58 protein-coding genes, 1 pseudogene and 2 other annotated features (2 of these 61 only partly in view) are annotated in these 55,984 nt (G+C 51.0%); of the genes and pseudogenes, 22 read left to right on the top strand and 37 right to left on the bottom strand.

Annotated features, from left to right (window positions below; translation table 11 throughout):
* The 4 genes from NSQ24_RS11250 to NSQ24_RS11235 form a co-directional block, all read right to left on the bottom strand.
* Positions 1-230: the beginning of a thermonuclease family protein gene (locus NSQ24_RS11250; RefSeq protein WP_122958433.1), read on the bottom strand. It extends 583 nt beyond the left edge of the window; 230 of the gene's 813 nt are visible here — the first part of the coding sequence; its start codon is at positions 228-230; the stop codon falls past the left edge of the window.
* A 415-nt stretch (positions 231-645) separates the two neighbouring features.
* Positions 646-1,695 carry a MerR family transcriptional regulator gene (locus NSQ24_RS11245; RefSeq protein WP_031931789.1) on the bottom strand — a complete coding sequence of 350 codons (1,050 nt, stop codon included), beginning with the start codon at positions 1,693-1,695 and terminating at the stop codon, positions 646-648.
* Positions 1,696-1,843: 148 nt separating this feature from the next.
* Positions 1,844-2,287: a CBS domain-containing protein gene (locus NSQ24_RS11240; RefSeq protein ID WP_003387324.1), complete on the bottom strand. Its 444-nt coding sequence runs from the start codon at positions 2,285-2,287 to the stop codon at positions 1,844-1,846.
* A gap of 287 nt (positions 2,288-2,574) precedes the next feature.
* Positions 2,575-2,655 carry a putative holin-like toxin gene (locus tag NSQ24_RS11235; protein ID WP_221175483.1) on the bottom strand — a complete coding sequence of 27 codons (81 nt, stop codon included), beginning with the start codon at positions 2,653-2,655 and terminating at the stop codon, positions 2,575-2,577.
* A gap of 190 nt (positions 2,656-2,845) precedes the next feature.
* Here NSQ24_RS11235 and NSQ24_RS11230 point away from each other — a divergent pair, with 190 nt between their 5' ends.
* Positions 2,846-3,190 (top strand): YugN family protein, encoded by a 345-nt coding sequence (locus tag NSQ24_RS11230; protein ID WP_003387325.1) that lies wholly within the window; start codon positions 2,846-2,848, stop codon positions 3,188-3,190.
* 81 nt (positions 3,191-3,271) lie between these two features.
* Positions 3,272-4,444 carry a putative lipid II flippase FtsW gene (gene ftsW, locus NSQ24_RS11225; RefSeq protein WP_327927277.1) on the top strand — a complete coding sequence of 391 codons (1,173 nt, stop codon included), beginning with the start codon at positions 3,272-3,274 and terminating at the stop codon, positions 4,442-4,444.
* Positions 4,445-4,490: 46 nt separating this feature from the next.
* On the opposite strand, the gene NSQ24_RS11220 is transcribed toward ftsW, so the two are convergent.
* Together NSQ24_RS11220 and NSQ24_RS11215 are read right to left on the bottom strand one after the other, a co-directional pair.
* Positions 4,491-4,820, bottom strand: a complete 330-nt coding sequence (locus NSQ24_RS11220) for an Asp23/Gls24 family envelope stress response protein (protein ID WP_003387328.1) — start codon at positions 4,818-4,820, stop codon at positions 4,491-4,493.
* A gap of 66 nt (positions 4,821-4,886) precedes the next feature.
* Positions 4,887-6,542, bottom strand: a complete 1,656-nt coding sequence (locus NSQ24_RS11215) for a thiamine pyrophosphate-binding protein (protein WP_339167807.1) — start codon at positions 6,540-6,542, stop codon at positions 4,887-4,889.
* A 121-nt stretch (positions 6,543-6,663) separates the two neighbouring features.
* Between NSQ24_RS11215 and sleB the strand changes: the two genes are divergently transcribed.
* Positions 6,664-7,425 carry a spore cortex-lytic enzyme gene (sleB, locus tag NSQ24_RS11210; RefSeq protein ID WP_003387330.1) on the top strand — a complete coding sequence of 254 codons (762 nt, stop codon included), beginning with the start codon at positions 6,664-6,666 and terminating at the stop codon, positions 7,423-7,425.
* A 127-nt stretch (positions 7,426-7,552) separates the two neighbouring features.
* Here the strand turns inward: sleB and NSQ24_RS11205 are convergent.
* Together NSQ24_RS11205 and NSQ24_RS11200 are read right to left on the bottom strand one after the other, a co-directional pair.
* Positions 7,553-8,883 (bottom strand): IS1182 family transposase gene (locus NSQ24_RS11205; RefSeq protein ID WP_122958896.1). Its coding sequence is split into 2 segments (ribosomal slippage): positions 7,553-8,343 and positions 8,343-8,883, totalling 1,332 coding nucleotides; the frame shifts between segments, so codons are not numbered across the junction.
* 196 nt (positions 8,884-9,079) lie between these two features.
* Positions 9,080-9,337, bottom strand: a complete 258-nt coding sequence (locus NSQ24_RS11200) for a hypothetical protein (RefSeq protein WP_003387331.1) — start codon at positions 9,335-9,337, stop codon at positions 9,080-9,082.
* Positions 9,338-9,519: 182 nt separating this feature from the next.
* On the opposite strand from NSQ24_RS11200, the gene cax reads away from it, so the two are divergent.
* Positions 9,520-10,563, top strand: coding sequence for a calcium/proton exchanger (gene cax / locus NSQ24_RS11195; protein ID WP_003387332.1), 1,044 nt, complete (start codon positions 9,520-9,522; stop codon positions 10,561-10,563).
* A gap of 90 nt (positions 10,564-10,653) precedes the next feature.
* Here the strand turns inward: cax and NSQ24_RS11190 are convergent, their stop codons facing one another.
* The 3 genes from NSQ24_RS11190 to glsA all read right to left on the bottom strand — a co-directional run bounded on the left by NSQ24_RS11190 (position 10,654) and on the right by glsA (position 14,052).
* Positions 10,654-11,988: a sodium-dependent transporter gene (locus tag NSQ24_RS11190; protein ID WP_003387333.1), complete on the bottom strand. Its 1,335-nt coding sequence runs from the start codon at positions 11,986-11,988 to the stop codon at positions 10,654-10,656.
* A gap of 60 nt (positions 11,989-12,048) precedes the next feature.
* Positions 12,049-12,279: a binding site (T-box leader), on the bottom strand.
* Between the two features lie 47 nt (positions 12,280-12,326).
* Positions 12,327-12,590: a binding site (T-box leader), on the bottom strand.
* 117 nt (positions 12,591-12,707) lie between these two features.
* Positions 12,708-12,992, bottom strand: a complete 285-nt coding sequence (locus NSQ24_RS11185; RefSeq protein WP_003387335.1) for a YlaN family protein — start codon at positions 12,990-12,992, stop codon at positions 12,708-12,710.
* A 118-nt stretch (positions 12,993-13,110) separates the two neighbouring features.
* Positions 13,111-14,052, bottom strand: a complete 942-nt coding sequence (glsA, locus tag NSQ24_RS11180) for a glutaminase A (RefSeq protein WP_122959066.1) — start codon at positions 14,050-14,052, stop codon at positions 13,111-13,113.
* A gap of 230 nt (positions 14,053-14,282) precedes the next feature.
* Between glsA and NSQ24_RS11175 the strand changes: the two genes are divergently transcribed.
* Positions 14,283-14,795 carry a hypothetical protein gene (locus NSQ24_RS11175; RefSeq protein WP_031931786.1) on the top strand — a complete coding sequence of 171 codons (513 nt, stop codon included), beginning with the start codon at positions 14,283-14,285 and terminating at the stop codon, positions 14,793-14,795.
* 71 nt (positions 14,796-14,866) lie between these two features.
* Here the strand turns inward: NSQ24_RS11175 and NSQ24_RS11170 are convergent, their stop codons facing one another.
* Both NSQ24_RS11170 and NSQ24_RS11165 read right to left on the bottom strand, forming a co-directional pair.
* Positions 14,867-15,007, bottom strand: a complete 141-nt coding sequence (locus NSQ24_RS11170; RefSeq protein WP_003387338.1) for a sporulation histidine kinase inhibitor Sda — start codon at positions 15,005-15,007, stop codon at positions 14,867-14,869.
* Between the two features lie 302 nt (positions 15,008-15,309).
* The gene (locus NSQ24_RS11165) at positions 15,310-16,521 is read right to left on the bottom strand and encodes an ornithine--oxo-acid transaminase (protein ID WP_003387339.1); all 1,212 of its coding nucleotides are present in this window, start codon (positions 16,519-16,521) and stop codon (positions 15,310-15,312) included.
* 229 nt (positions 16,522-16,750) lie between these two features.
* Here NSQ24_RS11165 and NSQ24_RS11160 point away from each other — a divergent pair, with 229 nt between their 5' ends.
* Both NSQ24_RS11160 and NSQ24_RS11155 read left to right on the top strand, forming a co-directional pair.
* Complete coding sequence (locus NSQ24_RS11160; RefSeq protein WP_024984823.1) at positions 16,751-18,151, top strand: sigma-54-dependent Fis family transcriptional regulator; 1,401 nt, start codon at positions 16,751-16,753, stop codon at positions 18,149-18,151.
* A 188-nt stretch (positions 18,152-18,339) separates the two neighbouring features.
* Positions 18,340-19,752, top strand: a complete 1,413-nt coding sequence (locus NSQ24_RS11155; RefSeq protein WP_003387341.1) for an amino acid permease — start codon at positions 18,340-18,342, stop codon at positions 19,750-19,752.
* A gap of 80 nt (positions 19,753-19,832) precedes the next feature.
* Here the strand turns inward: NSQ24_RS11155 and ltrA are convergent, their stop codons facing one another.
* Positions 19,833-21,098 carry a group II intron reverse transcriptase/maturase gene (ltrA, locus tag NSQ24_RS11150; RefSeq protein ID WP_024985202.1) on the bottom strand — a complete coding sequence of 422 codons (1,266 nt, stop codon included), beginning with the start codon at positions 21,096-21,098 and terminating at the stop codon, positions 19,833-19,835.
* Positions 21,099-21,902: 804 nt separating this feature from the next.
* Entirely contained in the window at positions 21,903-23,126 is a 1,224-nt protein-coding gene (locus NSQ24_RS11145) for an MFS transporter (protein ID WP_003387343.1), read from the bottom strand.
* Between the two features lie 132 nt (positions 23,127-23,258).
* On the opposite strand from NSQ24_RS11145, the gene NSQ24_RS11140 reads away from it, so the two are divergent.
* Entirely contained in the window at positions 23,259-24,140 is an 882-nt protein-coding gene (locus tag NSQ24_RS11140; RefSeq protein WP_003387345.1) for a LysR family transcriptional regulator, read from the top strand.
* A gap of 17 nt (positions 24,141-24,157) precedes the next feature.
* On the opposite strand, the gene NSQ24_RS11135 is transcribed toward NSQ24_RS11140, so the two are convergent.
* A complete protein-coding gene (locus NSQ24_RS11135) occupies positions 24,158-24,823 on the bottom strand; it encodes a phosphatase PAP2 family protein (protein ID WP_172920703.1) in 666 nt (221 codons plus the stop codon).
* Positions 24,820-25,275, bottom strand: coding sequence for a DUF188 domain-containing protein (locus tag NSQ24_RS11130; protein WP_003387348.1), 456 nt, complete (start codon positions 25,273-25,275; stop codon positions 24,820-24,822). Before NSQ24_RS11130 ends, NSQ24_RS11135 begins: the two co-directional genes overlap by 4 nt.
* A gap of 76 nt (positions 25,276-25,351) precedes the next feature.
* On the opposite strand from NSQ24_RS11130, the gene NSQ24_RS11125 reads away from it, so the two are divergent.
* A complete protein-coding gene (locus NSQ24_RS11125; RefSeq protein WP_003387349.1) occupies positions 25,352-25,666 on the top strand; it encodes a hypothetical protein in 315 nt (104 codons plus the stop codon).
* 93 nt (positions 25,667-25,759) lie between these two features.
* Here NSQ24_RS11125 and NSQ24_RS11120 read toward each other — a convergent pair whose 3' ends face one another.
* Positions 25,760-26,710 (bottom strand): S8 family peptidase, encoded by a 951-nt coding sequence (locus NSQ24_RS11120; protein ID WP_003387350.1) that lies wholly within the window; start codon positions 26,708-26,710, stop codon positions 25,760-25,762.
* A 206-nt stretch (positions 26,711-26,916) separates the two neighbouring features.
* On the opposite strand from NSQ24_RS11120, the gene NSQ24_RS11115 reads away from it, so the two are divergent.
* Positions 26,917-27,147: a stage VI sporulation protein F gene (locus tag NSQ24_RS11115; RefSeq protein WP_003387351.1), complete on the top strand. Its 231-nt coding sequence runs from the start codon at positions 26,917-26,919 to the stop codon at positions 27,145-27,147.
* 76 nt (positions 27,148-27,223) lie between these two features.
* Here the strand turns inward: NSQ24_RS11115 and yjcZ are convergent, their stop codons facing one another.
* The 4 genes from yjcZ to rnz all read right to left on the bottom strand — a co-directional run bounded on the left by yjcZ (position 27,224) and on the right by rnz (position 29,403).
* Entirely contained in the window at positions 27,224-27,325 is a 102-nt protein-coding gene (gene yjcZ / locus NSQ24_RS11110; protein WP_122957726.1) for a sporulation protein YjcZ, read from the bottom strand.
* A 123-nt stretch (positions 27,326-27,448) separates the two neighbouring features.
* Complete coding sequence (locus NSQ24_RS11105; RefSeq protein WP_003387352.1) at positions 27,449-28,090, bottom strand: YitT family protein; 642 nt, start codon at positions 28,088-28,090, stop codon at positions 27,449-27,451.
* A gap of 77 nt (positions 28,091-28,167) precedes the next feature.
* Complete coding sequence (locus NSQ24_RS11100) at positions 28,168-28,401, bottom strand: hypothetical protein (RefSeq protein ID WP_003387353.1); 234 nt, start codon at positions 28,399-28,401, stop codon at positions 28,168-28,170.
* Positions 28,402-28,425: 24 nt separating this feature from the next.
* The gene (rnz, locus tag NSQ24_RS11095) at positions 28,426-29,403 is read right to left on the bottom strand and encodes a ribonuclease Z (RefSeq protein ID WP_003387354.1); all 978 of its coding nucleotides are present in this window, start codon (positions 29,401-29,403) and stop codon (positions 28,426-28,428) included.
* 283 nt (positions 29,404-29,686) lie between these two features.
* Here rnz and NSQ24_RS11090 point away from each other — a divergent pair, with 283 nt between their 5' ends.
* Genes NSQ24_RS11090 through NSQ24_RS11080 form a run of 3 tightly spaced genes read left to right on the top strand, consistent with a single transcriptional unit; the run spans position 29,687 to position 32,275 of the window.
* On the top strand, positions 29,687-30,679 hold the full coding sequence (locus NSQ24_RS11090; RefSeq protein ID WP_003387355.1) for an ABC transporter substrate-binding protein: 993 nt from the start codon (positions 29,687-29,689) through the stop codon (positions 30,677-30,679).
* A 5-nt stretch (positions 30,680-30,684) separates the two neighbouring features.
* Positions 30,685-31,488 (top strand): ABC transporter ATP-binding protein, encoded by an 804-nt coding sequence (locus NSQ24_RS11085; RefSeq protein WP_003387357.1) that lies wholly within the window; start codon positions 30,685-30,687, stop codon positions 31,486-31,488.
* Positions 31,469-32,275: an ABC transporter permease subunit gene (locus NSQ24_RS11080; RefSeq protein ID WP_003387359.1), complete on the top strand. Its 807-nt coding sequence runs from the start codon at positions 31,469-31,471 to the stop codon at positions 32,273-32,275. The genes NSQ24_RS11085 and NSQ24_RS11080 overlap by 20 nt, the downstream gene beginning before the upstream one ends.
* Positions 32,276-32,579: 304 nt before the next feature.
* Here NSQ24_RS11080 and NSQ24_RS11075 read toward each other — a convergent pair whose 3' ends face one another.
* Together NSQ24_RS11075 and NSQ24_RS11070 are read right to left on the bottom strand one after the other, a co-directional pair.
* On the bottom strand, positions 32,580-33,539 hold the full coding sequence (locus NSQ24_RS11075) for a tetratricopeptide repeat protein (protein ID WP_003387360.1): 960 nt from the start codon (positions 33,537-33,539) through the stop codon (positions 32,580-32,582).
* A gap of 109 nt (positions 33,540-33,648) precedes the next feature.
* The gene (locus NSQ24_RS11070) at positions 33,649-34,023 is read right to left on the bottom strand and encodes a hypothetical protein (protein WP_003387361.1); all 375 of its coding nucleotides are present in this window, start codon (positions 34,021-34,023) and stop codon (positions 33,649-33,651) included.
* A gap of 178 nt (positions 34,024-34,201) precedes the next feature.
* Between NSQ24_RS11070 and NSQ24_RS11065 the strand changes: the two genes are divergently transcribed.
* Positions 34,202-34,645 (top strand): DUF2621 domain-containing protein, encoded by a 444-nt coding sequence (locus NSQ24_RS11065; protein ID WP_003387362.1) that lies wholly within the window; start codon positions 34,202-34,204, stop codon positions 34,643-34,645.
* A gap of 76 nt (positions 34,646-34,721) precedes the next feature.
* Positions 34,722-34,964: a hypothetical protein gene (locus NSQ24_RS11060; protein ID WP_003387363.1), complete on the top strand. Its 243-nt coding sequence runs from the start codon at positions 34,722-34,724 to the stop codon at positions 34,962-34,964.
* A 162-nt stretch (positions 34,965-35,126) separates the two neighbouring features.
* On the opposite strand, the gene NSQ24_RS11055 is transcribed toward NSQ24_RS11060, so the two are convergent.
* The 4 genes and pseudogenes from NSQ24_RS11055 to NSQ24_RS11040 form a co-directional block, all read right to left on the bottom strand.
* Entirely contained in the window at positions 35,127-36,146 is a 1,020-nt protein-coding gene (locus NSQ24_RS11055; protein ID WP_339167800.1) for a nitric oxide reductase activation protein NorD, read from the bottom strand.
* A gap of 74 nt (positions 36,147-36,220) precedes the next feature.
* A pseudogene (locus NSQ24_RS11050) lies at positions 36,221-37,353 on the bottom strand (AAA family ATPase).
* A gap of 19 nt (positions 37,354-37,372) precedes the next feature.
* Complete coding sequence (locus NSQ24_RS11045) at positions 37,373-38,581, bottom strand: MFS transporter (protein WP_122957727.1); 1,209 nt, start codon at positions 38,579-38,581, stop codon at positions 37,373-37,375.
* 1 nt (position 38,582) lies between these two features.
* Complete coding sequence (locus NSQ24_RS11040) at positions 38,583-39,062, bottom strand: DUF6530 family protein (protein ID WP_003387368.1); 480 nt, start codon at positions 39,060-39,062, stop codon at positions 38,583-38,585.
* Positions 39,063-39,334: 272 nt separating this feature from the next.
* Here NSQ24_RS11040 and NSQ24_RS11035 point away from each other — a divergent pair, with 272 nt between their 5' ends.
* On the top strand, positions 39,335-40,162 hold the full coding sequence (locus tag NSQ24_RS11035) for a sulfurtransferase (RefSeq protein ID WP_243014722.1): 828 nt from the start codon (positions 39,335-39,337) through the stop codon (positions 40,160-40,162).
* Positions 40,163-40,212: 50 nt separating this feature from the next.
* Here the strand turns inward: NSQ24_RS11035 and NSQ24_RS11030 are convergent, their stop codons facing one another.
* The 3 genes from NSQ24_RS11030 to NSQ24_RS11020 form a co-directional block, all read right to left on the bottom strand.
* Positions 40,213-41,985 carry a HAMP domain-containing sensor histidine kinase gene (locus NSQ24_RS11030; RefSeq protein ID WP_243014723.1) on the bottom strand — a complete coding sequence of 591 codons (1,773 nt, stop codon included), beginning with the start codon at positions 41,983-41,985 and terminating at the stop codon, positions 40,213-40,215.
* Positions 41,982-42,698 carry a response regulator transcription factor gene (locus NSQ24_RS11025; protein ID WP_003387371.1) on the bottom strand — a complete coding sequence of 239 codons (717 nt, stop codon included), beginning with the start codon at positions 42,696-42,698 and terminating at the stop codon, positions 41,982-41,984. The genes NSQ24_RS11030 and NSQ24_RS11025 overlap by 4 nt, the downstream gene beginning before the upstream one ends.
* 192 nt (positions 42,699-42,890) lie before the next feature.
* Positions 42,891-44,351 carry an IS1182 family transposase gene (locus NSQ24_RS11020; RefSeq protein WP_327927883.1) on the bottom strand — a complete coding sequence of 487 codons (1,461 nt, stop codon included), beginning with the start codon at positions 44,349-44,351 and terminating at the stop codon, positions 42,891-42,893.
* Between the two features lie 463 nt (positions 44,352-44,814).
* Here NSQ24_RS11020 and NSQ24_RS11015 point away from each other — a divergent pair, with 463 nt between their 5' ends.
* Positions 44,815-46,035 (top strand): DUF418 domain-containing protein, encoded by a 1,221-nt coding sequence (locus tag NSQ24_RS11015; protein WP_243014724.1) that lies wholly within the window; start codon positions 44,815-44,817, stop codon positions 46,033-46,035.
* Between the two features lie 173 nt (positions 46,036-46,208).
* Entirely contained in the window at positions 46,209-46,637 is a 429-nt protein-coding gene (locus NSQ24_RS11010; protein ID WP_024985172.1) for a DUF6157 family protein, read from the top strand.
* Here the strand turns inward: NSQ24_RS11010 and NSQ24_RS11005 are convergent.
* Positions 46,612-47,400 (bottom strand): exodeoxyribonuclease III, encoded by a 789-nt coding sequence (locus NSQ24_RS11005; protein WP_339167794.1) that lies wholly within the window; start codon positions 47,398-47,400, stop codon positions 46,612-46,614. The two genes, NSQ24_RS11010 and NSQ24_RS11005, sit on opposite strands and share 26 nt — an antisense overlap.
* A 244-nt stretch (positions 47,401-47,644) precedes the next feature.
* On the opposite strand from NSQ24_RS11005, the gene NSQ24_RS11000 reads away from it, so the two are divergent.
* Positions 47,645-48,454, top strand: a complete 810-nt coding sequence (locus NSQ24_RS11000) for a DUF817 domain-containing protein (RefSeq protein ID WP_003387375.1) — start codon at positions 47,645-47,647, stop codon at positions 48,452-48,454.
* Here NSQ24_RS11000 and NSQ24_RS10995 read toward each other — a convergent pair.
* The 3 genes from NSQ24_RS10995 to NSQ24_RS10985 form a co-directional block, all read right to left on the bottom strand.
* The gene (locus NSQ24_RS10995; protein ID WP_228006779.1) at positions 48,404-49,543 is read right to left on the bottom strand and encodes an MFS transporter; all 1,140 of its coding nucleotides are present in this window, start codon (positions 49,541-49,543) and stop codon (positions 48,404-48,406) included. The two genes, NSQ24_RS11000 and NSQ24_RS10995, sit on opposite strands and share 51 nt — an antisense overlap.
* 128 nt (positions 49,544-49,671) lie before the next feature.
* The gene (locus NSQ24_RS10990) at positions 49,672-50,313 is read right to left on the bottom strand and encodes a hypothetical protein (RefSeq protein WP_031931773.1); all 642 of its coding nucleotides are present in this window, start codon (positions 50,311-50,313) and stop codon (positions 49,672-49,674) included.
* Between the two features lie 180 nt (positions 50,314-50,493).
* Complete coding sequence (locus NSQ24_RS10985) at positions 50,494-52,089, bottom strand: peptide chain release factor 3 (protein WP_003387378.1); 1,596 nt, start codon at positions 52,087-52,089, stop codon at positions 50,494-50,496.
* 157 nt (positions 52,090-52,246) lie between these two features.
* Here NSQ24_RS10985 and NSQ24_RS10980 point away from each other — a divergent pair, with 157 nt between their 5' ends.
* From NSQ24_RS10980 to NSQ24_RS10970, 3 genes are all read left to right on the top strand, one after another.
* Positions 52,247-53,764 carry a carboxypeptidase M32 gene (locus tag NSQ24_RS10980; protein WP_003387380.1) on the top strand — a complete coding sequence of 506 codons (1,518 nt, stop codon included), beginning with the start codon at positions 52,247-52,249 and terminating at the stop codon, positions 53,762-53,764.
* Between the two features lie 153 nt (positions 53,765-53,917).
* The gene (locus NSQ24_RS10975) at positions 53,918-54,064 is read left to right on the top strand and encodes a hypothetical protein (RefSeq protein WP_170208359.1); all 147 of its coding nucleotides are present in this window, start codon (positions 53,918-53,920) and stop codon (positions 54,062-54,064) included.
* A gap of 263 nt (positions 54,065-54,327) precedes the next feature.
* Positions 54,328-54,894: a mismatch-specific DNA-glycosylase gene (locus NSQ24_RS10970; RefSeq protein WP_031931771.1), complete on the top strand. Its 567-nt coding sequence runs from the start codon at positions 54,328-54,330 to the stop codon at positions 54,892-54,894.
* Between the two features lie 197 nt (positions 54,895-55,091).
* On the opposite strand, the gene NSQ24_RS10965 is transcribed toward NSQ24_RS10970, so the two are convergent.
* Together NSQ24_RS10965 and NSQ24_RS10960 are read right to left on the bottom strand one after the other, a co-directional pair.
* On the bottom strand, positions 55,092-55,643 hold the full coding sequence (locus NSQ24_RS10965) for an NADPH-dependent FMN reductase (protein ID WP_003387382.1): 552 nt from the start codon (positions 55,641-55,643) through the stop codon (positions 55,092-55,094).
* Positions 55,644-55,702: 59 nt separating this feature from the next.
* Positions 55,703-55,984: the final stretch of an NAD(P)-dependent oxidoreductase gene (locus NSQ24_RS10960; RefSeq protein ID WP_172920660.1), read on the bottom strand. 360 nt of this gene lie beyond the right edge of the window; only the last 282 of its 642 coding nucleotides appear in the window; its start codon lies beyond the right edge, outside the window — the gene reads right to left on this strand; it ends in the stop codon at positions 55,703-55,705.

Genomic DNA, 55,984 nt, shown 5'->3' with positions numbered 1-55,984 from the left:
TTGCTTGCTTCTTTTCCATAAGGCTCTACGGGATGGTTGGGCTTTACCGTTTCGGGTGTATCCACCCCGATCAGGCGCACCTTTTCCCCGGTTGCGATTTCGAAAGTATCGCCGTCCACTACCCGTTTTACGGTAGTTGTCATTTCGCCGTTCGGCTTTGGCCCTTCTGGCGCTGCACATGCGTACAAAAGGCACGCCATGATAACGAGCCAGGCGCTCAGACGTTTCATGATCTTGCCATCTCCTTTTCTCTGATGCTGCTTACCAGCGTACCGGAAGCCCGAAGAGTGGTCAATCATAGATTGCGAACATATGTGCATATGTCAAAAAATCTTCAAACAAAAAACGACCTGTCTCCAAGGTCGTTTTGTTCTTCTCGTCAAACTGCAACGAGACCTATTCTTTTTTGTCAGTCGCGTTCGCTGTTAAACAAGAAAAGCAGTACCACTACAACGATGATGATCCACAGAAGCTCATCATTATCCCGGTCAAAAAAATTATCGAACAACCCCATAGCAGAGGTCCCCCTTTCCTTCTCGTTACAGCCTATGCAGCAGAAAGGGCGGATGTCAGCGGGGATGAGCCCAAAAGTTGCAGAGGATGGCCTGCAATTGCGAAGCTTGGCATGGCGTCGCGAAGGCCGACTCACATCAGCTTTGCTTCGATTAAATGGACATAGGTGGTCAATTGCCGGGCCTGGACCCTAAAACCAAGCTCTTGCAAATTTTGCACCAGCTTGCTGCGATCCGCGTAGTATTCATCCTCGATCTCTGCTACGGCCTCCTTTCGTCCGGCCTGAAGAAGCGCCCGAATGTGCAAAGCTCTATGCTCCTCGTCGGCAAACATCGAGTCGGCTATCACCAGGCGCCCCCCTGGCTTCAATACCCGCTTGCATTCAGCCAGAGCAAGCGTCTTCTGATCATCAGTCAAATGATGGAGTGCAAAGCTGGTGACGACGAAGTCAAACATGCCGCCAAAATAGGGAAAGGCAAAAAAAGTGCCCAGCTTTGTTTCCATGCCCGGGTTTTTCTTTTGGCACTGCTTGAGCATCTGGGGAGCTTGATCAAACGCGCTCATTTGTACTCCTTTTTCCCGAAACAGCTTTGCCAGGTTGCCCGTCCCTGTTCCTGCGTCCAAACCAACCTCATCCGGGCAGGGAGCAGTTGCATGGACGACTTCCTGCAGTACAAGCTCATAGTCTTCATAAGGGTAAAAGCCCTGTTTATTCTCGTTTACCGATATATCGTAATAATCCGCAATCTGGTTGAAATTCCACCGATCCACCCAGTTGTTTCTCATCTGGCGCAGCCGTTTGTTCCCCTCAGCCAATTCGAACAAGGCTGCCGGATCGATTCCTTTTTGTTGCTTGATACGGCCAATCATCTGCTCGGTCGTTTGAATGACTCTGCTAAGCTCGATCCACTGGTCATACATGCAGGAACGTTGGATCTCCAAGTAATGAAGCAAGCTCTCTTTTTCTTTGTCAATCCGATTCAGCAGTTCCCGAATGTCTTCGATCGGCATGCCCACTTCTCTCAAGGTGATAATCGTCTGAAGCCTCCATACATCCTCTTCGGAAAATAAGCGGTAGCCCGAATGCTCTGCCTTTTTTGGCGAAATCAGCCCTTTTTCCTCATAGAAACGGATTGCCCGGGCTGTGATTTGCAAGCGTTCAGCCATTTCCTTGATCTGCACGTTCTTCTTCCTCTCATGCTTTCTCCTCTCATTGTAAACCTTTCCGCAACGGAAGAGTAAAGGGTTCTTATCTGAACAAAAAAAGAGGCTGCCGCCAGTGACAGCCTCTTTCTTTTCCCTTTATTTCCGTCAGTGTATCTGTTGGGAATCACACATTGCCGAGCGGTTCGGAGATTTGGGAGAGGGCTTCGGACGCTTCGTCATGATGCACTTGGCGGACAGCCATATCTCCGAGCGCGACGATGCCGACCAGCTTTCCGTTCTCTACGACAGGCAGACGGCGGATTTGGTGCTTGGCCATAATTTTGGCTGCCTCGTCGACAGTCATTCCTGGTTGACCCATAATAATATCGCGGGTCATTACGTTTTCAACGGCAGCGGAGCCCTCGCGTTTTTCCGCCAAGCCGCGAATTACGATGTCACGGTCTGTAATCACGCCGATCACGTCATCTTTCTCATCGACAACGGGGATGACGCCGACATTCCAGTCACGCATCTTGCAAGCCACTTCATAGACATTATCTTTAAGGGTCACTGTTGCCACATCTTTTGTCATAATTTCACGCAGCGTCCGATTTTCCACTTTTGCCATCTTTCTCTCCTCCTTTTTGCTGATAACAATTGTAGTTTGTCCGGGCAAAAAAGGTTTCATGCGTGTTGGACGAGCCGCCCCGAATTCCGACTAGGAAAGTCTCCAAGCGGTGTGGTAAGATGGTAGGGTGGTGTCTGCGAAGGCATCGCACACCGAGAGCTTTTCAAAAAAAGACCGCAGGGTGGACCAGCACCCATACGGTCGATGGATACAATAGTTGTTCCCCATTTGGGGGGCGGCTCTCACTTCTCGGTGTCGACCTCCCGGCTGTCAGGCTCAAGGGAGGTCTACTTCTTTTTACTGGTTGACAGCATTAAGACTAAGGTCCCGAACGCTACCATCAGACTTAGTGCTTCATATACTGTCATGCTATCACCCCCTTTCCAAAACGGGGATGAACCGACCACCCTTGTGGAGCTCACCTATTGTAGTTACCTAGTATACCATAAATTGGGAAAAGTGGCATCCTGCCAGAGACACGACTTATCCATTGCGCTCTTTCCGAAAACAGACTAATATAAGGTAGTGAATAACTTACCATTTGTAGGAGGAAAATCAATGGTTATCAAGGACACAGGAATCGGCAACAAGGAAGTCATGCTCGCCGATCTGGATCATTACATGAGTGACCTGGGGTTTGTTCGCGGAGCTTGGGATTACAAACACGCTACATACGATTATCAACTGAAAGATAAAGGCAACAACTACTACCTGCGAATCGAAGCCAATGCAATCGAGGGAAAACTGGAAGACAGCCACGCTGTTTTGAAGCTCGAGGACCCTTACATGGGCAGACACTTGTTCCCTCATGGATTGGATTACGATTCCCCGATTCCGGATTCGGTCGTACAGACAGCAAAACGCAAGCTGCAGGTATTGAACGAGAAGCTTTCTGCTTATTAATCCAACTGCATCCAGCTATTTGCGTCCTAAGAACAGAGAGGCATCCCCTCTCTGTTTCACGTCAAGGGGGAGGTTTCTCTCATGAAAACACGGGGAGTCCCCGACTTTTTGTTGCTGTTGTTAACCGCTCTCTTGGTAGGTTTTGGCATCACAATGGTGTTGAGCTCAAGCTCGATATATGCCCTGACAAGCTTTACATCCAACGGCTGCAAAATTTGCGGCGGCGACGAACTGTATTTCGTGAAAAGGCAAGCGATGTGGCTGCTTCTGGGCATATTCGGAATGCTGATCACGATGAACATACCGTTTTCTTTCTACAAACGGAACTTTCTGTTAATAGTCTTTGTCAGTTTTCTGTCGCTGCTGCTCGTTATCATTCCAGGTATTGGTAACGATGCGAAAGGGGCGCGGTCCTGGTTTAGTTTCGGGTCAGTCAATTTGCAGCCGGCTGAGTTTGCCAAATTGGGCCTGATTCTGTACTTGGCAGCGATTATCTCCAAAAAAGGCGATGGCTTCCGGGATTTGAAAAAGGGCCTTATGCCCCCGCTCGTTGTCACCGGCGCATTTTTTATCCTGATCATGGTACAGCCTGACATGGGATCGGCAGCGATCCTGCTCGGCACGGCGATCGTCGTCATGATTTGCGGCGGTGCGCGGATTGGCCATCTGTTTATGATCGGGTTTCCGGTCACTTCTCTTGCCGTATTCGCTTATGTCAAGAAGAAGGACCACGCCTGGAACCGGCTGACTTCTTTTCTCGATCCTTGGAGCGACCCTCTAGGTACGGGATACCATATCAAGCAATCGCTCATTGCCATTGCCCACGGAGGGCTGACCGGTACCGGATTTGGCAAAAGCATACAGAAATATTTGTATTTGCCTGAAGCGCATACAGATTTTATTTTTGCGATCATTTCCGAAGAGCTCGGCTTTTTCGGGACAAGCCTGTTCTTGCTCGTGTACCTGCTGTTCATCTTGCGGGGAATCCACATCTGTCTGAAAGTGCATGATACCTTCGCCAGCCTGGTCGGAATCGGAATCGTCAGCATGATCGGAATACAGGCGTTTGTAAACATCGGTGGCGTAACGTCCTTCATCCCTCTGACTGGCGTCACCTTGCCCTTTATCAGCTACGGCGGATCTTCCCTGCTAATGACCCTGGTATCCACGGGGATCCTTCTGAGCGTGTCCCGTGAAGTGAGTCGGCAAAAGCTGACAGAACAAGGGCAAAAGCAATTGTACGCAAACCGCTGATCGAAACGAATGGAAAAGGACCTGCCGTCTCTGCAGGTCCTCTTTGCTACATCTCAATTCCATCCACATGTACGTTTACCGCCTCCACAAACAGACCTGTCAAGGACTCCACCGTCTCCTTTACTTTCTCCTGAAGCTGGCGGCATACCTCGTGAATCTGCATGCCATACTTGATCGATACCCGCAACTCGATGGTGACAGCACCATCTGTGACGACGACATAAATGCCTTTGCCGCTGCCGCCGAACTTTTTGGCTAAATCTTGATAAAATCCACCGGAGCGCACCGAGACACCGGAAATGTCAGCCGCTACAACTCCAGCAATGACTGCCACTACTTGGTCCGCTACCCGAATCTCACCGCGCATGCTCTCCATACACGCCCTCCTCCCTGCTCCCTTTACCCTTCTTACTTATGTGTTGTCTGTCTGACTGCCTGATTCTCAGACTTTTCTTTCATTATAAACATTTGTAGCTTGGGCTTGAAAGGGGATTTCTCGTTTTCTCTCCGTTAGTGTCGGGAGAGTGCACTGAATGTCGAGCAGAATCATGTTTTGCGATTTCATCGCCTCTTTCAGCGCAGGCAAAAGTTCATGAACGGCACTTACGTGGCGCCCTTCGATTCCGCAAGCCTCGGCCCATTTCACAAAGTCGGGGTTTTCCAGTCGAGTGCCAAATGGGGCAAGTCCGGTCTGAACCATTTTCCACTCTTCCAGTCCCAGCGTCTTATTGTTTACGACAATCAGCGGGAACGAGAGATTATGGGCTGCGGCTGTCATCAGCTCACCAGCCGTCATTTGCAACCCTCCGTCTCCGACGATCGCGACTACTTGACGGTCCGGATTGTTCAGCTTGGCTGCAATCGCGGCCGGCAAGCCATAACCCATCGTCCGCCATTTTCCAGAGAAAATCGGGAATTGTGCAGTCCCACGGAACGCACGGTTGAACCAGATGGAGTGTTCTCCTGTATCCAGGGCGATGATGGCATTGTCATCAACAACCTGGGACAAGGCATGCATGAGTGTTTCCGGCTTGATCAGCTCGTCTGTTCCTTGATCGACCAACTGCTCTGTCTCCTGCCAAAAAGAAGCGTGCCACCGTTTCACCTGTTGAATCCAACCGGAATCGGGCGACTTTCCTTCCAGGCGGCGCAGCCACAGGGGGAGCACATCGCCTAGCTCTGCTGTGACAGGAAACAGTCGAGGATGGGCATGGACAGTTATCGGATTGTGATCGACCTGTACGACCGGCAAACCTGCCGGAATAAAGGAGCGCGGAAACCAGCTCGCTCCCAGCGCTACGAGCAAATCTGCTTGTGCCAATGCCTCGAGTCCCGCCCTGCTGCCGCCCTCGCCCAAGCCTCCCAGAACAAGCGGATAAGCCTCATCCACCGTTCCTTTGGCACCTAAAGTAAGCAGCAAGGCTGCGCCTATTTTCTCAGCCATCTGGAGACATAGATTGGCGGATTCACGGCTTCCCGTCCCCATCAGAATGACCGGTTTTTTCGCTTGAAGCAGCAGCTCTGCCGCATGCTCCACCTCTCCCCTGTCCACTCCCACGCCAGTTCGCAGTCGCGGCAAGGTCTCTACTAACGGCCATACCGTCGTGCGTGAAAAAATATCCTTGCAGATGGCGAGATGTGCGACACCTTTTTGACTGCCGGCTGTTACGTATGCGCGGTGAAGCACGTTGCCGATGGCATCCGGGTGGGCAACGGTCGTAGAGTACAAGCAGAGCGGGCGAAGCAAGTCTTCCTGCGGCACATATTGCTTGTACGGTCCTCCCAATTTGTGCGTCTCCACCTGACCCGTGATAGCGAGAACCGGAGCGTGATCCGCATACGCATCCGCCAGTCCATTCAATAAATTCAGTGTCCCCGGGCCGCTGGTCGCTGTACAAACCGCCGGTCTGCCAGTCCATTTTGCTTCCGCCGCTGCCATCATGGCTGCTGCTGATTCATGTCTGCATGCGATATAACGGATGTCTTTCTGTTTCCCGATGACATCCAGCCACGGCAGTATGGCATCACCCGCCACCCCGTAAATGTGTTTGACTCCCCACATGCGCAGCTGCTCCGTTACATATTGGGCGACCTGCATGAAGCACCTCCTGTCCTTGATACTTCTAGTGTGGCAAAATCTCCAGTATTTTACTAACTCGTATCCAGCCTTTTCGGGAAAACCTAGTGAATAGATCAGGAGAAATAAAGGAGGAACGTGAATGAAACAGCCTGTAAAATGGCTGCTTTGCCTTTTGGCCCTTGCTTTGACAGTGACAGCCTCTGTTATGATCTCCCCGGTACGGACAGATGCTTTCAGCAATCAAGAGGTTCGCGTCGGCGCTACCGGAAAAGATGTAAGAGAGATGCAGGGACGCTTGAAATACCTGGGCTTTTATACAGGAAAGGTCGATGGCGTGTTTTCCTGGCGCAGCTATTGGGCCCTGCGCAACTTTCAGTACGAATTCGGGTTAAAGGTAGACGGCATTTTAGGGCCAAAGACAAAGCTGAAGCTCTACAATGCCACAACCGGCTATCGGCCGACCGCTGAAGAGCTGGGTGTCGAACCGGCTCCAGCAGCTCCCGCGCCGTCTGCCCCCAAAAACACCAGCTACCGGAGCAAGGGCATTACAGACAACGATATTCGTCTGATGGCCAATGCCGTCCATGGCGAAGCACGCGGAGAGCCGTACGTCGGTCAAGTCGCCGTTGCCGCCGTCATCCTGAACCGAACCCGCAATCCGGCTTTCCCGAATTCACCCGCTGGCGTCATCTTCGAACCGCGGGCATTTACCGCCGTAGCAGACGGACAGATCTGGCTAACCCCTAACGAGACAGCAAAAAAAGCGGTACAAGACGCGCTCAATGGTTGGGACCCGACTGGAGGCGCCATCTATTACTTTAATCCGGATACGGCCACATCTGCCTGGATTTGGAGTCGCCCACAGATCAAAAAAATCGGCAAACACATCTTTTGCCGCTAGAGACAAAAGCAGGCACGGTGGGTACCGTGCCTCAGGCTGTCGAGAAACCCCACAATATGTTGGAGTTTCTTCTTTCATAACAATAAAATTGAGCACGAAGTGCTGGAAGTCTTAGATAGCACCACACCTAACATGCCTTTGCAAGGTGGAGTGCTATCTTTTTTATATTTTGAACGGTTGCTGTCAGCAACGCTTGCTCTTGGACATTTTCACGTCCGCGCAACCTACAATAGCGAAGTCCATGCAGTTCTTTGGCATCTGCAAAACTTCGCTCTATCGTTTGGTATCTCAACCTGTATAGGTATTTTCCTGACTTACTTAAGCGGTTCTGTCGAACCCATTCTTTACTCTCTTCCCATACATGCCTGGTTATCACCTTTTGGTGATTTTTTGACCGTGTACACATAGTGAGCATCGGACATGCCTTACATATTTCTTTATTTGACTTATACATTCTGTATCCGTTACGGTCAGTTGTCGAATAAGCAAGCTCATGTTTTTGGGGGCAAATATAGACATTCTTTTCGGGATCATATTTAAACCGCCATTTGGCGATAAGGCCTTTAACAGGTGAAAAAGCTCGATGGCCAATGACGGCAAAGATATTTAGATCGTGCAGAGCCTTGCAGATTGGAGTAGTTAAATAGCCAGCATCCAATGCAACGGCTTCAATGGTATCTGTAAACCCAAACTTCTCAATTTGGTGTTGTAGCCGATCTACATAAGGAACAGAATCATGAACGTTACCCGCAGTCACGTGTACATCAGTTATGATATTGTACTTATGATCGACTGTCCGATGATCGAGATAGAAAAAGCCTTCAGGCTTTCCGTCACGAACCATGTAACCACTGTCCGGATCAGTAGTACTCACCTTGATTTCCTTTTCTTCCTTCACATCCTCTCTAGGCTTCAATCCTTTTTTCCGTGTGCTTCACGGTCTTCATTAATGGCTGCTTCTAAATCACTAAGGTAGGCTCGACTAGATTTTTCAATAACATGCTTCTTAAATTTACGTTTGTTCGCATTTGCTTTCAGATGAGTGGAATCACTTATCAAAACACGTCCGCCAACCATGCGATGTTGGATAGCAAGGCGAACGATTTCATCAAAAATCTCTTGGAAAACATTTGTGTTTTTAAAACGAGTTCGACGATTCCAACTGATGGTAGTGTGGTCTGGAACTCGATCTGTTAGTGAAAGGCCAAGAAACCAGCGGTAAGCGATATTCGTCTGAATTTCCTTTTCGAGTTGTCTTTCTGACCGGATACCGTAAAGGTATCCAATGAAAATCATTTTAAATAAAACCACCGGATCAATGGCTGGTCTACCGTTATCTTCACAATAGTATTGGCGTACTTTTTCTCGGATGAAAGAGAAGTCTACATGCTTTTGAATAACTCGTAGCAAATGGTCCTCCGGGACCAACTCATCAAGGCATACAAATTCATATTGCATTTGTTGCTTTTTTTCATTAGAGGAAAGCACAATAATCACCCGCCAGTAAATGTAATTACAAGAATATTATAACACATTAACGCGGTGTCGTCATAAAATACAGGGAAATAAAAATGGCTGTCGACTTTCTCGACAGCCTGAGGCACGGTGGGTACCGTGCCTCTTTCATTGCTCAAGCAGTCTTGCGTTGCACCAGCTACGAACGCTGCCCCTGCATGTGTTCGGCCATCTTGATAAACCGCTCTTCCTGCTCGGTCGTCCCGCAAATTCCGCATTGAATCATGTAGGACTCTCCCTTGTAGGGCTGATGGAAGGTGTCCAGCTCGTCTCTGGATAATTCCGCGACCAGCTCGCCGGATTGGGGATCAAGTCGGACATAGCGCGGAGTTTGTTCAATGACAGTAAATCTCATCCGATTTGATTTACATGTAGGACAGAGATACGGTTTTGCCAATAGAAGCACCTCCTAAGATGTCTCACCGAATAGTGTGAGCAAAAAAACGGTGATTTTATTCTCCAGGATTCGTTCAAAATAATGATGACATCCTTCAAAAGTTCGGTTACACTTAAAGACGAATTTTGATTTATGGTAAAAAACGGGAAAACGCAACAAACTTAACATCATGAGGTGAGCCTATGAACCAACGGCTGTTTTTCACGATTGTCGGCGCGAGCCTGCTACTGGCGGGATACGCCCATTATTTCACTGACAATGAATTTTTTAAATTTGCAACTGCTTCCTTGGCTATCATTTTTTTGGCTGCTTGGTTGGGAAAATCGACAGAAAGTGTTGCACATTATGCAGGGGATCGCGTTGGCGGGTTTTTGAATGCGACGTTTGGCAATGCAGCCGAGCTGATTATCGCTTTCTTCCTGGTGAAGGAAGGCCTGTTCGATATGGTGAAGGCGTCCATTACGGGCGCCATCATCGGGAATATGCTGTTGGTACTCGGATTGAGCGTGTTTTTGGGGGGATTGAAGTACAAGGAGCAAACCTTTAACGGCAGGCTGGCCGGGCACAATGCATCCCTGATGATGCTCGCGATCGCCGCCCTGTTTATTCCGGCCGTCTTTATGAAGGAGCTCCCGCCTGTTGAGATCGGGACCTTGAGCACGGTGATTGCGGTTATTCTGATCGTGGCCTACCTTCTCTGGCTGATCTTCTCCATGGTCACGCACCGCGACTTCCTGTCCGACATTGAATCTCATGACAGTGAAGCAGCCTGGTCAAAAGGTGTGTCGATCCTGATGCTGGCGATCTCGACCTTTTTTGTGGCCGTCGTCTCCGAGTGGCTTGTCCACAGTGTTCAGCACGTCTCCGAAACACTTGGTTGGTCGGAGCTGTTCGTCGGGGCGTTTGTCATCGCCATTATCGGCAATGCGGCGGAGCACAGCGCTGCCCTGCTGCTGGCGATGAAAGGACGAATCGGCGCAGCTGTCGAGATCGCAGTCGGCTCCAGCTTGCAAATTGCCTTGTTCGTGGCCCCTACGCTCGTATTGGTCAGCTTGCTCCTGGGCCGTCCGATGGATATCGTCTTCACCACATTTGAACTTGCCGCCATTGGTGTCGCGACTTTTATTACCATCTCCATCACCAAAGACGGTGCGACCAACTGGTTTGAAGGCGTCCTTTTGCTGGCTGTCTATATCATCCTCGGAACCGCCTTTTTCTTTGCTTGATCCATAAAAAAGGGCGCAGCGTGTATTTCCATCGCTGCGCCCTTCTTTTTTATGCAGAACCAGTACCTGCCGGTTCTATGTTTCTTCTTCCTAAAAAACGCCCAGTGTGCTCAAAAATACGATGATAATGGCAATCGGTGCAATGTATTTCAGCAGCATCAGCCAGATGATAAAAGCGCGTCTCCCCCACTCTGTGGACACCTGCAATTCTCTGACAAGCAGCTCCCGTTTCAGCTTGAGCGGCACAAATACGGCAATCAGCAATGCACCCAGCGGCATCAAGACATTACTTACCAAAAAATCGGCCGCATCAAAGATGGGCTTCCCAAAAACGGTCACCTCTGACCAGACTCCAAAGGACAAGGCAGACGGAATTCCTGCCAGAAAAATAAGCATCCCGATAATCCAGGAATAGCGCTTCCTGTTTTCTAGTTTGCCCCTGGAAAGCGACGCTACGATTATCTCCAGCATCGAAAATGCGGAGGTCAGTGTAGCAAACAGGAACAACGCCATAAATATGAGCAGAAACAGATTGCCAAACGGCACGTGCTCAAAGACAGAAGGCAAAACGATAAACAGCAGTCCCGGTCCTTCCGTCGGCTCCATGCCCAGGGAAAAAACGGCAGGAAAAATAGCCAGACCGGCAAACAAGGAAACCATCAGATTCAGCCCGACGATCGAGCCTGCGGAGCGCACCAGATTTTCCTGTTTGCCCAGATAGGAGCTGTACGTAACCATCACAGAAACCCCGACACTGAGAGAGAAGAACGATTGACCCATCGCATACAGCACAGAATCCGCCGTCAGCCGGGAAAAATCAGGCATCAGGAAAAACGCGACGCCTTTGCCTGCTCCATCCAGTGTGAGTGAACGGAACATCAGGACAAGGAACAGTAAAAACAGTGCCGGCATTAAATACTTGTTCGCCGATTCGATCCCGGCCTGCACCCCGCGAGCCACGACCCACATCGTGATCAGCATGAATACAAATTGAGCGCCGACAGATCCGATCGGGCTGGCAATGACACTGCCAAACAATTGATCGTACGGCATGCCTGTCAGTTGTCCCGTCAAGCCGCGATACATATAAGTGAGAATCCAGCCGCCTACCACACTGTAAAACGAGAGCAGCAAGAAGCAAGTCGCCACGCCCAATCTGCCGATCCAATGCCATGCGCTTCCCGGTGCGAGAGTTTTGTAAGCCGAAATTGCCTCTTGCTGTGTGCTGCGTCCAATCACGAATTCACCCAACAATAGCGGAAGACCGATTGCGAGTGTAAATACGAGGAACAGCAGAAAAAATGCTCCGCCACCACTCGTTCCGACTACGTAGGGAAATTTCCAGATCGCCCCGAGTCCGATCGCCGAACCCGCTGCCGCCAGAATAAATCCAAGTCTGGTCGTCCATTGCTCTGTTTGCTTCATGCCCTATCCACCTCTTTCTAACTTTCCACTAGCCTGTAAAAAAGAAAACACCCATCCCCAAAAAGGGACGAGTGTTGTGCTCGCGGTACCACCCTGGTTAGGCTTTGTCAGCCTCGCTCATTTCATTGATAACGGGAATGACCCGGTTCCCTCCTACTAGGGGCGCCTTCCTTTCAGAGGACAGCTCAAGAGTGAATTCAGCGGGGCATGCCTGGAAACGACTCTCAGTCTCTGGTCGCTTCTCCCTGTCAAGCCGCTTGGCCGCTTACTGGTCTCCATCTTCGCTTTTGCCGTATTCATTTGTTCAAGGCAAGCGAGAACAAAAAAACCCGCCCCCTAAAAGGGACGAGTTGCTCGCGGTACCACCCTGATTAGACAAGCGTGTAAAGGAAAAAAAGTCAAGAGCCCTTTTACTTGCATGCCTCACTTTGTTCATTGGTAACGGGAATGACCCGGTTTTCCTTCTACTGGGCATCGAAACCGTTCAAAGGACAGCTCAGGAGTGAATTCGGCGAGGCATGCTTTAAAACTGCTTTCAGTCCATGGCAGTTTCTCCCTGGCAAGCTGCTGGTTCGCTTACTAGTCTCCGTCGACGCTTTTGCTCTTCAAAAGTTATTATTTAATCTAAAGCAGTGAGAGTGAAAAAGCAAGTATTTTTTTATGCCCTTGTAAAACTCGATCACAATAGAAAAGCGAGGAACGTTTCCATTCTCTCGCCTTTACCCCTTCTGATTGTACAGTTCGTGAAGATCAGCCAGTTTTCTTTCCAACGAACCCATTATTTCACGACCGATCTCTTCGTCAATCAGTCCCAAACGGACGGCGAACTCCACTTCACGCGAAAGCCCGAACATCTGGGTGTCAAGCACCTCTTCATACAGCGGGCACTGCGGCATGGTCAGGTTTTCCATCTGTACGTCTATGAGCTTGTAGATCTTGTCCGCATCTGCTCGCAGTAATGCTAGCGCTTTTTGTTCCAGATCGGGAATCTTAATTTCTGTCAAAACCTATCCCTCCGTTTGCCACCATCCTTACCTTACATAGTACGTTATTCTGGGCCATTTGAAAAGGGGAGACGATTTGGCAACTGTAAGTATATACGCACGAACGCTTTCGATTTGACTAAAAAATGCTCAAATCCCACATATCGGAGAGCCTTTGCAGCAGCTTGACCCCCGCTACCGAGTTCCCCTTTTCATCCAAAGCGGGACCAAATACGCCAAGCCCCATACGCTGCGGCACTGAAGCCATAATCCCTCCGGCTACACCGCTTTTTGCAGGGATGCCGACGTCGATGGCAAACTCTCCGGAAGCGTTGTACATGCCGCATGTGACCATGAAGGTTTTGCAAATTCTCGCCACTTCACGGGGAAGCAGCTGCTCGCCGCTCACAATGTCGTAGCCGTCCGCAGCCAAAATGGCAGCAAGCCGTGCCACCTCCACGGTCGTGACCTCGATCGAGCAATGCCGAAAATACAGATCGAGAGTTTCTTCCACGTCCCCGGAAAGAATCTTGCTCTCCTTCAAAAAATAGGCGAGGGCGCGGTTCCGATCAGCGGTCTGCTTTTCGGACTGATATACGTCGTAATTGACACGGAGCTCGGGATTGCCTGTCATTTTTCTAAGCAGCCGCATGATCTTCTCCAGCCGTTCTTCCACAGTTGCTCCGGGAATCATGCCTGCAACAGCGATGGCTCCGGCGTTGATCATCGGGTTTAACGGCTTGTGCGGCTTGATGGTCTCCAGCTTGATAATCGAATTGAACGGGTCGCCTGTCGGCTCTTTGCCCACACGTTCAAAGACATATCGCTCTCCATGCTCGCACAGCGCAACCATGAGTGAAAAAATCTTGGAGATGCTCTGCAAGGTAAACGGAAGATGGGCATCCCCGGCCGAAAGGAGCGTCCCGTCTTTGAGGCACACACTGATGCCCAGCCGCCTCTTGTCCTGTCTGGCCAGCTCCGGTATGTACGAAGCTACCTCGCCTTTTTCCGCTTCGCTGACGGTCTCCTGCACCGTCTGTTCAAGCACTTGCTGAATGTTGATATGGTCCATTTTGTCCATGTAGATCGCCTCTTGCGTGAATAGAATGGAATTCTGCTGCCCCCATTGTAAGAAGTCAGAGCCTCATTGTCAAAAGCGATGCTGTTTTTTGCTTGGGAGCAAGACGCCGAAGCGAATTTTTGCTATTCAGAAAAACGCTTTTTGCAAAAATGCACGGGCGGCTCGTTTGCCACATCCTTTGCCGCGGGTTACAATGTTACCGAGACGCTAAACAGACGGAGGAATGTATCATGTCAGAGGTAATCGTATTCAAGGGAGCCGTTTCCTTCCCCATAACACTCGACCCGAGCGTATGGATTTTTGACGACCGCAAGTTTGATCTTGGCACCTATACGGGTGAGGAAGATAACGATACAGGCAATCAGAAAAAGTACCTGGAAGGAACCGGTGCCCAATGGGACAAGGAGCTTCGGGAAGGTGCAGCCTTGCCGTCGGAGCGAAAGAGCTTGATCGAGGAACGGAAGGCTCTCCAGGGTGACTACGGAATCCGCCTTGCGCCGTTCATCGACAACGCTGCTCCCCATCCCGAAGTGACCCATGTACGGATCTACCGGGAGACAGGAGAGCCTATCCTCCTTCCGCTCAGCGAAGCCAGACGGGCCATCCTGCAGTTTTCAAAGGACGGCAAGCCTATACGGACGGATGGTCCTGTCTACTTTTTCCTCCCAGAAACACTGCTGGCCAAAGAAGCGCCGGTAACAGGAATTACTGCCTTTGAATTTGTCGCTGAAACCGGACAGTAAGCATACAAAAAAGCCATCCGAAGCTGCGGATGGCTTTTTGCATAATTTTTTGTACATCTAGGTTAGCCCGTTTACGCGCTCACTACCTGCGCGATACCGATGTCTCTTCTCTTTATCTCTGCACTGAGCAGTTCAATAAAAGCTGGGTCCAGTTGAAGGTCGACGGCACGATGATATACTTCTATCAGCATTTGGTCACTCAAGTATTTCACGCTTGTCACCTCCATCCCTTAACCTGAACCCATTGTAGCAGAAGAAACAGGCGCGAACAATCGTTCTGATATCCACAGGCAATGGGGATATCATGTGGGTAAGCTGTGGGCAAACTGTGTGCAACTGACAAAAAGGCAGGGTTGTCCATGTGGATTCTCCCTGCGCTTTTATCCACATGTTGTCGCAATTTGTCGAACGATTAACCTGCTTTTTCCCTTGCTTGAGTGGAGATTTGTCCGACTGACCATAAAAAGGACCATCCCCGCTAAAGGAGATAGTCCACTTTTTTGGAAGAGATCACTTATACATTTGCTGTTTCCGTTACTTGCAAGACTTGCTTGATCCGTTCGATCGCCCAATCCAGATCTTCCTTCGTAATAACCAAAGGCGGTGCAAAGCGGATTGTAGTCTCATGCGTTTCCTTGCACAGCAGCCCCAGTTCTTTCAGCTTTTCACAATACGGGCGAGCAGCCGTTTCCAGCTCCAGTCCAATAAACAGACCGCGTCCGCGAATTTCTTTGATCAACGGGTTTTTGATCTCCTTCAATTTTCCGAGGAAGTACTCACCCAGCTCTTGGGAGCGTTCCACCAGCTTTTCGTCAACCAGGACGTCCATGGCCGCTACGGCGACAGCACAGCCGAGCGGATTGCCGCCAAAGGTCGAACCGTGGGAACCAGGTTCAAAGACGCCCAGAACTTCACGGTCTGCCGCTACAGCCGAAATCGGGAACACACCGCCTCCGAGCGCTTTCCCCATAATGTACATATCCGGCTTCACGTCTTCCCAATCAGACGCAAACAGCTTGCCTGTACGGCCAAAGCCCGTTTGGATTTCGTCGCAGACGAGCAGCACATTGTTGGCCTTGCACAGCTCATACGCCTGCTTGAGATAGCCTTGCGGCGGAATGATGATGCCGGCTTCCCCCTGGATTGGCTCCAGCATGAACGCTGCCGTGTTCGGCGTAATCGCCTGTTTCAGCGCTTCGATGTCACCGTACGGGATAATCTTAAAGCCTGGGGTAAATGGACCAAACCCACGCTGGTAGCCAGGATCGGAAGAGAAGGAGGTGATCGTAACTGTACGCCCGTGGAAGTTGCCCTCGCACACGATAATTTCAGCCTGGTTATCCGGCACTTTTTTGACGTCATATGCCCAACGGCGAACAGCCTTGAGCGCCGTTTCCACCGCTTCTGCTCCGGTGTTCATCGGCAAAATCATATCCTTGCCGGTCATTTCAGCAAGCTTCTCATAAAAGTTGCCAAGCTGATCATTGTAGAAAGCCCGGGAAGTCAGCGTCACTTTGTCAGCCTGATCCTTCAGCGCCTTGATGATGCGCGGATGGCGATGCCCCTGGTTCAGAGCCGAGTATGCGCTCAGCATGTCCAGGTATTTGTTGCCTTCGGGATCTTCTACCCAAACGCCTTCTGCCTTGGAAATAACGATCGGAAGCGGATGATAGTTGTGAGCACCGAATTTTTCTGTTTGATCAATGACCCGGTTTGACTTGTTCATATGTTCATTGCCTCCTTGATTATGCGATGTCTCTCTTTTATTCAAGAATGATGCCAACTGTTTGAGCCTGTACAAATCCTTGGTTTCAGCGGGAAGGGCATTCCCACAGAGCAAAAAAAGTTTGCATCATATCCTTCTTTTGTCCATATTAGCGCATAATTATTTTGCACCTTTTCCATCCTATGTTATGATGTACCTCATACCATACCAACAGGCAGGTGCATTTTGGATGTCATCCGGGCAAAAGCTGAACTTACCCGACCATACCCTACATGTCTTTGAAACCATTTTGGACAGTGTCAATGAAGGTATCCACGTAATCGACGCATCGGGTACCACGATCGTATACAATCGCAAAATGACTGAGATGGAATCGATGAGCAAGCGAGACGTTCTCAACAAGCCACTGGACGAAGTGTTTCAGTTCCCTCCCGGCCAGGAAAGCACGCTGCTTACTTGTTTGCGTACCGGCAAAAGCGTCCGCAACGTGAGACAGACGTACTTCAACGACAAAGGTCAGGAGATCACGACGATAAACAACACGTTCCCGATCCTCAAGGATGGAGAACTCATTGGCGCAATGGAGCTTGCGAACGATGTGACAAAAATGGAGCGGCTGATCCGTGAAAATCTGTGGGAAAAGAACGGCGCGCGCTACACCTTTGACAAAATTATCGGTGTAAGTCCCGCTATTCTGGAGGTTGTGGAAAATGCCAAGCGTGCGGCAAGGACCTCTTCCTCTGTATTGGTCGTAGGGGAAACGGGAGCTGGCAAAGAGCTCTTTGTCCAGAGCATTCACAATGCAAGTCTCCGCGCCTCGGCTCCCTTCATTTCACAGAACTGTGCTGCCCTGCCTGATTCCTTGATCGAAGGACTCCTCTTTGGAACTGCCCGTGGCGCATTTACCGGAGCAGTGGAGAGACCCGGCCTGTTCGAACAAGCAGAAGGCGGTACCTTGTTCCTGGACGAGATCAACTCGCTTAGTATGCCCCTGCAGGCAAAACTGTTGCGGGCCTTGCAGGAAAAGTCCATCCGGCGCATCGGGGACACAAAAGACAGGTCCATCGACGTACGAATCGTAGCCGCGATGAATGAAGACCCGGTAGAAGCCATATCCCATCAGCGCTTGCGAAAGGATCTGTATTACCGCCTCGGGGTGGTAACGCTTTTTATTCCACCCCTGCGTGAACGGAGAGAAGATATTCCGCTTTTGATCCAGCATTTTATCGACAAGTACAATCACCTGTTCCAAATGAGCGTCGAAGGTGTAAGTGAAGACGTGCTGGCGTTTTTCATGGGACACGACTGGCCCGGAAACGTCAGGGAGCTTCAGCACGTTATCGAAGGTGCGATGAATCTGATGGTAGACGAAACCGTTATTACCTCCGAGCTGCTTCCTTACCATTTTTTACGCCGCACATCTGCACCCATAAAGGAAAAGATAACAGTACTACCCGTATCGGACGAAATCTCTCCTTTGAAACAAAAAATGCAGGAGTTCGAAACGTACTATATTCAGAAAGTCGTTGAGAAGAACAACGGCAATATTTCCCGTGCAGCCAAGGATTTGCAAATCAGCAGACAAAGCCTGCAATACCGCCTTCGCAAGTTGGGGGTTAAGCCAGTGTGAAGTGCAAATTTTTTTGGCGTTTGCCTGCTTTTTTTGCACGGAACGCCTATTTTTTTTGCACAAAACCTCTTTTTTGTCCCATAATAAACAACCGTTCCACAATTCCGACTTTGGCACACCATTTGCATAGGGAATATACACGCAGTTTATGATCACAAGTTGTGCATTCACGTTAAGGAGAGGGTTACATGGCATCTACGAACGATCAACAACACAAATTAAAGCGGTCCATGAACAGTCGCCATCTCTTCATGATCTCTCTCGGCGGAGTAATCGGAACCGGTTTGTTTCTTGGCTCGGGTTATACGATCGGGCAGGCAGGTCCGATCGGCACGATTATCTCTTATTTGGTCGGCGGTTTCATCATGTATCTGACCATGCTCTGTCTTGGCGAGCTCTCAGTCGCCATGCCTGTAGCCGGTTCGTTTCAAACGTACATGACGAAGTTTGTGAGCCCGTCGCTGGGATTCGCTGTCGGCTGGCTGTATTGGTTTGGGTGGGCGGTTACGGTGGCTCTTGAGCTCTTGTCCTCGGGGCTCATGATGCAGCGCTGGTTTCCGGAGTCCCCGGTATGGCTGTGGTGTGCCATTTTTGGTGTCGTTCTGTTTCTTCTGAATGCGCTTTCCGCGCGAGCATTCGGAGAAAGCGAGTTCTGGTTTTCGAGTATTAAAGTAAGCGCTATCATCCTGTTCATCATTCTTGGCGGCGCAGCAATGTTCGGTCTGATCGAGATGAAAAACGGCCAGCCCGCCCCCATGTTTTCAAACTACGTGAACAGTCCGCTGTTGCCAAACGGAATTACCGGCTTGCTTTTGACCATGATTACCGTCAACTTTTCCTTCCAGGGAACAGAGCTGATCGGGATTGCTGCAGGAGAGAGCAAAGATCCGGAGAAAACCATTCCCAAATCCATTCGCACAACGGTCTGGAGAACTTTGGTCTTCTTCGTTCTCGCTATCTTCATCCTGGCCGGCTTGATCCCTTACCAGCAGGCTGGTGTTGTTGAAAGTCCATTCGTAGCTGTATTTGACAGCATCGGCATTCCTTACGCCGCCGACATCATGAACTTCGTTGTGCTCACAGCCCTTTTGTCCGTTGCCAACTCAGGACTTTATGCCGCCACGCGGATGCTCTACTCTCTCTCCCACAGCGGCATGGCGAGCAAAAAGCTGGGCATGACAAACCGCAAAGGCATTCCGATGAACGCGCTTTTGATCACCTTTGCCATTTCTCTGCTCTCTCTGCTGTCTGGTTTCTTTGCAGAAGAGACCGTCTTTATGGTGCTGCTCTCGGTTGCCGGACTGGGTGCGCAGGTCGGCTGGATTTCGCTCTCCGCTTCCCAGCTCGCTTTCCGCCGTCAATACCTGAGAAATGGCGGGAAACTGGAAGATTTGAAATTCAAGACTCCTCTGTATCCGTTCTTGCCATTGCTCGCCCTCGTGCTGAACATTGCCGTTCTGGTCAGTCTCGCATTCGACCCGAGTCAGCGGATTGCCCTTTATGGAGGGGTGCCGTTCGTGCTCATCGCAATTCTGATTTATCAGCTGTACTTTAAAAATAAATCCGGAAACTCATCGGAACCGAATGGAAATGCGGCCTGATCGTCCGGAAATCGAGTAGGAGGGGGCGACTAACCCCCGTCCTCTCACACCACCGTACGTACCGTTCGGTATACGGCGGTTCACCAAGCTTGACGAATTTGAGAATATCGTTGCACTAAGCTTTTCAGCCCTTGTTGTTGCCAGTAGGCAATGCCGAGGGCTTTGTGTATATGCGGAGATTTTGTGGTACGCCATGCACCCTTGCGGGTATTTGCAATTTCAATGGCTTTTACGTGAGATATGCCAAGAGAACGAAGTTCTCGATATCTGGTTCTCACGCGTTTCCACTGCATCCACAAACAAAGACGGAGCCTGCGCCTTGTCCATTCCTCAATGGATTGTAGAATGCCCTTCGCGTCTGCAAGGGCGAAATATCCAATCCAGCCCATGAGGTACTGATTTATTCTTTCAATCCGCTTCTCCATCGAGATGCTCCACACCGGATTCGTGATCGTGCGGATTTTCTCTTTTAGCTTGAGGAGGGATTTGGGGTGGATGCGAATCCTTGTCTGTTTTGCAAAGGTAAAACTAAAGCCCAAGAATTTTCGTTTCCATGGTCGGTCTATCGCGCTTTTCTCCTCATTTACTTTTAGCCTTAGTACCTTCTCCAAGTGGTTTTGAATACTCTTCTTTACTCGTTCCCCTGCCCGTTTTGTTTTCACGTAGATATTACAATCGTCTGCGTAGCGGCAGAAACGGTGGCCTCTCTTTTCGAGTTCCTTGTCCAAATCATCAAGTAGGATATTTGCCAAAAGTGGGCTTAACGGCCCACCTTGCGGTGTTCCTTCACTTGATGTTGTACAGACGCCATTTATCATGATCCCCGCATTCAAGTAGGAACGAATCAGTCTTAAAATTCTCTTGTCCTGAACTTTTCGAGCCACACGGCTCATTAGAATATCATGATTTACGCGATCAAAGAATTTCTCTAGATCGATGTCCACCACGAAACGATATCCTTCGGAGATATACGCTTGCGCTTTCCTTACTGCCATGTGAGCGCTACGTTTTGGACGGAACCCATAGCTAGATTCCGAGAAGGTGGGGTCGAAGATCGGCGTTAACACTTGGAGGATGGCCTGCTGAATAAAGCGGTCTACCACGGTGGGAATGCCTAATAACCTTACACCACCGTCAGGTTTCGGGATTTCGACTCTGCGAACAGGTGAAGGTCTATAGGTTCCCCTTTCCATCTTCTCGCGGATGGCTTGCCAGTGTTCACGTAGATAATCGCGTAGTTGTTCGGTTGAAACACCATCGACTCCACCGACACCTTTGTTTTCCTCCACTCGTTGGAGTGCCATCCGTAAGTTTTCCCGTGATAAGACTTTTTCCAGCAAATCCATAATGATGTTCCTTCCTTCGCACATGCGGACTCCGTGCTTGCTGTACGATACTCAGCCCTCTTTTGTACCCTCGGGGCTTCACCCCTGCTCTTCAAAAGTAGTTCCTTGACAGAATTCTGCTTCGACGTACCGTATCAAAAGACATGGATCGCATGCTGACTTGATGTTCGGCCCTTCCCCATTCAAGCGTCCTCTACTCGGGTACTATGGCCTCTGCTGACTTCTGCATGTTCAGCGTCTCCTTACGGAGACGGTTACCAACAGTTGAAGGCGTTTCATGCAGACCTCCCCAGGTAAGAACGATAACTTTCATCCCATGTACCTGCCCAAGTTTACTACTGTATCCCTTGGCTGTATGGGGCTTTGTCTTGTTTGGCAGACTCGCCCGGATACAACAGCCTCAAATTGGGTTCGTGTACCTCAGGTCGGGATTTTGCCGCCGGCTTCCTTCAGATTCGACCTCGCGGTCGACACCCTTGCCTTGAGCTAACGGTTGGTACAGCCAACCCCCGTTCGGGACTTTCACCCTATAGCTATCGCCCATGCTGGGCGCACCAAAAAGAAAAGCTTGCGGCCACCCACAGCCGCAAGCTTTTCGTCATTTACGTTTACATCGACAAACGAACGATTTCAGTTATGACCACCATGGCAAAGACGGCAAACCCAAGGGAACTGGCTACCAGCAGCATGCGTTTAACCTTATTCATGTCTTCCATTTGCGATTCCCTCCATTTCTCTATTGCCAACCATCTCTACCGTTATATACGAATGGCAAATGGAAAATGTTTCAACTTCTATACAATTTTATGAACGTGCCACTTTTGTACAGCTCTTTCCGCTTTCGTCCGTCTGTACGGCATGTTCCATCCGGTACATTTGCCAAGCGACTCCGATGCCGACCACCAGACAAATCGTCCACGGCAGCCATGGGGCTCCCAACTGGCGGGAAGTATCATATACCCAGCCCCCGAGAAGCTGCCCGAAAGACCCGCCAATTGCGAGGGCATATCCGTTAAATCCATAGTAGGCGCCGACATGCTCCCGAGGCGCCAAGCGAGGAACCACTTCCACCAGGTTAGGTACGGCGATCATGGTACCCAGCGCGTACAGAAAGGCATTGATGATTAACATCCATAGGTTATCAGCAAAGGCGAGCAAAAACAACCCGGCACCCATTACCAGTGTCCCGATGCCGATCAGCGTAAAGCGCTGCGTATACCCTTCGAGCCACTTCGTCACCTTCATCTGCAGCAAAATGACGGAAAGAGAAATCGCGGACAGCACGATCCCTACATCGGCCTTTTGATGTGTCACATCCTCCACCAATTGCGGGATGGTGAGAAACAACTGCATATTCAAATAGTAATACCCCATCAGGATCATGGTGTAGCGCACGAAACGGCTATCCTTGATGACGTGGGACATACTGCTCCAGATGCTGTGAGTCGTATTTTTCGCGGCGATCGGCTGCAGGAAAAACAGCACGAGCAGCCCGTTTGCGGCAAACATCCCGCCGGCAAACAGCGACAAATACGTAAAGTCAACGGTAGCCAACGCCGTACCGACAATTTGCGACCCGACGATCCCGATATTGGTCAATACGTTTCGCAGCGAAAATACTTCTTTGCGAATCGATTCTGGCGTAAGGACTGCAAAGGCGGCAGAACCTGCAGGATCAAACAAAGAGCCTCCCAGCCCCGACAAAATCGCTGCGACAAAAAAATGCCACGTTTCCGTACAGAACGCAAACATGGCAAAGCCGATGGCCCGTATCCACAGTCCCAGTACCATGGTTCCCTTGTAGCCGAATTTATCGGCTACGACCCCGCCCAAAAAGGCAAAGCCCTGTTGCGAAAATTGCCGTACACTCAGCACCAGTCCAGCCATGGCAACCGTCCAGCCGATGCTGCCCGTCAGATGCAGAGTCAGGTAAGGAATCAACGCATAAAAGCCCAGATTCATCATGAAAGAAGTTCCCAGCAGCAGCTTGACGGAGACCGGGGTTTCTCTCCATATCTCCCGATTCATTTCAACCACTCACTCTCCTGTTTTCCGGTCCAGCAAATAAAGATACCTTCAGCTTACAAAGCAAGGTATAATTTGAGAAACGATTCTTTTTGTATAGAGTTATCAATTCTCTAGATAAGAGGGAAGAAGTGAATGGATTTTGAACAACTGCGGGCTTTTTATACACTCGCCCAAACCAAGAACTTTACCAAGGCTGCCGAAATGCTGCATCTGGTCCAGTCCACGGTAACGATGCGCATCAAGCAATTGGAAGAAAAAGTAGGCAAACCTCTGTTTACGAGGGACAAGAGAAGCGTCGAGATCACTCAGGCCGGCCTTACCTTGCTCCCCTATGCCGAACGCATTCTCAAGCTGGCAAATGAAGCGTTGAGCGAAGTAGCTTCTCTGCAGCCCTATGAAGACTACCTTTCCATCGGCAGCCTGAATGCCATCTGGACATCGACCCTGGAACCGATCTTGAAGGAGTACCACTATCGCTATCCGCAAATTGCCATCAGCACCAAAACCGGGCACTCCTCCGATGTCATCCAATATTTGCTTGATAACATGATCCAGATCGGCATTGTCTATATCCCGCCTTCCCTGCCCAATTTCGAGGTGATCCCCACATGGGAAGACGAGATCGTTCTCGTCTGCAAGGCTGGCGACTCTGTGACGGCGGCGACTCACATAGACGCCCGGGAGCTTCGGAATTTGCCGCTCTTGTACGTCAACTGGGGCCCTCCGTTTGACGAATGGATTCGTCAGACTCTGCCTCGCAACTACGTCCCCAAATTGCATGTGGACAAAGCGGAGCTGGCGATCGATCTGGTCAAGGAAGGTCTTGGCGTCAGTCTGCTTACCCGTTCTACGGTGAAAGCCGACCTCGCTGCCGGGACGCTCAAGGAAATGGTGATTGTCGGCAGCAAGCCGCCGAAGCGCTCGGCATACATCGTGCTGCCAAAGGACAAAAAAAACAAGCCCAGCGTGGAAAAATGGCTGAGCCTGATGAAAGAATTCGGCTATTCCATTTAAGCAAGTCTCTCGGAAGCTCACTTTTGCGAGGAGGCAAACGTCGGGTAGTACGATGCTTTGCCCGCCTCTCCCCATTTTGCACGTGCAAATCGGAACAAAAAGTACCAGCCTGCCGCGAAACAAGCACCGGTCGTCACATCGCTCGGAAAATGAACTCCCAGATAGACACGACTTGCAATAATGGCGACAATCAACAGATAAAGCAGCGGCGCTGCCCATTTGGCCCAACTCCGAGGGATCATAAGCGGCAGCAGCGACGCCAGGATCGCATAATAAACCGAACTGACCATGGCATGGGCACTGGGAAAGGAATACGAATCCGGTCTGGCAATCAGATTATGTCCGACTGGACGTTCCCTCGCAAACGAATTTTTCATCCCCTCATTCATACAGGCCGCCCCCAGCATGACAATCGCCACGATGACCGCTTCACGGCGGTAGCCTCTCCAGTACAGCCACAGGACGAGAAGTCCGCTAAGCGCGACGATCGCCTTGGTCCCTCCCAAACCCGTCAACACTGTCAGCACTATCGTCAGCTCATCAGAGCGCGCCTCCTTTGCCAATGCGAAACCTGCCTGGTCAAACGCTCCGAAACCATCCTGGAAATAAACGGAGACAAGAGCAGCTGCAATAAGAAAAAAGACGGCTGCGCCCCACAAATATTTTGAACTGTTCTGTTTCATCCAATCTCCCCCCCATCGTCCATCAGCGCTCTCAGCGCTTCCGCAAAACGCTCGTCATCCTGGGCGCTTCTGGCGGCTGGACCTCTTGTACGCCCGCCGCCTCTGCGATACCGGGCTTTTTCATTGCGCTCTTCCAGGTGGAAGGCAATTCGCTCTGAATGAAATATTGTTCCATGCGGTGAAACCGCCTTTGCGCGCTTTCCCAAAATCAATGCGGCAAGGCCGATATCTTGCGTGACTACGATGTCTCCTCGCTCTGCTTCATTGGCCAGTTTCATATCAACGGCTTGTGGTCCGGCATCGACTGTGACGTGATCGGCACCGGTCAATTGATGATTGAAGCTGGCAAAGGTGATGCATCGCCAGCCCCTTTCCGCACATAGCGTTCTGGCTATAGCCAAGGCTTGACGGGGACAAGCGTCGGCATCGATCAGCACCCGCTTTTCTTTCATATGCCTGCACCTCTTTTCACACTTTCCCCCCTTCTCCTTTTTTGATACGATGGACGTGAGAGGAGTGAATGTACCTTTGCGTTACGAATTTGTCTACGATGAACGGATGGGTATTCGTCTTCCCGCCCTTCAGCACGACTGGGAAGAGTATTCGCCAGGTGAAAGGGCAGACATCCTGATGGAGTGGGAAGAAATCCGTTCCACGATCCCGGATCGCATCATCAAGCTGGAAGCGATGATCATAGAAAAACAGACACAGTTGGATGTCGAAGAGGATTTCCCCCGCTCCTGTCAGCTGAACTCGGAAATCCACGAAATAGCGAGTATCATTAACGATCTTAATATATGGTTCCGCGTACAGCAAGACTACGACACCAAGATTCATGGGTAAATCCGGGCGGGCACACAAAGAAACCGGGCTGCATCCGTACTCTATGCGACCCGGTTTCTTTTTTTTTTTGCTGTCACGTTTTCAAAAATCCCCTTAGCTGCCTGCCGCCTGCACCCTGCTTTTTTTCTTGCGGGCGAGCTTTAACGCAAGCATGCCGGTGACATGCGGTGCAGCCATCGAGGTCCCGTTCAGTGTACGGAAGCTGTCCCCCGGCCATGTCGACAAGATTTCCACGCCTGGCGCCTTCATGTTCATCCCTTTTCCCCGTGCACTGAAGTCTGCCAGATTGCCGTTTCGGTCAATCGCACCTACTCCAATCACTCCAGGGTACCTGGCCGGGTACTCCACCTCTCCTCCGTTGTTCCCGGCAGAAGCGACCATGACAATCCCCCGCTTCGATGCTTTCTTGACCATCCGGGCCAATGCTTCGCTGTACTGTCCCATTCCAAAACTCATATTGACAATATCCATCTCGTTTTCAATCGACCAGTTCAAGGCTCTGATAATATCGGATAATGAAGCCGTTCCATCCTCGCGAAAGGCTTTCACGTCATACAGGTCCGCTTCCGGAGAAACCCCGACGATCCCTGTATGGTTCATCTCCGCCACAATGATACCCGCTACATGGGTACCATGGCCGTTCCGCTTTCCTCCCACCAGATTGACGCCGCCCTTGACCCGATCCTTTAATTCAAAATGGTCCCGGGCGATGCCTGTATCAATTACAGCAATCTTGACTCCATTTCCCCTGCCCTTTCTCCACATGCGTTCGGCACCGATGTACTTGACTCCCCATGGCACTTCGTCTTCACCGTGCGCCTCGTCTTCTGCGTGCACGGTGACTGTGGCATTCTCTTCAACATGGGGATTGTATTTGCGGAACTCTTCCTCAAACAGCTCGAACATATCCTGCCTGACGCAAAGACAGGACAAATCATGATAGCAGTTCCACGGCTGTTTTACTGAGAGGCGGGACACCCTCTCCTGCAACTCGGACAAAATCTTGGGGAACGGCTGCTTTGGATGAAAAGAGATGATTTTCAACCCACTTTTTCCTCCTATCGTGACAAATGTCTGCATCATCTTATGTATTCGCGGAGTGGGTGGGTTGGGTATATACACAGACGAAAAAAATTGGGCGTCCATGTATCCGCTTTTGTCCATACATCTTTGTCTTGGCTGCCATATGACTGCAAATGGGGCGGTTTTGCCTTCTAGCAGACAAATGGGAAAGGGAGTGACGAAACCCGATGGCCAAAACAAAAGATTTGTTGAAGAAATTGAATAAAAAAAGCAAGAAGAAACTGAGCATGAGCGACGTCAAGTCACTGGCAAAAGGGTACAAAAAGAAAGATTTCAAGGATGACAAAAAGCTGAAGAAACTGATTAAAAAAGTAAGCAAAGCGGTGGGCATCAAGCTGTCAGACAAACAGATTTCCAAAGTCCGCAAGCAGGTAAAGGAACGGTTGCCAGGTCTCTAGGAAAAAGGAATCCAAAAAGGAGAGCATGAGCTGCTCTCCTTTTTGGTTCTGACCCGAACCGAATGTTCCCTGTCCGTTAGTCGTCGCACGAACAACCGACAATAGCCAGCAACACGAAGAGGACAAGAACCAAAGAGAAATCGTCAAAGTTGCCTTTGAACAGACTCAATCCATTCACCCTCCTTTGTCGACAAACTACTCATATGGTATGTACATAACAAAAAACGTGATTGGACTATTGCCCAATCACGTTACCCGCATATCCCTCATCTTTTGACAGTTGTGCGTATTCTCTCTTGGTCTAGCTTGCCTTGCGGTGCAGCGGCTCTGCCATACCATATGGCTTTTGCATCACCTGCTGCCAGAACGGAATCGTCCGTTGAATCAGCGGTCCCGTCAGTACAGCCACGAGAACGGTCCCTACCGATACCGGTCCACCGAGAGCAGCTCCCGCCAGCAGAACGCTCACTTCGATAATCAACCGGACTCTTTGGATACTCCATCCCATCCGTTCATTCATCGCCAGCATGAAGCTGTCCCGTGGTCCTGCTCCCAGCCGCGGCGAAAGGTACATCCCGATCCCTACGGCTGACACCAGGAGTCCGGTCAGCAGCATCAAGACACGCTGGACGATTCCTTCGACCTCAGGGATGATGTTCATCCACAGGAACATATCCAAAAAGAGTCCGAAGCAGATCATATTTAAAAACATGCCAAACGTCGGTTTGATTTTCGCCAATACAAACGACAGGAAAATGACAATGACACCGACGATTTGCGACCAGAGTCCGATGGTCAACCCAAATGTTTTTTGCAAACCGATGTGAAACACATCCCAGGGGGATACCCCCAGATTGGCTTTGATCATCAGTACGCATCCAAAAGCACCAATAAACAATCCAAGCACAAACATGGCGTAACGAACCACGATGGGGCCGCCCATCCGTATACCGGACACCTCAGCTCACCTTTCCTCTCCCGATATCTGCTTTCTTCGCGGGTCAGAAAATCCGTGATTCGCTATCCGCCATCCTGCCACCCGGCAATGACTTCGTGAAAGACGCCGTCCTTTCGAAAATAAGCTTCAGCTTTTGGCCGGTCCAAATACATGCCGGCCTCTTCCAGCCTCTCGCCTGACAAGATAACCTGGCGCTGCTTGTTCTGATCGTCCCGGTACTCGACTACCAGCGACAGCTCCTGCTCTAGACAGTATTCCTTCAGCTCCTGTGCAGAAGCAAAGGTTACCCGTTTCATGGTTTCCCTTCTTTCTTGCGATGATCATTCATTATAGCAGGGTTTCTCCATTTCTCCCACTGTGTTTCTCTCCCGTTTTACGGAGAATGAGGCAAAATCGCTGGCAAGGGCCGTCTCGGGAAAGATCTCCTGGGCTTCTCTGAGCAGATCCTCCATCGTCAGATCGCCATCCTCATTTTCATACCGAGGACTGAAATGGGTCAGACACAGGCTCTTTACGCCAGCCTCCTTGGCAAGCTGAGCCACCTCACGGGCAGTCGAGTGACCGCTCCTCACCGCCAATTCCTTGTCAGCAAACGCATAGGTTGCTTCGTGTACGAGCAGGTCGGCATTCCTGGCCAGCTCCTTGACCGCTTCGCAGGGCTCCGTATCTCCACTGAACACAACTGCCCTGCCCTTTTGGGAAGGTCCGACAAAATCTTTTCCGTCGACGACTCGTCCATCCGGAAGCATGACCTGTTCTCCCCGTTTCAGAGCAGCGTACAGCGGCCCGGCCGGAATACCGGCTGCTTTCGCCCGCTCTACCAAAAAGGGACCCGGCTTTTCCTTTTCGTGAACAGCATAGGCATAGGCTGGCACCCGGTGCTGAACCTTCCTGCAGGCGACGGTAAAGTCCCCGTCCTCAAAAATCGTTCCCTCTTCGATGATCTTGATATGGAGCTGATAATGCAGATGCACGGGGCTAACATCCATCACGGCCTTGACATATCGCTCCACTCCTGGAGGACCGTACAGCTCTACCGACGCAGCACTGTCATTTCGCAACGAACGGCTGGCGAGCAGACCGATCAGCCCGTATAAATGGTCCCCGTGAAGGTGGGTAATAAAGATTTTCTCAAGCTGACTGAGCTTTAGCCGCGAGCGAAGGATTTGGTGCTGTGTTCCTTCCCCGCAGTCAAACAGCCACCATTTTGCGCTCTGGTCAAAACTGAGGGCGATTCCGCTTACATTTCTTCTGGTGGAAGGGGCACCCGAACCTGTACCTAAAAACGTCACTTGCATGTCTGTTCACGTTCTCCTTTATTCTCTTTTCTTTCGGTGCCTGTCCGCCTATTGGGCATTCACCCTTTTTTCTCTGGGCGCATACGTTATTAAAAACTTGGCATCGCCAGGTTTATTGGCGGAGCTTCGCTGCGAAGCACAGGTTTTATCCATGCCGACGGTGCAACAGAGCTCTGTAGCCCAGCCGGCGACTTTACCCGATAGGTACCGTTGGCGTTGGTCCCTATCGAACCGTTGAAAATTTGTCAATCGTTCAGGTAACCACCTGACAGGAGGGTTGAGGATGAAGCGTTTACTTTCATTGGGTCTGGCTGCCTCCCTGGCACTGACCGCGATCATAAGCGGCTGCTCCGGGGGCACAGAAAAAATCCGAATCGGCGAAGTGACCCGTTCCCTGTTTTACGCGCCGCAATACGTTGCGCTCGAAAAGGGCTTCTTTAAAGAAGAGGGTCTCGAAGTAGAGCTGAGCACGACGTGGGGCGGAGACAAAACCATGACAGCGCTGCTATCGGACGGGATCGACGTGGCCCTGGTCGGCTCGGAAACGAGTATTTATGTCGCCCAGCAGGGTGCTCAAGATCCGGTGATAAATTTTGCGCAGTTGACCCAGACCGACGGCACATTCCTGGTGTCGCGCAAGAAAATCGACAACTTTTCGTTTGACCAATTGAAGGGCAGCGTCTTCCTCGGCCAGCGCAAGGGTGGGATGCCTCAAATGGTCGGCGAGTATGTACTGAAAAAGAACAAGATTGATCCGCATGCGGATCTGGAGCTCATCCAAAATATCGAGTTTAAAAACGTCGCTTCTGCCTTTGCCTCCGGAACCGGCGAATTCGTGCAGTTGTTCGAGCCCGAAGCCTCGCAGTTTGAACTGAACGGGATCGGCCATGTCGTTGCATCGTTCGGCAAGGAGAGCGGCACTGTGCCGTACACGGTCTTTATGACAAAGCAAAGCTACCTCGACAAGCATCAAACCGCTATTCAAAAGTTTACCAATGCAATCTATAAAGGGCAACAATGGGTAGCGTCCCACTCTCCAAAAGAGATAGCTGAGGTAATCGCTCCCTACTTCCAGGACATCAAGCCGGAAATTCTGGAGAGCTCGATCAAGCGCTATCTGGAGCAAGGCTCCTTTGCGACAGATCCGATCCTGGACGAAACCGAATGGAATCAGCTTCAGGACATTATGGACTCAGCAGGTGAATTGAAGCAGCGTATGGATTACGCCAAGCTCGTCAATACCACCTTTGCCAAAACCGCTAAAGAAGGGAAGTAAAAAACATGAACCAGCTTCTTTCTACGCCGGCCAAGATTGAGCTACGCCACGTCACGCATCTCTACGTATCGACTTCCAGGGCGTTCATGGCGGTCAGGGACATCAACCTGCGCGTGGAGGAAGGCGAGTTCATCTGTCTGGTCGGCCCCAGTGGATGCGGAAAAACGACGCTGCTTTCGCTGATAGCCGGTCTGGAGAAGCCTACTGCCGGCAAGGTGCTGATCGAAGGCGCCAGCGTGCAGGGGACCTCTCGCCAGGTAGGATACATGCTGCAGCAGGATTATCTGTTCAACTGGCGGACGATCGAAGAAAACGTATTTCTCGGTCTGGACATTCAGGGAATCCGAAATAAAGAAACAGAGGATTACGCTCTGCATCTGCTGGCTGAGATGGAGCTGGCCGATGTGCGCCACTCTTACCCTGCACAGCTTTCCGGCGGCATGCGTCAACGGGTGGCGCTCGTGCGGACACTCGCCTGTCAGCCTGATATTCTGCTGCTTGACGAACCGTTCTCGGCACTCGACTACCAGACCAAGCTGAAGCTGGAGGACCTGATTTTTTCGGCCTTGCGCCGTCACAAAAAGACTGCCATCCTCGTGACACACGATCTGTCGGAGTCAATCGCGATGGGAGACCGTATCTACATCCTTGCCCGCAATCCCGGACGCATCAACAGTGAAGTCGCTGTCCCGGCAGAAATCCGCAGCGCACTTCCCTTTGATGCCCGCAACCTGCCTGGATTTCAGGACCTGTTCCATCAAGTCTGGAAAGAGATGGAGGTGGTCTCCGATGCAACCAAAGGAAATTGAAGCGATCCACCGGGATCACATCAAACAGAAAGCGAAAGAACGAAATCTGATTCTTTTAACCCAGTTGTCGATCTTCGTCGTTTTTGTCGGTGTCTGGGAGTGGCTGGCCCGCATCAATGCCATCAACGTGCTCATTTTCAGCTATCCCTCCAAGATGTGGGAGCTGTTTTGGGCACAACTGCTGGACGGCAGACTCCTTCCCCATATCGGAATGACCGTCTGGGAGACCGTCGTGGGCTTTCTCTTGGGGACGCTGCTGGGAACACTGCTGGCCACGCTCATCTGGTGGTCGCCATTCCTCTCCCGGGTACTCGACCCTTATCTGGTCGTGTTGAACAGCATGCCTAAAGTAGCGCTAGGCCCGGTGTTCATCGTCTTCCTCGGTCCCGGCCTGTTGTCCATTATCGCGATGGGCTGTGCGATCTCAGTGATTATCACGACCATCGTCATTTACACCAGCTTCAAGGAAGTCAACCAAAATTACGTCAAGGTCGTTCAAACGCTCGGAGGGAACAAGCGGCAGATTTTCCGCATGGTAATTCTCCCCTCGACCATCCCCGCCATCCTCTCAACCTTGAAGGTGAATGTCGGCCTCTCCTGGGTAGGGGTGATCGTCGGTGAATTTCTCGTCTCGAAAATGGGGCTCGGCTACTTGATTATTTACGGCTTCCAGGTATTCAATTTTACTCTGGTCATGGTGGCTCTCGCGATCATCGCAGTCGTCGCAACACTCATGTATCAAGGTGTCGCGCTTCTCGAGAGGAGACTCACCAGCCAGTTCAAATAGATGGCAGCAAAGCGGCGTTGCTTGCGAAAATCGCGGGCAGCGCCGTTTTTTACATGGGCAGAAGAAAAAGCGAGCGACTTCATCTCTGTTATAGGTAGTTTCTATAATAATTATGGTTTTAATAGAATTTACCTATCATAAAATCCAGATTATACTGATGCAAACAACAGATGGAAGGGGCCGTATATGTCGTCATTTGTATCCGTTTTTGGACCAATCATTTTTCCAATCATCCTGTTCATCGGCGTCGGCGCCGTGCCAACAGAAAGCGCCCGGCACAGGCACGGGCGCATTGTCTGCTTCTCTATCGCCAGAACTTCCACTTGCTCTTTTTTCCCGCTTCCTCTGGCTGTTCGCTCTGGCTGCTTTTCTTCATCGCCGCTTCCACCTCGTCAGCTCCGGGTATCCTCGCGATAAAGTGGTCGATCATCGGCTTGTACTGCTCAGATATGTGCTGCTGCATTTCGCGCAAGACGGCGATCGCTTTTTCCTTTTGGTCTGTGGACAGCAGTGCATTGGCATAGTTGAAGCCCGTAAACGGGTAGGCAATCTCCTCAGGCGACCAATACTCCTCGCAAATCTGAATCAGCTGGTACACGTACCCGGCTTGCCCCAGCTCTCCCGTTACCGTCATGATGACCTCTTCCTTTTCCGGTGCCCGCTGGATCGCTTCCTTGTACCACTGCATCGCCTTCAAAAGATTTTCCTCTGTCATCGCCAAACGGGCCATGTGAAGATGGGGACGCCAAGCCCCCTCTTTGGCCATAAGGGCTTCCAGGCGCTTGCGCAGCTCGTCCCGCTTGTTGAATTGCAAAAAGCTTTCCACGTACATATTCAAGCCGTTTTCCTGGTTCGGATCTTTGAACAGTCCCGCTTCCAGCGTCTCAAAGGCCTTTGCCTCCTCCCCTTCCAGGGCGTAGAGCTTGGCCAGATTGGTACAAGCCGTACCTGAAGACGGAAAACGCTCGAGACAGTCGAGCAGCATTTTCTTGGCCCGATCGTATTCCCCTGCCTGCATGTGCACGACAGCCCGAAAAATGAGCGCGGACTCAATCGGACCGTACAATTCCAGCAGCCGGTCAGCGGCAATGGCAGCCTGCACGGGAAACTTGTCGCGGACCAGCTCCATCGCAAAGTCACGCAGCTTTTCCTTGTCCTCCCAGTACTTGTCCAAATTTTGCGGAATCACTTTCTTTTGATAGTCCTCACGCGACATTTGCACAGTCTGGCCAAACTCATTCGTAAAGGTCACAAATTCTGACATGAAACAGCCTCTCTTTCTTTTGGTCAAAGGAGCTACAGGAGCATCTCCCCAAAAGAGAACGAACGATTTCCCGTAATAGAAAACCGCCCGCTTCCTTCGTCTCCCGTTCCTAAATCCAGGCTTTTATATTCACTTTCCGGATAAATTCTTCCATTGATTCTTTCACTGGTTCGCCATTTTCCGCTGCTTCGTCCTGAATACCCATCAGTTGACGGAACAGGGCTTCGTTGCGTGTTGCCAATGCGAAGTCAAGCAGGGCCTCTTTCTGGATACGATCTGCTTCCTGTTCCAGCAGAGTCTCCTCCAGAGCGATGTCATCCTCCACTACGGCGTACTGCTTATCGATCTTGGGAATACGGACAATCCAGGAAAATGCGCTGTCCGGATTGCGGTCTCTGCCGATGAGATACCCGTATTCTCCGATTGGCATACCTTGTTCAAAGGAGTCAGCAACGATGACGACACGTTGTCCAAGCTTGAACATGAGCGTCAACCCCTTCTGAGATTCATTCTAATCATACTAAATAGTATGCATACTTGGGAAGAGCAAACAGCGCCTTTGACTTTTTATGCAAAAAGATTTGTTGGAAAGGCAAAAATGCGATACACTTCTCTAGATAGGGCTTTTTCCAGTGTAATTGATTGGAACGAGGTGTACAAACATGACGCAATTGTCCACAGGATTCTCCGTATTTATCGTCGGCTGGACGGTTGTCCTGGTCTCGCTCATGGGAATCGGCGGTTTCTTCATGTTCCGCAAGTTCCTGAAATCGATGCCCAAGCAGGACGGCAAATCGGAACTCGACTGGCAGGACTACTATATCGAGCAAACCCGCTCCATGTGGACGGAGGACGGACTGGCTCTCCTGAATGAACTGGTAGAACCCGTCCCTCAGCTGTTTCGGGATGTGGCCAGGCGCAGCATCGCTGCCAAAATCGGCAAGCTTGCCCTGGATGAGAAAGCGACGTCGATCGATCTGGATCTGATCGTAAAAGGCTACATACTCGCGACGCCAAAGCGGGACCACAAATTTTTAATCGACCATCTCAAGAAAAAACAAATCGACTACTCCCCATACGAAAAGTACCTGCACATGGGCTCGTAGACGACCCAAAGCTTGAAACCATTTGCCCGGTCTGCCGTAAACGTAGATATCCCGCTCTACTAAGGAGACGATGTGTATGTCCGTACTGTTAGCGATTCTCGGAATCGGCCTGCTGCTGATCGTCATCGTGGTGGCCGTTGTTTTCGCCCTCCTCAAAAAAGGAGCAGGCTTTTTGTTCAAAGGAGGACATCGCGGGTACAAGCGCTACAGCAGCAGCGACTACCGTCATCGCGGCCTCTTCGGGCGCGGACATAAGTCTTACGGCCATTCGTACTACCGCCGGAAGCATTCCAGCCGTAGCGGTTTTTTCAGCAGCTAGGCTGGCAAACGCGGTAATTGGTTGATCCCGTGCACCGTAGATGTTTGCCTGCTATTATACGCAGATGCTGTTCGATTTGTTTTGCTTGATTCGCTTTCCTTATGAAATCAGGACCCTGCAATGGCTGCAGGGTCCTTTCATTTGAAATGGGGCCATCTGTCATCACAAATGACGGGCAATAATCCGAACCAACTTTGCAGGAAACTCATGCAAATTGGCAATATCCAAAAATCTTTCCTTTCCGTAGATGTCACTAATCACATCCTTGTCTTGCCCGATTGCGGCCGCAAGAAAAATGACTCCCTTCCGTTCGTATTCCTCGATTGTCTGCTTCATGTCAGCAACCGCATAGCTTCCGGTATACTCATCCATTGCTTTGGGCTGACCGTCGCTTATGCTGATCAACAGCTTTGTCTGTTGCGGCGAGACGGCCAATCGTTCGGCCATTATTCTCAGGGCCATTCCATCGCGGTTATTGCTTCTCGCACGAATCCTCATAAGCCTGTATCGGTCATGCGCATCCCTTTTATCAAAATCGGTGTATGCGAAAATCGACATTTGTTCCAGCTTGGAAACATCCGCAGTATCGCCGTAGATCAATACGGGAATATCGCAAAGCTGACAAAATTCATATACCGCGATGACAGCGCGCTTGGCTGCTTCCAATCTCCCAAAAGCTGACATGGATGCGGATTCATCGACCCTGATACCAACGACAAGTGAAGGGGATTCTGTTGGAGGCCGTTTCTTGGCAAAATACCTGTAATCCCTGTAAGCGACGCTTTCTGCTTGAAATTTGCTGCCGTAGCAACGGTTCCGTGCAAAGTCGGAGGACACCTCATGCTCCAAGTACGGAAGCGTCTTTCTCGCAAATTCCTTCACGGTCGGCATGAGCTCCTTGCTGAGCCGGACATATTCCTGCTGGTCTTCCTGATCGTAGTCTGGACGGTGCACAATGAGCTTTACTTTTTTATGAATGGAATCGGAAACCACCGCTCTTGCGTCTTGATTCAGCTTTTTGCGGAAATCGCGTTCCTTTTGTTTCTCAACCTCTGACATTGATTCAGGATTTGTCTGATGATATGTGGGAGAGCCATCGTCGCCCAAACCTGTACGTTCGATATGGGCGGAATCGTCTGTGACACGCGAGGAGCTCTTGTCACTATCGGCAGATTTTTTCAATGCGATTCCCTTTTCCGCGGCATGGCTGTCGGTGTCAAAACCGCTCTCGTCTATATCTCCCCATGTCCTGATCTCTATCGCATCGTCAGATTTCCGTTTTTTTTTTTACGTTCGATCCGGGCTTCTTCCAAACTGGCAAGCAAACCATGATTGAGCAGAGCCTCTTCCAGAATGAGTATCTCTTCCGGATCGGTTGTGATCTTGTAGATGACCTTATGATAAAGGGATTCTTTCGCCAAAGCTCCTCCGGCAATCGCATCTACCCAGTAGAAGAAGGAACGCATGCCCGCTACGCCTTTGATCGCATTGGCTCTGGCGGTTTTGTCCAGAATCATAATGATTTCCGCTAAAGTATCCAACACCTTTTCATCGTGGAATCCGGTTTTGGCCATTACGCGTTCGATCATGACCTCTTTGGTCGGCAGGTCCATCTTTTCCGCATGCTGAACCCTGTCGCGCAGCGCTTCGTTTAACGGTCTGGTTCCCGCATAACTGCGATTCGTTGTGATCACCGCGATGAAATCGGGATGCCTGTGTATGACCCCGGTGGGCAGATTGATGCTGCCATCCAGCTCCAGAGCAGAGTTTAATGCCATCAACACCGCAGCATCGCGAATCACGTTTGGTTCCTGGATTTCCAGCAGGTACCCGTTTTGATAGGCTCTGACGATCTCCGAAGGGTAAAATCGGTACTCCACCGGTACTCCACCGCTTCTCCATCCGTTTTTTCCGCTGCCAGCCTCAGCAATTGCTTCATCTTCAAGGCTGCCTGTTCCTGCGGAATCCCCAGCGCGTCTGTCAAAACTTCCGTTGCGCTTTGAAAGCCGTCGCTTTCATACAATGCCTGCAGTGCCGTTTGCTCCCAAGGCTCCATTTCGTCTAAACGTTCCGTGGAAATCACCGGCAAAATAGCGCCGATAATATCCGATTTATCCATATCGGCAAAACAGGTCACTTTCGTATACGGCAGCCCGAAATTCGCCGATAATGCTTTGGCCAGTTGTGTCTTGCCTGAACCGGCGTCCCCTTCCAACAATATGTTGGCGATTTTCATTTCCCCGCGATTCCAGTTGCGCTTTACTTCATTCGTGATGCGACGTTCTTCTTCGCTGACCTTATGAGTCCATGCCTTTTTCCAAATCAGCTTTTTTTCTGCATCGGTCAGCTGTCTTTCAGGTGACAAAACACATTCTCCATATGCAGTCATCCCATTTTTCCTCCAATCGTCATGATGCGGGTCTCCTCTCATCCAAGCTCCTTTTCTGGGCTATGAGGGGGAGCAGCATTGAGGCGCCGATCATAATCAAGACACCGCTCGCCACATATACCGCAAACAGGGAAAACGCATCCTTCAGATAGCCGGATACGAACATGCCGATCACCATCATTCCCATAAAAACAGGCGTGATCGTTCCGGATACCCGGCCAATAAATGCCCCTTCCGTATTGCGGACAATAAGCGTCTGAATTCCTCCTTGAATACAAGGGAAAAACAACCCGCTGATCACCAATAAAACAATCGTCATCCCCATTTTCGTAGAAGCGCCCAATCCGATCGTACATACGGCCGTGACAAGCAAGCCTACCATGAGCAGCAGCTGCGGCTTCACCTTTTTGGCTATCCCGACGATGACAGCTCCGCCTGCCAGCATGGCTGCCCCATTGGTCATTACCAACCACTGCAAAAATTGTTTGTCCTGTCCCAAATTCTCGATGACTAGGAAGATTTGAAGCGGTTGCGTCAGTCCTGAAGCCAACCCGACAGCCGAGAAAGTCAGGCAGAGTGTCCGCAGGGATTGATTGGAGGCGATATAGCGAAGTCCGGCCTGCAACTCCTTTTTAAAGCTGCCGGTATCGCCAGAGTTCGGCTCGTCCGTGTCACTGGGAAGCGTCGCCAATACAAGGGAAGACCCCAGGAACAGAACGGCCGTCAAAATCAGAGAGGCTTGCAGTCCAAACTGGATGAAAATAAACGTGCCGATGACCGGTCCCAAAACCATAAAGACAGCGACAAGCGTTTGGGACATCGCCATCACGCCCTGCAGTTGTTCAGCCGGCACATGCCGCTTGTACAGCTTCATCGCCGAAGGCTGAGAAAATTGGGACAGGCTCGCAGAAATAAATGTGCCGATGAGCAGCGGAATCCACCCGCCGTTCATGAGGACAAGCATCACAGCTCCGACGGACAAGGCTGAAACAAGATCGCTCCAGACCATCGTCCGCTTCGGCCGCCAGCGGTCGGCAAAGGTCCCCCCAATAAGGCCAAACGAAAAGATCGGAGCGAATTCCGCAACCGCAATCAGCGATACGTAAACGGGATCATTTTTTGTCAGGTCGGTGACATAAAGAAGCACGGCATAATTCCTGATCCAAATTCCCAGCTGCAGCAGCACGCGGGAGAGGATAACCGTTCGTACATATGGATTCGCCAACATGTCAGTATCCCATATCCTTTAAAATTTTTGACAACATCCGGAGACGTTCGCCGATCATTTCATCGTCCTGGCTCAGCGCCAGACTGAACTGCTTGATATCTTCATGAATCCTCTCATTGTCTGTGCAAATCGCCACGTTCATGGCGTCCCCTTGCAAGCCAATCCGGTCGATGACGGGCTTTTGCGGATCGTATAAATGCTCAAATCTGTATGCTTCGCGAAAATGCTCAAGGGACCGGCAGACGAGAATGGACAAATCAAGAACGCGATGAAGCGGCAGCTCCTCCGATTGCTCTGACCATTCTTCTCCCGTGTGTCTCCATACCTTGGCCAAAATACCGGCCTTCCCTCTCTCGTTCTGTTGTGACAACCCCAACGAAAGGGCTTTTGCATCCGTATTTCGGGCGAGTCGGCCGTCAATCCGATCATAGTTTTCCGATACGATAACAGCCCTATGTTCTGCAGTCGTTGGCATTTGCATTTTTCTCCCTCCAAGTTGTTCTTTTAACAAACAAACACTTTTAGTTAAAGTTTGTTATTTGATAAACATTTTATTTTATTGTCTATAAAAGTCAATGTTTTTCTGTTTGGAATATCATTCTCCCTTTGCGCTAGCAAACAAAAAAAGGACGCAGCCATGTACGAAACGGCTGTGTCCTGCTCCTGAAAAAGCTGTCCAATATGTTCAACAAACATTGTACCGAAGAAAAGACCCATCTGCTATGATGAAGGAAAAAAGAAAGAGGGAGACATATGCAAGCACTCGTTACTCCGCAATGGCTTCGCGATCATGTAAACGATCCGAATATTCTGGTAGCAGATTGCCGTTTTGCTCTGAGCAACCCTGAACTGGGCGAAGAGCAATACCGCGAGGAGCATATTCCCGGCGCCCTGTACTTTCATCTAAACCGAGATCTCTCCGGGCCGAAAGAACAGCACGGCGGGCGTCATCCTATCCCAGGCGAAGAACAGCTCGCCTCCCTGTTCTCTCGCTCCGGCATCGATCAGGAGGTGACGGTGATCGCCTACGACGACCAGGAAATGTCCTATGCCGGGCGCCTCTGGTGGCTCCTCCGCTACGCCGGACATGACAAGGTGGCTGTGCTGGACGGTGGATTTGCAGCCTGGAAAAACGCCGGATATCCCGTCACAAGCGAGATACCCGTACCGAAGCCTCGGACATTTGTACCGCGGATTCAGACGAGCATGCTTGTCGACTGCAAGGGAGTCGAAACCCGCAGCAAGGAAACGGCACTCCTAGACTCCCGAGCAGGAGAGCGTTATCGCGGCGAAATGGAGACGCTCGATCCGAAAGCGGGTCACATCCCGGGGGCTCTGCATTATTTTTACAAAGACAGTTTGTCAGCCGATGGCCGCATGCTCCCCGAAGAAGCGCTGAAACGCCGGTTTGAAGCGTTTGAAGGGAAAGAGATCATCGTGTACTGCGGATCGGGCGTGACAGCGTGCACCAACCTGCTGGCGCTGCACGCGGCGGGACGGCCGGATGCGAAGCTGTATGCCGGAAGCTGGAGCGATTGGGTATCGTATGAGAACAATCCTGTTGCTACGGGAGATGAATAGCCGGTAAAAGAGGCCGAAAGCCCTTTCTCAGGGTAGTTTCGGCCTCGCTTCTATTTTTCCGGCAGCATTGGCGTTTCTTCCAGCGGGAATCGCAACACAATACGCGTCCCTTGCCCAACCTGGGATTCCACGTCAATTTTCCCTTTATGCGCAAGCACGATCGCTTTGGCGATGTTCATGCCAAGGCCGGTCCCGTCTGTCCCGTCTTCGGTCGCCGTTCCCCGGTAGTATCTTTCAAACAGGTTGTGCTTTGTTTCCTCGTCAAACCCTACGCCGTTGTCCTCTACGGCGATGAACGCTTCCCGTTCATCCCGCCACGTCTTGAGGGTGATGGCGACCCCTGGGGGATTGTGCTTGATCCCGTTCCAAATCAGATTGTCCAGAACGCGTTGCAGCCACTTGGCGTCGGATTTGATGAAGATAGCATCCGGACTGCTCTCAAAGGCAAAAGAGACGTGGGCAAGCGTCACATCATTCACATACCTGAGCACGGTTCTCCGCACAAACTCGTTGATCTCCAGCTTGCCAACCGGAAAGCTGAGCGCCTGGTTTTTCAATTGGAAGGCAAGTGAAAAGTCCTGCAGCAAAGCGAGCATGTAATCTCCCTTTTCCCGGATCATTTTCCCCATGCCTTGCAGCTCTTCGTCTGTCCACGTATACTGCCCGCTTTCCAGAAGATGCCCAAACCCCTGGATCGTTGACAGCGGCGTCCTGAGATCGTGCGAAATGCCTGTCATCCATTCCTCCCGGGTCTTTTCCAGTCTGCTCCGCTCTTTCTCCGTGGCAGCCAATCGCTCCGCCATCTCGTAAAATCCGCCGATCACTTCCTTGTACAGCCGATAGCGCATGCGGATGGAACCGTCTCTGCGAAATACCTTTTTCCGTTCTTTTTCAGTCAACGCTTCATCGTACCGACCTTGTCCCATTCGCTCAAACCAGTCCGTAAACAACAGCAGCGGCTGACTGTAACGGACGCCATGCCACGCGGCCAAAGCAAGCGCCATGACCAGCAAAGCCCCTCCCGCTACGGTAAGCACCAGGATGACGTCGGACATGATCGGCTGATCGGAATAGCCTGTGCCTTTCTTTTCTGCATGCAAAATCCAAAGATTCCCGGATGCTTGATCATAGTGCGTGTAGACGTCTGTGGAGTAGCTTCCCGGCTCAGAGCGGATTGCGATCAATTCAAGCGGTTGGTAAGACTCTTTTTGATCGGCGCTGCCAATTGACTGAATGATCTTGCCTCGTGCATCTATGACCTGCACATACTCGCGGCTCATGTCCAGCTGCCGTTCAAGCTCAGGGATCGCCTGGGGCCGCAGCTTGCCTTTCTCGGCGTAGCTCTCAACCCACGTTTTCAAACGTTCCGAATTGCTGTCATCCGTTCCCAGCATAAAGAGCAGCGGTTCAGGCCGCAGCGCTCTCGACTGATCCAGGGAGGTTGTTACGCGAAAGGTTTGGAAACGCCCTGTTTCCGTCATCCCCAACAATTCGGTTACCGTGTAAGACTCCCTGGCCGGTCCGCTGCCAAAGGCATAAATGACCTTGCCTTTTTCATTTACAATCTGCAAAAAATACCCGGACTCGGCGAGCTGATTTCGCCACCATACCGGTATCTCGATCTGGCCCTGTCCCGGTTCCGCCTTCGCTTCCGTCACGATATTCTCCAAAGCGCCGTTCGGAAAGGTTTTTTTCAAGTCCTGATTGACAAGGTATTGCAGCAGCAGCAATAACAGGGCGGTCATCGTCACCAGAACAAACAGCCAGATAAAAAAGAACTGTGTCGCGAAATGAGCGGCCAGCCTTCGACGCAAGCTGCTCATGGCGCGATCCCCCTGACGAGCTTATACCCGAGACCGCGGACTGTAAGCAACAGCTGCGGATGGCCCGGGTCCGCCTCGATCCGTTCCCTGATCTTTCGGATGTGGACCATCACCGTATTGTCGTCACCGACGCCATCGATTCCCCAGACCGCTTCATACAGCTGCGATTTGGAGTACACCACATTCGGATTTTTGCATAAAAAAAGCAGCAACTGGTACACCTGGGCGGGACAGGGAACCATTTTTCCCTGTACCCACAGCTCTCCCGCAGACTCGTCCAGCACAAAGCGTCCAAAGTCATGCCGCCTGCGCTCCTCCTGTTTTCCCTGGGAGCTTGCCAGAATTGCGTCCCGCCGTACTCTGGCCTTGATTCTTGCGGCAATTTCGAGCGGATTAAACGGCTTGGTGACATAGTCGTCTCCACCGATGGCAAACCCTGTCAAAACGTCCAAATCCGACGTTCTCGCTGTCAAAAAGATGATATGGGCTCGCGAAATATCCCTGACTTTGGGACAAAGCTCAAACCCCGACTGATCCGGAAGCATCACATCGAGCAGGATGATATCCATTTCTTGTCTGTTCAGAAGCTCAAGGGCTTCCCTGGCCGAATAAGCCTTGTAAATATGCCGAAATCCTTCTTTCTTTAGAACCATTTCGATCATCTGCGTAATCGATTTCTCGTCGTCGACGATGAGTATCCGCGCTTGTTGCATGACAATCCCTCCGAACAAGATTGTACCAAAGCAAGCTTAATTCCAGCTAAACAACTACAAGAATCGTTAAGGAAAAAATAAGCTCCGCTTTAGAGAGGCCTGCAAAATACCTCTTTTGAGGTTTGCGGATCGGGTAACCCACACTATTTTTTACAAAAAAGGACTTTAACGAAAAATGCAGCCCATTCTCCTTTAAGAGGCGGGCTGCATTTTTTCTGCCAATTTTATCATCCGTTTTACATTTACGACGAAAGTCGTAAGTATTGCCTGTATTCGCATACGAAAGAGACCACGGTACTTGGCCTTGGTCATCCCATGATACCTTTTTAATTCAGCATTTTTGTGCTCAATAATCGATCTGCGACGAATACGTTCTTTGAACGTATCGCTGTTTTCAAACTCGATTTGCGCCTTGTAGGTTTCCGCCACGATCCGGATGGAGTAGGTCTTGCTCTTCGCTCCTGGTTTGAAACAGCCTTCCCTAAGTGGGCATGTCTTACATTTCTCCGTATCGAAGTAGAAAACGAGAGAACGACTTTTGCCACTCTTGCTTCCTTGGACAGCCTTTCGGATACTATGTTGTCCTGCCGGACAAATAACAAAGTCTGCATCCTTGTTGTACTCAAAACCTTCTTGCCTTAGCCCTCCGTTATGTACGATTGGGTTTAGTGGGACGACGGGTTGAATCTTCTTGGCTTTCATCTCGTCCAAGTTATCTTTACCCGAATATGCGGTGTCAGCAATCACTTCTTGTACTTCTATTCCTACGTCAAGCGATTGGTTCAAAAGTTGTTTGAATTGTTTTCCGTCATCCGTACTTCCTCCGGTGACCTCCACAGCCGTAATGATTTCTTCTTCGGTCATGGCAATATGCTCTTTGTAGCCAAAAAAGGATTTCGTATTACTCTTCCATCCAAAGCGTGCATCTGGATCAATGGCCGACATAATACCTTTATTGGCGAGGAGACGTTCGTCTTCCACGATGGCCTTGGCGATCTTGACCTTCTCCGAGATGGAACCCTCATGATCGGGTAACAAAGTCTCGACAGTCTCTCCAAGTTCCGCCAAGTAGTGAAGCATGATCTTCTCAGCATCCTCTTGATCTTTCTTCAACTCCGGTAACCGTGGGAGTTTCTTTTCGAGTTTTGGATGCTTTTTCACCACAACACGGAATAAGCGCTTCGCCGCATCCCGCAGTACTTCAAGCGGCTTTTGTTTTTGTGAAGCTGCCAGTGTATGGGTGGAATCCATGATGATCGTCTTTGACTTCACAAGTCCTTTTTCGATGCACTGACGTACAACTGATTTAAGCACCTCATCCACGGCTCCGGCCCCTAACCGATGATTACGAAAGCGGGATAATTGAGAGGGGTCAGGAAGGGGATCTTCTGGATTTAAACCTAAAAACCACTTATAAGCGAGGTTTACCTGCGTTTCCTGAATGATGCGTTCATCCGAAAGATTGTAGAGAACTTGTAAAAACAATAGACGAAACAGGAGTTCGGGTTCGTTAGCAGGTCTTCCGTAATGCTCACAATAAGAGGAACGAACCAACTCATGAATGAATGTGAAATCTACGATTTCATTGATTTTACGTAAAGGGTGATCCGCGGGAATTAGTTTATATAATTCGGCATGGAAGGATGCCGTGATTTGTTTAGAGGGCTGTAGCAATGGTTCCAACTCTTTCGTTTTCTTTTCATTGTACAACAAACCCAGTGTCGAAGGGGCATTGGGTTTCAGCCTGTTGAAAACCTACTGTTTCGGAGGAGAAGCATGTTTCCAGGCGGAGCGACTGGCGGAGTCCAGCCAAGCGGAACAGCGAGCCCGGGGAAACAGAAGCGCAATCTATGAGTAAACCCCGGAGCTGCGCGCCGTTTTGCGCTTCCCCCGGGATCGCTGTGGAGCGGACAGTTTCACATCCTTGCAGGACGTAGACCGGAGCGCAGATCGGAAACATGCTTCTCCCCACTACAGCTACATTCTCGATACTTAAAACCCCAGTACCTAAGGGCACTAGGGTTACGGTTTACAGATATTAGGTGGACTTTTGCAGGACTCTCGCTTTAGCGAGCCTTTAAGCCGCGCAGTTACACTTGCTTGCGAGGTGATAAAAATGGAACAACGAAAAAGGGCAGGTCTCGTCGACGCAGCCCGTGGACTCTGCCTGCTGGGGATCTTGCTGGCGAATATGCTCATTTTTCAATATGGAATATGGGGCAAGGATGACATGCAGTTTTACTCATTGTCGGGTTTTGATGCTTCTGTCCGAACGATACTCGGCATCGTGGTGGAAAAAAGCTTCATGCCGATTTTCACCTTCCTGTTTGGCTACGGGATGATCAAAATGAAAGAGAGCCTTGCAGCTTCTGGCAGAAAACCGGGATGGACGTTGTGCAGACGCTTTTTGCTCTTGTTTGGAATCGGGGTTCTCCATTCCGAATTTATGACGGAATCCGATATTTTGGCATTCTACGGACTCGTCGGTTTCTTTCTGCTCATGTTCATGAACCGAAAACCAAAAACCCTGCTGATCTGGGGAACGTCTCTTCTGCTCGTGTTTGGCTTGCTGGGGCTTGTGCCGGGAGAATCCAACTCCCCCTCCAGGCAACCAGGCAGTATGGAGATCTCTCAGGAGTATATCAAAGAAACCATTGTCGTCTATGGAACAGGCACCTATTCGGAGATTAGGCACCACAGGAGCACTGCTTCGCCGATATCAGAGGAGAACTCCCTCTATCTTGTCTTTCTCCTGCTACTGGCGCCTTTTCTGACCGCGCCGATGTTTCTGTTTGGCATGTACGCAGCGAAAAAGGACCTGTTTCGGAAGCCTGAGGAAGAACAGCGGCTGTATGCGAGGAACGCTCTGCTCTTCTTGCCTGTCGGATTCTGTCTGAAAGTGCTTCCCCACCTGTTTCCCGAACAAGGATGGGCTGCTGCGGGCGAAATGATTGGAGCCAATTTGCTTGCCCTCGGCTATCTGTTCTCGTTCGCTTGGCTCTACAGCAAACGAAGCAGCTCTAGCTGGATGCAGCGTTTTCAGGCGGTCGGCAAATTGTCTCTGACGAATTACCTGGTCCAAACCGTGGTCTGTACGACTATCTTTTACGGCTATGGCCTTGGGTGGTTTGGGAAAATGGGAATAGCGGCAGGCTGCGTTCTTGCCTTTGCTCTCTATGCGCTGCAGTTGTTTGCAAGCGAATGGTATTTGCAACGCTTTTCTTCCGGCCCGGTCGAAAAGCTGCTGAGAATTTGCACCTATCTGTCCATTCAAGGAAAAGTGAAGGCTCGCGCACCGCGAAACCGGCCAGAACCTGCACATTCAACAACGCTGTAAACAGCCGACAACGAAAGCAAACCTCCAAACCCGTTTTTTGGGACTTGGAGGTTTGCCGTTTGTCCAGGGTGCTCCTTTTTGAGCAACAGTTTTTGCATGAACGAACACTGATTGTCAACAGAGACATGTATAATAAAGGATAACATTACCTGTCTTTCAGGGAGGAGGCTCACATGGACTGGAACTATTTCAACACCTTCATTACCGTCGCCCCTGACTGCCCTGTGATCACGGGAATCATTCCGCCGGAAAAGAAAACGGGCAAAAGCAAGCACGGCATCGAATACGAGCTGATTTCCGGGGCTCCCTACCACTATACCCAGGAGGAGCTCCTCTTCGAGGTGTACGTCCGCCACCAAAATTTCCCCCAAACAGAACTGGCTGAGCGGGGCGGCGAGATTCGAGCCGAATTCTTCAGCAAACCAAAAGCGTGTATGAGAGCCTCTGCCCTTCCCAAAAAATTCGGATGGGGCATTCATTTCAACGAAGCTGGAAAAATGGCGCTGATCCCGATGGAGTCCCCGCAATACGCGGAGTATGCCCAAGGAGCAAACGGAACGCTCAAGGTGCTGGCGGCTATGCGGAACCGGCGAGCGAAGTAAGCGCTGCTCCATCTTGCATCATCAAGACGACCGGACAGTGGTCGCTGCCCATCACCTCGGAATCGATGCCAGCATCAAGCAGAAAGGGCGCAAGCCGGGCGGATGCCAGGAAGTAGTCGATGCGCCACCCGATATTCCGCTCTCTCACCTTTGGCATGTACGACCACCAGGTATAGGCGCCCGTTTGCTCCGGATAAAAATGACGGAAGGTATCGATAAACCCGGCATCCAAAAGCCGGGTCATTTTTTCTCTTTCTTCCGGGGTAAAGCCGGAGTTGTTCCGGTTGGATTTCGCGTTTTTCAAATCGATCTCTTGATGAGCGACATTCATATCTCCGCAGACAATCACCGGCTTGATGGCGTCCAACTGCTGAAGGCAGCTCCGAAAACGCTCCTCCCACTCCAGACGGTAATCCAGCCTGGACAAATCGCGCCGCGCATTGGGAGTGTAGACATTCACGAGATAGAAGCCTTCAAACTCGAGCGTGATGATCCGTCCTTCCGGTTCCCGATCCTCTTCGATGCCGTACCGGACCGAAAGCGGTTTGATTTTTGTAAAGACAGCCGTGCCGGAGTACCCTTTCTTTTCAGCGTAATTCCAATACTGGGCGTACTCTTCGTCCAGCTCCAGGCAAATTTGCCCCTCCTGCAATTTTGTTTCCTGAATACAAAATATATCCGCATCGGCTTCCTTGAAATAGTCTAGAAAGCCTTTATTCATGCAAGCCCGCAGGCCGTTTACATTCCAGGATACCAGCTTCATTTTTGTCGATCTCCTTGCAGATTGCCATGTTTCCATTTAGTTTACCATAGCCATCTGCACTTTTTGACAGATATCATGAAATGAAACGGGTTTCCTGTCTGGCTCCCTTTTGTTCAGGAGAAGAGCTGCAAAAAATTCGACGCAGAGAAACCAAAGATTCGCTTCCTGCGTAATACAGGTTGCCATGATGGGATTTTCCCTTGCTTGCTAAAAATCGAGCTGCACCCGAGGAGGAATATACTTCGTGAACCGCTTCTTCCGTTTGCTGTTTCACTTTACATACCAGGAGGCGATGTCCTGCCTGTTTCCCGTCTTTATCTTCGGCTCTCTGGCATTGTCCAAGCTGGTCGAGGTTCCCGGCATCCCGCGGTACGACCTGCTGCTGCTGCTGTGTCTCGCTTTTCAAATCTTCATGATCAAAAGCGGTTTGGAAACGAAAGACGAGTTGAAGGTGATTACGGTTTTTCATCTGATCGGTCTCGCCCTGGAAATTTTCAAGGTGCATATGGGCTCCTGGTCGTACCCGGAAGCGGCCTACTCGAAGATCTTCGGCGTCCCGCTCTACAGCGGATTCATGTACGCCAGCGTTGCGAGCTACCTCTGCCAGGCGTGGCGCAGACTGGATGTCTCGCTTGAGAGCTGGCCGCGCCACCGTTTTGTCGTGCCTTTAGGAGCAGCCATCTACCTCAACTTCTTTACCCATCATTACATTTGGGATATCCGCTGGGTATTGACGGCCGCCATTTTTCTTCTGTTCTGGAAGAGCCGTGTCTACTTTCGCGTGGACCGGGAACGGCTGTGGATGCCGGTGCCTCTGGCCTACATCCTGATCGGCTTTTTCATCTGGATTGCCGAAAATATCGCCACCTTTTTCGGAGCGTGGCGCTATCCCAACCAAAACGAGGGCTGGCAGCTGGTGCACCTGAGCAAAATCAGCTCCTGGTTTTTGCTGGTCATCGTCAGCTTTATCATCGTGGCCGAGCTGAAGCACGTCAAGGAACGGCTAGTTGGGCGCTCCTCTCATGACGATTCGGTGGAAGCCGCCCAGGACTAGCGCACCTCCCGTCACAAAAAAGACGATGAAAAACGAGTGGTTCCAGTTGCCGATCAGCCCTGCCACGATGGGAGCCAGGATCGCCCCTGCGGAAAGCACGGCGGAATAGATGCTGAACGCGCTGCCGTACAGCTCCCGCGGCGCATGCACGGTCAATATCGTGGACAGCGCCGGAAACAGCAAGCCAACGCAGGATCCGAGCAAAAACATCGATATATGCAAGGAAAGGTCCAAACCGATTGCAAAAATGTACATCATCACGCTAAGCAGGCCGAGCCCGACGAGCGTCCGCTCCTCCGGCGCTATTCGCGCCAGCCAGAACTGGCTCAAGGTAGCCATGGAGCCAAGACCTTTCAGGCTAAATAAGATCCCCGTGACGGAAATAGACAAATTTTCTCTTTGGATATAGAGCGGAATTTCATAAATGATCGTACCTTGGGCGTACATCACGGCAAAGCCGCCGAGAAAGGCCAAATACAAATCGCGGTTCTCCAGAACAGCAGTCAGCTTGGGGGAGGCAGGGCGAATCATTTGCCCCTCTTCCCCCGCTTTTTTCCGCCCTCCCGGCAGTACGAGCAGGGCAAATATACCCGCCACCCACATGATTGCACCCAGGATGACAAAAGAAGGCCCATAGCCAAACTGCACACCCAGAAAGCTCCCGACGGCCGGCGAAACGACTGCGGCCGCCGTCAGCACCATCCCGTTCTTCGCCATCAGCTCGCCCTGCTCGGCCCGCGTCCGTCCGGTTTCTCCGAGCATGGCAAAGCAGGCCGGCGAGACAAACGCCATGAGAAAACCAAGCAACAGTCTCAGAACAAGGAATGCCTCAGTTTTGGTCACGATCCCTTGTCCGGTCAAAATAAACCCGGAGAGGATCAGGGAAATAGCGATAAACCACTTTTTCGGAAAACGGTCCAAAAACGGCCCGGCGATCAGATTGCCTGTCAGATTGCTGATGCCATAGGCCCCGAGGACAAAACCGATCATCGCCGCTGAAGCTCCCAGAACATGCATGTACGGTGCCAATAGCGGCGTCTGCGCATGCATGTCAAAGGAGACGAGAAACAGGATCACAAACAAAAGCATCCGCAATGACTGCCCACTCCCTCCGGCCTTTTTGTCCCATGTATATGTCAGGAGTCGTCCTAATAGAAAGAGACTCTCCAAAAGAGGTGAGTCTCCAAGCTGTCAAATGCGGCCAAACCTTTGTCCTTCTACAGATCCCGGCGTTTTCCGGCGCTCGAAATCGTGATTCTCGGCGCGCCCCATTCTTCGTAGACGATATCCCCCTGTCCGCCCGGCTCGACGGGAAGCTCCAGCCGCACGTTTTCCCGGCTCTTCACTTCAACCGGGTACCCGGTTAGAACCGCCGCTCTTTTTCGCCCAGAAGGACCGTATACGCTGATTTCAAACCGGGCTGGCTGTTCTCCGTGATTTTGCAGCACAACCACACACGTTCCGTTGCGTACCCCTTCGGCTGACGTTTTCGCTGTGCAGCCAGACCGTTCTTCCTTGTACTCCAGCATGTAAATCCCGTCCGCAAAGTTCCGCTGGTACCACCTCACCAGCTCCTGCTGCTTCGGCAACAGGCCAACGGCAAGCAGCAAAACAAGCAGCATGATCCCTGGCCGCTTGGTTACGTAGACCATCATGGCGTATGCCAAAGCCATCATGCTCAGTGGCAAAAAAGCGGCATAGTGCAAACCCGATGTTCCGTTTGACCACGCCGGGACGCCGAAGATTTGAAACAAATTATCCACCAATTGAACTTCATGGGGAAACCGGGCGTTCATGATCCACGCCAGAAAAAATAAAAAGATGGCGGCGAGTGTGGTGCGCCACTTGCGTCCAAACATGAAAAAGCTCTCCTTCCCGTTCTTGCAAAAGAAACGCATGCAGGCGATGTTCTCCCGTTGATATACGCAGCACTCACCCTCCAGGTCACTTTTTGCAGAGAAATCGTCGGCATCCGTAAAAAAAGAGGGCCTCAAGCCGATGCTGTGAGACCCTCTTTGAGCTTCATGCCGTTTGCTGGTTCAAGCCTGGGATTTTAATCCCAGCGAGCTTTCATGAAACCTGATGTTGGAGTATTTTTCGATCGCCATGCGGAGCTGGTATTCGCTTTCGAACAGCATGACCGGACGTCCGTAGCGGTCTGTAACCGTCTTGTTCTTGAGGGCATCCAATGCCGCCTTCTCACCCTCCAGCCAGCGCGCGATCTGATAAGGCATCCGTGTGAGCATAATATCTACCCCGTACTCGGCTTTCAGGCGGTATTCCAGGACTTCAAACTGCAGCACGCCTACTACCCCGAGAATCAGGTCCTCCATCGGATAGGTGCGGAAGAGCTGGACCGTTCCCTCTTCGGTAAGCTGCATGATGCCTTTCTGGAATTGCTTGTGCTTCATCGCGTCTTTCACCATCACGCGGGAGAAAAACTCAGGCGAGAAGTGCGGCATTTCTTCGTACTCCAGCGGCTGGCCGACACACAGCGTATCGCCGATCTGGAAAATGCCCGGGTCAAACAGGCCGATGACGTCACCTGCATAGGACTCCTCGACGATTTCCCTGTCCTGGGCCATAAACTGGACCGGCTGAGCCAGCTTGATGTCTTTGCCAAGACGGACGTGCTTGACCGTCATGCCCCGCTCAAAACGGCCCGAGCAGATGCGCAAAAAGGCGACGCGGTCGCGGTGGGCCGGGTTCATGTTGGCCTGGATTTTGAAGATAAAGCCGGAGAACGGACGCTGGCTCGGCTCGATCAAGCCGATGTTGCTCTTCTTCGGCGAAGGCGGCGGAGCCATTTGCAGGAAGTTGTCCAGGAATGTCTGCACGCCAAAATTGTTGATCGCGCTTCCGAAAAACACAGGCGTCAATTCGCCCTTGTTGATCAATTCCATGTCAAAATCGTCTCCCGCTACGTCAAGCAGAGAGATTTCATCCTGAAGCTGCTGCCACAGGTCCTGACCGACGCGCTCTCCGATCATCGGGTCGTCCGCCCCGCTTACTTCGAAAAAGCTGATCTCCTGGTGCTCGGAGCCGCTTTGATACAATTCAACGCGGGACTTCGCACGGTCGTACACGCCGCTGAAGTAATTCCCCATCCCGATCGGCCAGTTCATCGGGTACGAGCGAATGCCCAGTACGCGTTCGATTTCCTCCAGCAGCTCAAACGGGTCTTTCCCGTGGCGGTCCAGCTTGTTGATAAAGGTAAAGATCGGGATGCCGCGCATCCGGCACACCTTGAAAAGCTTGATGGTTTGCGCCTCGACCCCTTTGGCCACGTCGATGATCATCACCGCCGCATCCGCTGCTGTCAGCGTACGATACGTATCCTCACTGAAGTCCTGGTGACCCGGCGTGTCCAAAATGTTGATATGATGTCCCTTGTATTCGAAGTCCATCGCACTGGACGTTACGGAGATACCCCGCTTCTTCTCGATCTCCATCCAGTCGGAAGTGGCGTGCTTGGAGTTTTTTCTCCCTTTTACCATGCCTGCCTCGCGGATTGCTCCGCCGAAGTACAGCAGCTTTTCCGTCATGGTCGTTTTACCCGCGTCCGGGTGGGAGATAATCGCAAAGGTACGCCGTTTTGCAATTTCTTGTTCCCATTGGGGGTTCACTTGACTCATTTTCATTCTCCTGTCGCTTGCGTCTCTGTCATCTTTCACTGTTACGATTATAACGGCAAATGCACCCGTCATCCACCTAGTATTTTTTTTACAAACAGGTATAATGTTAGTTGTAAAAATTTTTTGACTGTATGTACATATGGTTAGGAGGTAACCCATGTCCACAAACGAAAACCGTTCGGCTGCCTTTCGCGCGTACGTGAAGAAAATGGCGAGCTACAATCAGGCTATCTCCGTCCTCTATTGGGACAAAAGCACGCAGGCGCCGAAAAAAGGAATGGATGCGCGCTCAGAAGTGATCGGCATGCTCGCAGGAGAGCAGTTCCGGCTGGCCACCTCCAAAGAAATGGAAGAGCATTTGGAAGCGCTGAGCGACCCGCAAGTGCTGGAGACGCTGGACGATGTGACCCGCGCGACCGTTCTCGATTGCAAAAAGGATTTTGAACGGAACAAAAAAATTCCTGCCGACCGCTATGAGGAATACGTCGTCCTCACTTCTCAGGCCGAAACCGTCTGGGAAGAGGCGCGGGCCAAGAGCGACTTTGCCATGTTCCGTCCTTACCTGGAAAAAATCGTCAACTTCCAACTGGAGTTCATCGACTACTGGGGACATGACGGCAAGAACAAATACAACACGCTTCTCGACCTGTTTGAGCCGGGGATGACTGTAGATCAGCTCGACCCGATCTTCGCTACGCTGCGGGAAAAAACAGTGAAGCTGGTGGCTGCGATCGCTGACTCCCCGGACAAGCCCGACACTTCGTTTTTGACCAAGCATTTTCCGGAGGCAGAACAGGAGGCTTTCAGCCGCTTTATCCTGGAAAAGATCGGGTATGACTTCCAGGCAGGCCGGATGGACCGCAGTGTTCACCCCTTCTGTACATCGTTCAATCCCGGTGATGTCCGGATTACGACCCGCTTTGACCCAAATGACTTCAGTTCCGCTCTGTTCAGCTGTATCCATGAAGCGGGCCACGCGATGTACGAGCAAAATATCGATCCGCGCCTGCTGGGCACGACGCTGTGCGACGGCACTTCCATGGGCATCCACGAATCCCAGTCCCGCTATTGGGAGAACATGGTCGGGCGCAGTCTGCCGTTCTGGCAGCATTTTTACGGTGACTTGCAAAAAGCGTTCCCGAACCAGTTCGCAGGGGTCAGCGTCGAGCAATTTTACCGCGCCATCAATCAGGTGACGCCTTCCTTCATCCGGACCGAAGCAGATGAGCTTACCTACAACCTGCATGTGATGATCCGCTATGAAATCGAAAAAGGCCTGATCAACCAAACGATTGAAGTAGGCGACCTGCCAACGATTTGGAACGAAAAGATGAAAGAGTATCTGGGCATTGTTCCGGAATCGGACAAAGTCGGCGTGCTGCAGGATGTACACTGGTCCGGCGGCAGCTTCGGCTATTTCCCAACCTACTCGCTGGGCAATGTATATGCTGCCCAGTTTGCCCATGTTATGCAAGAACAAATCAGCGGCTACAACGATTTGATCGCCAGCGGCCAATTCGAACCGATCCGTCAATGGCTGAAAGAAAATATTCACCAATACGGAAAGATGAAGAGCCCGGGTGAAATCGTCAAGGCAATTACGGGCGAAGGCACCAATGCCACCTACCTGATGAACTACCTGGAGAAGAAATACTCTGAGATCTACAAGCTCTAAGCAGAAAAAGCGCCTTTCCTTCGGGAGAGGCGCTTTTTCGTTCACAGTTGTGCCATGGATTCTTCACCGCACCTTCACAATCCGCCAACAATTTCCACATACATTTGGTCTATGATGAAAGTGTAAACCATTCGAGTAAGCGAGGGGTCCACAATGACAACAACCTTTTCACAGTGGCTGTGGGGCATGGTTGCCGACGAAGAGACGGCACCGTTCGAGCGGAAGCAATATGTAAAGAACGAGATGGAGCAATTCGTGCCTGCTCATCACGAGGAGCTGCTTCCTTATCCGCAGCTGTAATACCCAACCAAGACGGAAGCGGCATCGGGGTGTTCAACACTCACCTTGATGAAAGGGAGTTTCTGCCTGCATTAGAGATGCATATCATTTTATCAATGTGTTGAATATAGCCATAGCCGTGCTGCCTTCCGGGCAGCTTTTTTTTTGCTCTTCCCGAAGGAAACCAGCAGCACCCCCGCTTTTAGGCAACAGCAGGTATCACGTATAATGGAGGAGCAACCTGTCACCGCGATTACGCAAATCGTATCAAAGGAGTGGCACACATGCTTCCCTTTACGGAGAAATGGCTCCCCACCTATATCCGGCGGGATTTGACCGTCCTTTTTTGTGGAATCAATCCTGGCAGAGTCTCTGCTACGGCCGGCTTTCATTATGCCAACCCCGCCAACCTGTTTTGGCGCGGACTTTACGAGGGAGGATTGACTCCCCGGCAGTTGAAGCCGGAGGAAACCGCGTGCCTGCTTGATTTCGGCTATGGCATCACCGATCTCGTTTCCCGGCCCACCCGCTCCTCCAGCGATCTAACGGACGCGGATTTCAACACCGGGGCGGAGCAATTCGTCCACATGGTTGGCGTTTATCGTCCCCGGGTGGTCTGTTTCAACGGAATTACGGCCTTTCGGCACGCCACCGGCAAAAAGAAGGAGCCTGTTCCCCTGGGACTTCAACCTGACCGTTATTTTGGCACAGAGGACTGGCCCGGAAGCTGGGTGTTCGTCATTCCCTCTACCAGCGGCGCCAACGCATCATTTAGCCGCGAAGAACGACTGGCCATGTTTTCCGAACTGAGCCTCTTTTTGCAGGAAAAAGGCTGGCATCCGTTCCGATAAACCGGAATGCAGCAAAGCGCCCGGAGCGTCAGGCGCTTTTCGTGCGTTTGAAAAAAACGCCCGGTTCTGAACGTTGCCCCAATGGTTTGGATCAGACCAACAATGGGAATGCGGTTCAGAGAAGCGGGCGTTTTTTTACCAAAATTTGTTATCGTTTTTTCCTTCCGTATCCGGCACAGTCAACCTCTTGGGCAGATTTATTTATTGGATGGCAATTGTTTATACCACGCAATAAAGTTGTCGACAACTTGATCCAGAAAGGCGATGGTCGGCTCGTGGTTCAAATGACCGGCTTCATCAAATTTTTCATGGACAGCGCCGATGTAGACTTCATTCCCAGGCATGATCGGAGATGAGACGCCTGGAGAGAACAAAATATCGCGCAAATGCTGCTGGGCGCGGACTGAGCCAAGCATGCCCATCGATGAGCCTGCGACCATGGAAGGTTTCCCGATCATGACCTTATCCACGCGCGACAGCCAGTCAATGGCATTCTTAAGTACACCCGGGATGGAGTAATTGTATTCCGGCGTTACCCATAGTACCGCATCGGCAGCGGCAACCTTGCTTTTGAATTCCTTTACGGCTTCAGGCGGATCATTCTCGATATCCTGGTCGTAATGCGGGAGATCCCGGATCGGCAAAATTTCGATCTCCAGACGGCCGTGGTAGCGTTTTTGCATAAATTTGGCGAGCTTCAGGTTGAAGGATTCCTTGCGAATGCTTCCTACGAGAGCAACTACTTTCATGTGCGATACCTCCAAGCGGTTTTCTTCGATTTAGTTGACTTTGGTTTCGCGGCTGCGAATCACTCTGATTCGGACGAAACCGTAAAACGCTCGTTTCGATGCTGCGGATTCTCGATTTCATCCAGTACTGCAATCGCAAAGTCCGCATAGCTTACATAGCTTTGCCCTTTCGCATTCACCAAAAGATGATCTTTTCCTTTTTGGTAAGCTCCGGTTCTCTTCCCTTGCGGATCAAAAAAGGCGGATGGACTGATAAACGTCCATTGGATGCCCGTAGATTGCTGCAAGTCCTCCAGGTTCTTTCCTTGGTTTTGCGCGGTCGCCAGATACTCCTTCGGAAA

The sequence above is a fragment of the Brevibacillus sp. FSL L8-0520 genome (assembly GCF_037963895.1).
In the GTDB taxonomy this organism is placed as follows: domain Bacteria; phylum Bacillota; class Bacilli; order Brevibacillales; family Brevibacillaceae; genus Brevibacillus; species Brevibacillus borstelensis.
The sequence above is the reverse complement of the archived record's forward strand: the minus strand, read 5'-3'. Positions and strand labels throughout refer to the sequence as shown.

Excerpts from the sequence above, each read along its gene's own strand:
- NSQ24_RS11075 (WP_003387360.1), bottom strand. The coding sequence starts at position 33,539 with ATGTCAGAATTTGTGACCTTTACGAATGAGTTTGGCCAGACTGTGCAA.
- NSQ24_RS11220 (WP_003387328.1), bottom strand. The coding sequence starts at position 4,820 with ATGGAGAGCATGCGCGGTGAGATTCGGGTAGCGGACCAAGTAGTGGCA.
- NSQ24_RS11105 (WP_003387352.1), bottom strand. The coding sequence starts at position 28,090 with ATGGGCGGCCCCATCGTGGTTCGTTACGCCATGTTTGTGCTTGGATTG.
- NSQ24_RS11155 (WP_003387341.1), top strand. The coding sequence starts at position 18,340 with ATGGCATCTACGAACGATCAACAACACAAATTAAAGCGGTCCATGAAC.
- NSQ24_RS10970 (WP_031931771.1), top strand. The coding sequence starts at position 54,328 with ATGCTTCCCTTTACGGAGAAATGGCTCCCCACCTATATCCGGCGGGAT.
- NSQ24_RS11015 (WP_243014724.1), top strand. The coding sequence starts at position 44,815 with ATGGAACAACGAAAAAGGGCAGGTCTCGTCGACGCAGCCCGTGGACTC.
- sleB (WP_003387330.1), top strand. The coding sequence starts at position 6,664 with ATGAAACAGCCTGTAAAATGGCTGCTTTGCCTTTTGGCCCTTGCTTTG.
- NSQ24_RS11130 (WP_003387348.1), bottom strand. The coding sequence starts at position 25,275 with ATGAAAGAAAAGCGGGTGCTGATCGATGCCGACGCTTGTCCCCGTCAA.
- NSQ24_RS10965 (WP_003387382.1), bottom strand. The coding sequence starts at position 55,643 with ATGAAAGTAGTTGCTCTCGTAGGAAGCATTCGCAAGGAATCCTTCAAC.
- NSQ24_RS11215 (WP_339167807.1), bottom strand. The coding sequence starts at position 6,542 with ATGCAGGTCGCCCAATATGTAACGGAGCAGCTGCGCATGTGGGGAGTC.
- NSQ24_RS11115 (WP_003387351.1), top strand. The coding sequence starts at position 26,917 with ATGGCCAAAACAAAAGATTTGTTGAAGAAATTGAATAAAAAAAGCAAG.
- ftsW (WP_327927277.1), top strand. The coding sequence starts at position 3,272 with ATGAAAACACGGGGAGTCCCCGACTTTTTGTTGCTGTTGTTAACCGCT.
- NSQ24_RS11080 (WP_003387359.1), top strand. The coding sequence starts at position 31,469 with ATGCAACCAAAGGAAATTGAAGCGATCCACCGGGATCACATCAAACAG.
- cax (WP_003387332.1), top strand. The coding sequence starts at position 9,520 with ATGAACCAACGGCTGTTTTTCACGATTGTCGGCGCGAGCCTGCTACTG.
- NSQ24_RS10995 (WP_228006779.1), bottom strand. The coding sequence starts at position 49,543 with ATGCTTTTGTTTGTGATCCTGTTTCTCGTCTCCTTTGACATGCATGCG.
- NSQ24_RS11165 (WP_003387339.1), bottom strand. The coding sequence starts at position 16,521 with ATGAACAAGTCAAACCGGGTCATTGATCAAACAGAAAAATTCGGTGCT.
- NSQ24_RS11235 (WP_221175483.1), bottom strand. The coding sequence starts at position 2,655 with ATGACAGTATATGAAGCACTAAGTCTGATGGTAGCGTTCGGGACCTTA.
- NSQ24_RS11090 (WP_003387355.1), top strand. The coding sequence starts at position 29,687 with ATGAAGCGTTTACTTTCATTGGGTCTGGCTGCCTCCCTGGCACTGACC.
- NSQ24_RS11010 (WP_024985172.1), top strand. The coding sequence starts at position 46,209 with ATGGACTGGAACTATTTCAACACCTTCATTACCGTCGCCCCTGACTGC.
- NSQ24_RS11030 (WP_243014723.1), bottom strand. The coding sequence starts at position 41,985 with ATGAGCAGCTTGCGTCGAAGGCTGGCCGCTCATTTCGCGACACAGTTC.
- NSQ24_RS11100 (WP_003387353.1), bottom strand. The coding sequence starts at position 28,401 with ATGAAACGGGTAACCTTTGCTTCTGCACAGGAGCTGAAGGAATACTGT.
- NSQ24_RS11240 (WP_003387324.1), bottom strand. The coding sequence starts at position 2,287 with ATGGCAAAAGTGGAAAATCGGACGCTGCGTGAAATTATGACAAAAGAT.
- NSQ24_RS11065 (WP_003387362.1), top strand. The coding sequence starts at position 34,202 with ATGACGCAATTGTCCACAGGATTCTCCGTATTTATCGTCGGCTGGACG.
- glsA (WP_122959066.1), bottom strand. The coding sequence starts at position 14,052 with ATGGACAAAATGGACCATATCAACATTCAGCAAGTGCTTGAACAGACG.
- NSQ24_RS11060 (WP_003387363.1), top strand. The coding sequence starts at position 34,722 with ATGTCCGTACTGTTAGCGATTCTCGGAATCGGCCTGCTGCTGATCGTC.
- NSQ24_RS11145 (WP_003387343.1), bottom strand. The coding sequence starts at position 23,126 with ATGAATCGGGAGATATGGAGAGAAACCCCGGTCTCCGTCAAGCTGCTG.
- rnz (WP_003387354.1), bottom strand. The coding sequence starts at position 29,403 with ATGCAAGTGACGTTTTTAGGTACAGGTTCGGGTGCCCCTTCCACCAGA.
- ltrA (WP_024985202.1), bottom strand. The coding sequence starts at position 21,098 with ATGGATTTGCTGGAAAAAGTCTTATCACGGGAAAACTTACGGATGGCA.
- NSQ24_RS11040 (WP_003387368.1), bottom strand. The coding sequence starts at position 39,062 with ATGCAAATGCCAACGACTGCAGAACATAGGGCTGTTATCGTATCGGAA.
- NSQ24_RS11005 (WP_339167794.1), bottom strand. The coding sequence starts at position 47,400 with ATGAAGCTGGTATCCTGGAATGTAAACGGCCTGCGGGCTTGCATGAAT.
- NSQ24_RS11190 (WP_003387333.1), bottom strand. The coding sequence starts at position 11,988 with ATGAAGCAAACAGAGCAATGGACGACCAGACTTGGATTTATTCTGGCG.
- NSQ24_RS11175 (WP_031931786.1), top strand. The coding sequence starts at position 14,283 with ATGTCAGAGGTAATCGTATTCAAGGGAGCCGTTTCCTTCCCCATAACA.
- NSQ24_RS10990 (WP_031931773.1), bottom strand. The coding sequence starts at position 50,313 with ATGTTTGGACGCAAGTGGCGCACCACACTCGCCGCCATCTTTTTATTT.
- NSQ24_RS11140 (WP_003387345.1), top strand. The coding sequence starts at position 23,259 with ATGGATTTTGAACAACTGCGGGCTTTTTATACACTCGCCCAAACCAAG.
- NSQ24_RS10985 (WP_003387378.1), bottom strand. The coding sequence starts at position 52,089 with ATGAGTCAAGTGAACCCCCAATGGGAACAAGAAATTGCAAAACGGCGT.
- NSQ24_RS11230 (WP_003387325.1), top strand. The coding sequence starts at position 2,846 with ATGGTTATCAAGGACACAGGAATCGGCAACAAGGAAGTCATGCTCGCC.
- NSQ24_RS10980 (WP_003387380.1), top strand. The coding sequence starts at position 52,247 with ATGTCCACAAACGAAAACCGTTCGGCTGCCTTTCGCGCGTACGTGAAG.
- NSQ24_RS11070 (WP_003387361.1), bottom strand. The coding sequence starts at position 34,023 with ATGTTCAAGCTTGGACAACGTGTCGTCATCGTTGCTGACTCCTTTGAA.
- NSQ24_RS11035 (WP_243014722.1), top strand. The coding sequence starts at position 39,335 with ATGCAAGCACTCGTTACTCCGCAATGGCTTCGCGATCATGTAAACGAT.
- NSQ24_RS10975 (WP_170208359.1), top strand. The coding sequence starts at position 53,918 with ATGACAACAACCTTTTCACAGTGGCTGTGGGGCATGGTTGCCGACGAA.
- NSQ24_RS11160 (WP_024984823.1), top strand. The coding sequence starts at position 16,751 with ATGTCATCCGGGCAAAAGCTGAACTTACCCGACCATACCCTACATGTC.
- NSQ24_RS11045 (WP_122957727.1), bottom strand. The coding sequence starts at position 38,581 with ATGTTGGCGAATCCATATGTACGAACGGTTATCCTCTCCCGCGTGCTG.
- NSQ24_RS11025 (WP_003387371.1), bottom strand. The coding sequence starts at position 42,698 with ATGCAACAAGCGCGGATACTCATCGTCGACGACGAGAAATCGATTACG.
- NSQ24_RS11085 (WP_003387357.1), top strand. The coding sequence starts at position 30,685 with ATGAACCAGCTTCTTTCTACGCCGGCCAAGATTGAGCTACGCCACGTC.
- NSQ24_RS11135 (WP_172920703.1), bottom strand. The coding sequence starts at position 24,823 with ATGAAACAGAACAGTTCAAAATATTTGTGGGGCGCAGCCGTCTTTTTT.